Genomic DNA, 57,671 nt, shown 5'->3' with positions numbered 1-57,671 from the left:
CGCCGATCGAAGCAAAAACTCCTGAAATAACGTAGGCCCAGATTTTGTATGCCTTGACAGGCGCGCCGGCGAGCTCGGCCGCCCGTTCGTTGCTGCCGACCGCATACATCATGCGGCCGAAACGGGTATATTCGAGAAAGAACCAGATCAGCGCTGCAAGCACGAGCAGGACCACCACCGAAACCGGGATGAGGTTCGGGATGAAGAAATCGAAGCGGTGGCGGCCAAGTGCCAGGAAGGCGGCGCTGAATGTGCCGTTGGCGACCGAGCCGTCGGGCATCGTCATGCCGGTGGCGATCGAGCGGCCCTCGGTCGGAATGCGCTGCAGGCCGACGAGCAGGAACATCATGCCAAGCGTCGCCAAAAGATCCGGCACGCGCATATAGACGATCAGCCAGCCATTGATGAGGCCGACGATGACGCCGATCGCGAGACAGGCGATGACCGCCACGACGGCGTTCTGCTCCAGCACCACCATGACATAGGCTGCCGCCATCATGGCGCTGGTGGCGACCGAGCCGATCGACAGATCGAAGCCGCCGACGACCAGCGTGGCAGTGACACCAAGCGCCAGCACGCCGGTGATGGCAACCGACTGGAAGATGAAGACGGCACTTTGCGGCGAGACAAAGCCATCGGCGGCGATGGCGAAATAGGCAATCAACCCGAACAGCAAAACGATGAAGCCATAGCGGATGGCATGGTCGCGCGCGGCTGCCACCTCAATCCAACCCGAACTCATACCCTCTCCATTCCAATTCTCACCATCCGGCCCTTTTCAGGCCGCGCTGTGCAACGGCCCGCCCGCCACTTCGGCCAGCAGGCGATCAAGGTCGATGTCGGCGTTGCGATGTTCGCCAACGATTGTCTGCTCCGACATCACCAGGATGCGATCGGCGGTCTCCAGCGCCTCGTCGAGTTCAGTGACGAACAGCAGCGTCGCACGGCCGTTCGCGCTCGCCCGCAGCTTGGCCGCGATATCGCGCCTGGCCGAAATGTCTACGCCCTGAAAAGGCTCGTCCAGAATGAACAGTTTTGCGGCCTGCGAAATCCAGCGGGCAACCATCACCTTCTGCTGATTGCCGCCGGAAAGGGCCGACATTTCGTCCTTCTCCGAGCGGCAGACGATGCCCAGCTCCTGGATTTGCTGGCGGGCGGTGGCGCGCTCGATGCGGCGCTTGAGAACGCCGAGGCGCGACATCCGCTTGTGAAACGGCAGGCTGATGTTTTCCTGGATGTTGAAATCGCCGACGATCCCGCTCGTCGCGCGGTCCTTGGCGACGAGAAACACGCCGGCGGCGATCGCTTCGCCCGTCGATCCCGGCGCATAGAATTTGCCGTTCAGCATCATCGTGCCGGAGAGCGGCTTGCGCACGCCAAACAGCGTCTCGGCGAGCGCGGTCTTGCCGACGCCGACAAGGCCGGTGATGGCGACGACCTCGCCATCACCGAGCGTCAGCGAGATCGGCCTGGAACCTTCTGCAATCCGCAACCCGTCGATTGTCAGGACAGGCTTGGCCGAATTCCTGGCGACGATCCGGTCGAGGTGGATCTTGCGGCCGAGCATGGCGTTGACCGCGCCTTCATAAACGAGCGGCTTGCGGTCGAAAACACCTGAGACGACACCGTCGCGCATTGAGACGATACGATCGGCAAGCCGCCTGATGTCGGACATGCGGTGCGAGATGTAGAGGATCGCGACACCGTGCTCGCGAAGCCGGTCGAGCAGCGCGAAAAGCCGGTCGGCCTCGGCGCTGGACAGAGAGGAGGTCGGCTCGTCGAGGATCAGCACTTTCGGCTGATGCGCCATGGCGCGGGCAATCGCCACCATCTGTCGGTCAGCCAGGGAGAGATCGCTGATCCTGGCTTTCAAGTCGATCGTCAGTCCCATGCGGTCGGCGACCGCCTTTGCTTCGCGGCGCACCCGGCCCGGATTGAACAGTGTTGGCGCGCCACTGCCACTCAGTCTGTCCAGCGTCAAATTGGTGGCGACGTCGAGATCTGCGACGACACCGTCATTGATGTTTTGATGAACGGTGACGACGCCGGCGCGGATCGCCTCGGCCGGGGTTTTCGGCGCGAACTCATGACCGGCGAGGCTCATCATGCCGCCGCCGCGCTGGTAGACGCCGCTGACGATCTTGACGAGGGTGGATTTGCCAGCGCCGTTAGCGCCCATCAGCACGGCCACTTCGCCGGCATGCAATTCGAGCGAGACGCCGCCAAGCACCTCGATATGGCCGAAGGATTTCCTCAGGCCGTCCACGCGGAACACGGCATCATTGCCCATTCGTTCCTCCCTGGCCATGACGCTATGGGCTATATCGGCAATTGTCAACACGATTGACAATTGCCAGAGAGCTTCCTAGCTTGGACCAACCGCCATGGCTTCACTATGATGGGAGCACCTAAGCGGGAGGGTGAGGATGACTGGGAAATCGCCGTTCGAAGCACTGTCGGTCGAGACCTTGGCAGCACGCCTCGGCGCCAATGAGGCCCTGTGTTCGCATATCGGCAAGGACACGGCCCGCTGGAAGGTCCGCGAGGTCGGCGACGGCAATCTGAACCTGGTCTTCATCGTCGAGGGCGCCACGGGTGCTGCCGTCGTCAAGCAGGCCCTGCCCTATGTCCGCCTGGTCGGCGACAGCTGGCCGCTGCCATTGAAGCGCTCCTTCTTCGAATATCACGCGCTGACGCGGCAAGAGGCGAGAGCGCCCGGTTCGGTGCCTGCCATCTATTACTTCGACGAGGGCCAGGCGCTGATCATCATGGAATATCTGTCGCCGCACATCATCCTGCGGCGTGCGCTGATCGAAGGCCGGCAACTGCCTGGTATCGCAAAAGACATCGGCCTGTTCATGGCCCGCACCCTGTTTCGGGGCTCCGACCTCAGCATGGCAACCAAGGATCGCAAGGCCGACCTGGCGCTGTTCGCCGACAATGTCGAGCTCTGCGACATCACCGAGAACCTGGTTTTCTCCGATCCGTATTTCGATGCCAAGTTGAATCGGCATACGAGCCCACAACTCGACCGCATCGTCGCCGAGTTGCGCGCCGACCGCGATCTCAAGGTCGAGGCGCAGCGGCTGAAGCATATCTTCGCGGCCAATGCGGAGACACTGCTGCACGGCGACCTGCATTCCGGCTCGATCATGGTCACTGACACCGAAACGCGAATGATCGATCCCGAATTCGCCTTCTACGGGCCGATCGCTTTCGACGTCGGCATGCTGCTTGCCAATTTCTGGATGGCGTTCTTCTCGCAGCGCGGCCATGAGCAGAGCGGAAAGCGCGATGCCATGCGCGCCTATCTGCTCGACGTGACGGTCGAGACATGGTCGGTGTTCCGCACCGAGTTCTCGCATCTGTGGCGAACCGAGCGCACCGGCATGCTCTACCAGAAGAGCCTGTTCGAGGATCAGGGCGACAGGCTCGGCGCCGAACAGGCGCTCGACCACATGCTGCAACAGGTCTGGACCGACATGCTGGGCTTTGCCGGCGTCGAGGTGCACCGGCGCATTCTGGGCCTGGCGCACAATGCGGACTTCGAGACCATTGCCGACGCCGATCTTCGCGCCACATGTGAGGCAAAGGCGCTGAAATTCGGCCGTCACATCGCCGTCAACCGGCGCCAGATTCACAGCATCGACGAGGTCAACACGTTGGCCACGCTGATCGAACAGGAGAACAGGATTTGAACGTCGGCGAGCGCCATTATCGCACCATCTGGCTGAGCGACGACGGACGTTCGGTGGAGATCATCGACCAGCGCTGGCTGCCGCATGATTTCCGCGTGGAAAAAGTCGGCACCGTTGCCGGCATCGCAACGGCGATCCGCGACATGTGGGTGCGCGGCGCGCCGCTGATCGGCGTCACCGCAGCCTATGGCGTCGCCATGCAAATGGCCGACGACCCTTCCGATGCAGCACTCGACGGCGTCTGGGAGGTTTTGCACGAAACCCGACCGACCGCGATCAATCTGCGCTGGGCGCTCGACGAGATGCGAGGTTTCCTACGACCTCTGCCAGCCGAACAACGCGCCCAGGCCGCTTATCGGCGCGCCGGCGAAGTCGCCGACGAGGATGTCGGCCTCAACCGCGCTATCGGCGCCAACGGACTTGAAATCATCAAGGAAATCGCGGCGCGCAAGCAGCAGGGCGAACCGGTCAACATCTTGACCCATTGCAATGCCGGCTGGCTGGCCACCGTCGACTACGGCACCGCCACTGCGCCGATCTATCTGGCAACGGAAGCGGGCATTCCCGTTCACGTCTATGTCGACGAAACGCGCCCGCGCAACCAGGGCGCCCAGCTGACCGCGTGGGAAATGGCCGGGCACGGCGTGCCGCACACACTGATCGTCGACAATGCCGGCGGCCATCTGATGCAGCGCGGCCAGATCGACATGGTCATCGTCGGCACCGATCGCACCACCGCCGACGGCGATGTCTGCAACAAGATCGGCACCTATTTGAAAGCGCTGGCCGCGGCCGACAACGGCGTACCGTTCTATGTCGCGCTGCCCTCGCCGACCATCGACTGGACGGTGGGCGACGGGCTGGCCGAAATCCCGATCGAACAGCGCTCCAGCGACGAGGTCTCGCTGGTCTGGGGCAAGACCGCGAGCGGCGAGATTGCGCAGGTCCGCATCTCGCCGGAGACGACGCCCGCGGCGAACCCGGCCTTCGACGTGACGCCGGCGCGGCTGGTCACCGGTCTGATCACCGAACGCGGTGTCGCCAACGCCTCGCGCGAAGGCTTGAAGGCGATGTTTCCCGGACGCGGTTAGTTGGTTGCGCGGAGTACGCGCGTTCGGCACGGTCGTAGTTCAGAAATCGCGGCTCTGTGCGATCTCCAGCGAGCTTACGAAATGCAGTGAGCGCTGCAGGGCGCTGCGAATGGTGGCGATATCGACAGGAGTATTTCGCCGCTGGGGATCATGGCGCTGTGGGCGCTCCAGTCGCAACGGCAGTTCGATGCTGACCGGCAGCGTCGCGGGAAGGATTGCCCAGTACGGTCCATAGCCAACCGAGCCGTCACCGACGGCACAGAATGCCCACCCGGCCCCGGTGCTGACCACATCCTTCAGATGAGCATGACCGACCGTGTCGATGGCGGCCGCGATATCTTGCGCCGGCTGCACTGTCTCGCCGCTATAGGTGAAGACGTTTCCGGCGTCGTGGTTCAGGCGTACGTGCCGTGATCCGATTTCGCGGATGAAGCTTGCCCCAAGTCGGGCGCTGCCGAGCAAGTCACCATGGCCATGTCCGGGGTTTTCTAGCGCCAGAACGATGCCGGTCTGTTCCAGTCTCGGCAGGACGGCATCGATCGTTCTGCGGATGATCGCCCGGCTCGTGATCGGGCCGGCATTGGTGATCAGGAAGGATGCACCAAGACCGGCGGCGAAGGCGACGCGTCGAACCAACGCATCCACCGCATCGGGCGCCGAAAGGTCGAGATGGGCCGACACGGCATTGATACCAAGCCCGGCATTCTCTGCTGTCTGGCGCAGCTTCAACGCCTTAGTGCCGGTAAACATGCCTTCATCGAAATCGACATAACCGCGAATGAAGGCCGGTTCGACATGATGGGCGCCGGCCGCCGCTATTTCCGCGATGGCCAACTCCATGGAATAACCGTCGAAGAGTGCGGTCGAAACCGATATGATGCGCGACGTCGAAGGCAGCGCTCAGGCCCCCTTGCCGTAGACGATCAGCTCGGACGCTTCCTTCACCTTGGCCGGTGACAGCGCCTCGCGCCAGTCGTCGCGGACCACGACGCCCTTGGCGAACCGCATCAGGCGCAGTGCAGCATCGGACGGTACTTTCGGCGAGAAGCCGAACCACATGGCGATCTCGACGTTCAGATGGCCAATCAGAAAATCAAGAGCAGCCTGCCTCGGAATGCCGTATTTGCGCTCGCATTCCGAGACAGCCTCGACCATGGTGTCGACGAATGGCATGGCAACCATTTCCGACAGACCGGGCTCGAGGATCGCCAACTGTTCGACGGTCAAGCGGTGGCTTTCGATGATCGGCGACCACATCGCCTTGCACACTTCTTCACCAAGCGCGTAGTGCTCTTCCGGGCCTTGCATCAGGGCGCAGACGATCGATTGCCTGGCGATGCCGCCATGATAGTCGCGGCGAGCCGCCCACTCCGTCTCGTCGTTGAACAAGGGCGGATGACAGGGATGGCCGACAAAATAGGTCAGATCCGGCCGATCCTTCGGCAGGTCGCCGGCGTATGGTGCCGCGGCATCGAGAATGAGAAGCATGGTGCCTTTCGCCAGCATCGGCGAAATCTGCCGCGCCACCTGGCCAATGATATTGTCCGGCAGAGCCATCACCACGACCTTGGCGCCGGGGATGCCCTCTTCCATGGCGACAGCCTGGATGTTGGCCTCCGCCAACCGCATGCGGCCCGCATCGCCAACCTCTACGGCGCGGACGTCGTAGCCCGCTTCGATCAGCTTGCGTGTCACGCGAAAGCCCATCTTCCCGCCCGCTCCCAGCAACGCCACCGATATTGTCATTTCTTTCTCTCCCATTTGTCTTGATGTGCGCCGACGGCGCAGATTCAACCGAACGCCTCAAGCGCTGCTTCAAGCTCTGGATGTGTGGCGGCATAATCATGCGCAGGAATGCCTGCCGCCGCAGCGTCAAAAGCATCGTGGAGGCTTTGGACACCCGCGACCGGTCCACCTGGATGCGCCATGATGCCGCCGCCGCAGCAATAGATGAAATCGTTCGAGCCAAGCCTCCTGTAGGTCTCTGCCGCTTGCACCGCCGTCTGTCCGGACGAGAACACCGGCATCGCTATATCGGGGCGGTCCGCCCGCTCGAACATCGGGGTCAGGCAGGCATGGGCCGAGGCCATCACCGACTCGTCCTGCTCGCAGAATTTGTTGGACAGCCCATTGACATGCATGTGGTCGATGCCGGCCAGCCGCCAGAACTTCTGATAGGCGAGATAGGTCATGCCCACGTCGGGGGAACGGCTAAAGAGGCCCCAGCCGGCACGATGACCGTGCAGCGAAACAGCGGAATGACGGCGCACCTCGATGACGCCCGACAGGCCGACGGAATTCAGGACAAGCATGGCGCAGGTCCCGCCACGACGCTCGATCAGATCCAGCTGACGACGCATGGCATCGAAATCTCCGGAAATATTGGCCGCATACATAACCTTGCGGCCCGTTCTGTCGGCGTGCCTGTCTATCACCGCCATGACCGCTTCAAACCGGCGCTCGAACGGCGAATGCGGTGGATCGCCCATCAGCTCGTCGTCCTTGATAAAATCGAGGCCCGCTGCAATCAGCGTGTCGGCAAGGGCCGCCGTCGCCTCCGGCGAGAGGCCAATACTCGGCTTGACGATCGTGCCGATCAGCGGACGCCGTTCGATACCTGTCAGGCGACGTGTTCCCGCGACAGCGAAAGCCGGTCCTGGACAGGCATCGGCAAAGACATCGGGAAAAGCGACGTCCAGCAGCCTCATGGCCGAAAAATGGTGCAGTTCGAACAGGTTGCCGAGAACCGTCGACCATACCGAAGCAAGAACGGTGCCTGTATTTTCAATGTTCCAGGAAAGCCCGACCTTTGCCCGGCGAAGCTTGGCGTCACTGAGCGTTTTCGGCGAACGCGAAAACGGCAATGCCTCGGTTTCGACCTCTGCTATATCCTCGATGAATTCGACGCGTGCTCCAAACCTCTGCAAGAGCTCCGGCGTCTCTCCGGGAACGGCCCGGAACGTTCCGCTTGATTGTTCGCCCGCCATCGCAGCGGCAGCCACTTCCAGTGGGTAGCGAGTTTCGATCAGATAAGCGGCAGAGATTCGACCCGTCAATGCACGCGTCCCGGCTGGAATGACACTCATGGCGACGAGCGTTAGCACCAAAAAGATATTATGTCATCATATGACTTTTGCAGGCAAGAAATTCCGCCAATCGGAATATTCAGCCGGCCCCGCCGCCGGCCAGTTTCGAATAGAGTTCATTGGCGCGACCAATATGCTCGGCCATGGCGGCGCTCGCGCCGTCGGCATCGCCGCTGGCGATCGCTTTGTAGATCCGTTCGTGCTCCTCGACCGTCAGACGCTCGGCACCTTTGACCGCCACAAGGTCCCGCTTGAATCGAGACAACCACTCGAGCATCCCCTTTGCCACCGCCGCTATCATCGAATTGCCGCTCATTTCGGCGATGACTTCATGGAATTGCATGTCGGCAGCAACAAACCGCGCCTGGTCGCCCTTTGCGTCCTGCAAATGACGCAAGGTCTCAGCAAGACGCTCCAAATTCTTGGCTGTGGCGCGCCGCGTGGCTATCCGGACAAGGCCGGTTTCCAGTAAGAGCCTGACTTCCTTGAGTTCTTCAAGGCCACGAGAGTTGGTCGCAAGCATCATCACCATTGCCGCGGAGACCTGATCGACGATCACCTCGGGCGTCGGGTTGATCACGCGGGCACGTTCTCCGTGGGAAATCTTGATAAGCCCCATCTGCTGCAGCGACAGCATTGCTTCCCGGATCGATGGCCGCCCCACGCCGATTATCGTCATCAGCTCTTTTTCCGAAGGCAATTGAGAACCAGGCGGAAACTCGGACGTCGAGATTGCCGCCATCAGCCGGTCAAGCACCTCCACATACAACTTCTTCTTCTGGACCGGCTCCATCTGCCCCTCCATTCCGTGATCATTCTTCCCGGCATATCGATCCGAATCGCATCGACAAACAAGGCTTCTTTCGCCGATTGACATTACATATATGATGACCTAACGTCCAGCCACGGGTCGGTGTCGATATATCGCCAGTCCGAGCGGCAACACGGTTGCCGAAAATGAGCCGAGTTTCTTGGGAGGAGAACTTCATGGCGCTGACAAGACGTGAATTCACCGTGGCGACGCTCGCCAGCCTTGCCGCCACCAGTGGCATGACGCTTGCCGTGCGCGCCGAAGGGACAAAAACGATCGCTGTCCTTTTCGACGGGCTCTATTCGGAGTTCTGGGTCGCAGGCATCCAGATCATTCGCGACGACCTAAAGAAACGCGGCTTCGAAATCATGGAAGCCATATCGGACAAGGACGATAACAAGCAGTTTGAACAGGTCCGCGCCGCGATCGCCCGCAAGGTCGACGGCATCATCATCGTTCAGACCGATTCAAACGCCGTCATTCCGGCGATCAAGGCCGCGAACGCGGCCAAGATCCCGATGGTGCATTTCAATCGACCGCCGGCGCCGTCAGACGCATTTTCGGTCGCCATCCAGGCGGACAATCAGAAGATCGCCCGCGATGCGGTCCTATATGCCTGTGACGTCGCCAAGAAATCCGGCCAGAAGCACAAGGCGGCCATCCTGATTGGCGACCTCGGAGATCCGAACGCCATTCAACGCCGCGACGGATTCGAAGAAGCTGTCGCGCAATTTCCCGATGTCATCGAGGTTGTCGCCAAGATCCCGACTGACTGGAATGCCGATACCGCTTTTGCCGGCTTGACCAACGCACTCCAGGCCAATCCCGACATCTCTTTCCTGTTCACGTCTTCGGACTTCCTGATCCCGCAGATCCAGCAAGCGCTGAAGTCGGCCGACAAGTGGCACAAGATAGGGGAAGAAGGGCACGTGATCTTTGCCGGCTTCGACGGGTTCCCGAGTGCCTATGGCCTCATGAAGGACGGCTACATGGAATCCTGCGGCGTGCAGAACCTGTTCCTGGAAACCGAACTTGCCATTCAGGCAATCCTTGATCTTCAGGCCGACAAGACGGTCGAAAAATTGCTGATCGACCCGGGTTTTGCAATCACCCAGGCCAATATAGCCGAGAAGCAGGGCGAGATGTGGGGCTACATCCTGTGGAAGGAGAAGAACCCCGGCTGAGCCGAAACGGCATTTCTCCCGGCAACGGACCCGTGACGGGTTCCACGGGTCCGCTCCGGAATATCCGTATCGCATCATGCACTTATGGGAGTTGAGATGGCTGCCCTACCGCCAGCGGAGACGCTGTTTCCGGCGCATAAACAAGCCCGCGCGCTGAGGTTGGGAAAGCTTCTGCTTTCGGAGTACTTCGTTCTGGTGCTCTGCGTCGTTTATGTCGCGGCCATCTATCCTTTCGTGCCCGAAATTCTGTCATGGGAAGTGGCCTCGAATATTCTCGGCGACATGATGCCTTTGCTGGTTGTCGCTATCGGTCAGACTTTCGTGCTGATCGTCGCCGGTATCGATCTTTCCGTAACGGCGATTGTGTCGTTGGCAGCCGTCGTCGGCGCATCGATCATGACGGGGACGGGCGGTTATCTGGCCGGGTCGGTGTTCGCCGTTCCCGGTGCGATCGTGGCCATGCTATTCGTCGGCTTTGCGATCGGCGCCGTCAACGGCTTGTCCGTGGTGAAACTCAACATGCCGTCTTTCATCGTGACACTCGCCACGCGCATGTTGGTTGCCGGGCTGGCGATCTGGTACGTCACCTTCCGTTCGACGTCGTCCTCCATCGCCAACCTGCCGGACAGTTTTGCAGCCTTCGCCACGGGCGACCTGGCGGGTGTTCCCTATACGGTAATTCTCACGGCTGTCATCGCCGTTATTGGCCATATGCTGCTGTCGCGGACGCAATTCGGACGCTGGGCCTACGCGGTCGGCGCCAACGCAAGCGCGGCCCGGGTTTCAGGTATTCCCGTCAGCCGCACGATCATGATCACCTTCATCATCAGCGGCACATGCGCATCGGTAGCCGCCATGATGTACACCTCGCGTATGCAGACGGGCTCGCCCATCGCAGGCGAAAAAATCCTGCTGGATGTGATCGGTGCTGTCGTCATCGGCGGAACAAGCCTGTTCGGCGGGAAGGGCAAGATCGTCTGGACGGTATTCGGCGTGCTCTTTCTGCTGCTGATCGACACCTCGATGAAGCTGCTCGGATCATCCTTGTTTGCGATCTACATCATCAAGGGCGGCGTCATCCTGCTGGCGGCGATGGTCGATACGCTGCGCCACCGGCTGCTGACAGGACGTTGAGGACGATATCGTGGCACCTCTTCTGGAAGTCGAAGGCCTCAGCAAGTCGTTCTTTGGAGTCACGGTCCTCAATGGCGTCGGGTTCGCCGTCGACCGGGGCGCGGCGCTGGGGCTGGTCGGTGAAAACGGCTCCGGCAAGTCCACAAGCATGAATATTCTCGGCGGCGTGTATCAGGCCGATTCCGGCACGATGCGGCTTGAAGGCCTATCGTACCAACCGGCAAATCCAAAAGCGGCCACGGCGGCTGGCATCGCCTTCATCCATCAGGAGCTGAACCTCTTTCCCAACCTGACGATCGAGGAGAATCTCTTCATCGATGCCTTCCCACGTCGCGCCGGCCTGCCACTGATCGATCGATCGCGGATCCGCCGCAGTACGGCTGAATTGCTGCTGCAGGTCGACCTTGATCATAGCCCCTCGACGCCGGTCTCGAAGCTGAGCCAAGGCGAACGGCAACTGGTTGAGATCGCCAAGGCCTTGTCACGCAACGCAAAGCTGATCATCTTCGATGAGCCCACGACATCGCTGACCCGACCGGAGGTCGAGCGACTGTTCGCCATTATCGGCAGACTGAAGAACCGTGGCATCGGCGTCATCTATATCAGTCATGCTCTTGAGGACGTGATGTCCGTCTGCGAGAGCATAATCGTGCTCCGGGACGGTCGCGTGGCGGGCGGCGGCGCGCGCCCGACGCTGGAGATGCAACAGATCATCTCGATGATGGTCGGCCGCTCGATCGACGCGATCTACCCGGAACGCAAGGTCAGGCCGGCGGCAGAAACGGTTCTGTCGGTTCGCGGTCTCAGCCAGCCCGGCGTTTGTGAGGCCATCTCCTTCGACATTCATGCCGGCGAGATCGTCGGCCTGGCAGGTCTGATGGGGTCTGGCCGCTCAGAGCTGGCGCGTATGCTCTTCGGACTCGATCGCTTTTCAAGCGGGACCATTCATCTCGACGGCCAGGAGCTTCACGATCCCTCGCCCGCCAAGGCGATGACGGCGGGAATGGCATTCCTGACGGAAGATCGGCGTGGCGAAGGGCTGATAATGGATTTCAGCATTGCCGAAAACATCGTGCTTGCATCGCTTGATAGTGTTTCCGGCATGCTTGGCCTGCTCTCCGGCAGCCGGATCTCGGCAGCCGCAAGCGAGATGGGCACGGCCATGCATCTGTCCACCACCCGCGTCGACGATACGCTCGTCAAGCATCTGTCGGGCGGCAATCAGCAGAAGGTGGTGATCGGCAAATGGCTGCGACGCAAGCCGCGCCTGTTTGTCCTGGATGAGCCCACGCGCGGCATCGACGTCGGAGCGAAGCAGGAGGTCTACCGGATCATCAACCGGTTGGTGGAAGATGGCAGCGCCGTCTTGCTGATCTCGTCCGAGATCGAGGAACTGCTCGGCCTTTCCGATCGCATCCTGACGATCTCGCGCGGCGAACTCACAGGCTCGTTCGAACGGCAGAATTTCGATCGTGAGGCGATTATGACGGCAGCGACCGGACTTGCTGGAAAGATACTTGCCGGAAAGATACTTGCCGCAAAGATCGGGGCCGTCCAATGAAACCCGGCAACCGAGCCATCCTGCTTATCCTGCAGAATGCCCCTTATGTCCTTTTCATCATTCTCCTGGTCGTCTTCGGACTGATGTCCGATCGCTTCCTGGCCGTCGCGAACTTCCGAAACATCATCATCCAGGCGGCGCCCATCGCCATCCTCGCCATCGGCATGACGTTCGTTCTTCTCACCGGACAGATCGACCTGTCCGTCGGCGCCAGCATGTACCTGACCGCAAGTCTTCTCGCTCTTTATGGCGGCGACATTGCCTGGCCGCAGGGCCTACTCGCCGTCATCGTGGTGGCGGGTCTGCTCGGCGCCGTCAACGGAGCCATCATCACATGGCTCGGAGTTGCGTCCTTTATCGTCACTCTGGCCACACTATTCATTCTGCGGGGCATCGCCATGTGGCTGTCCAATACGCGCACGCTGATGTTTTCCGATCAGATCACCGATCTCAACCGCGCATCCCTGTTCGGCATCCCCTCGGCGATCATTGCATTCGTTGCCGTCTTTGCCGTCGCCTGGGTGGTGCTGCACCAGACATCTTTCGGCCGTCAGGTCTATGCGGTCGGCGGCGATCCGGAAGCGGCTCGCAAGGCTGGTCTGGCGGTACGCCGCATCGTCTTCCTCTGCTTCGTCATCTCCGGTGTTTGCGCCGGCATTGGCGGCTTTGTATCGATCACGCAAATCGGCGCGGTCGGCCCTAAATATGGCGATCAGATCGAGTTTTCGGCGATTGCCGCGGCGGTGCTCGGCGGCGTCTCGCTATTTGGCGGACGCGGCAGCGTACTCGGGACCGTGTTCGGCGCCATTCTCATCAAGACGGTCCAGAACGGGCTGAACATCATCAATGCAGATCCATACATCTACCCGCTGGTCACGGCCGCGATCATCTTCGTCGCCGTTGCCATCGACGGAGTGAGAACACGCATCATCGACCGGCTGGAACGGCGAACGATCCGCCCGATCGGTCAAGGCTAATGCCGCGCTCTCAACAATCATCGAAGGACGTTCCGGGCCGGCTTGCCTATTTGGTATGCTGGTATAACATGTACCTGATATAGCGTCTTCCGGAGGGTGCGCTATAGTGGAATGGCAGGCAAGCCGACCATGTTGGCCGGTCTTTTTTGGGAGGAAATACCATGAAGTTTTCAATTATAGCGGCGCTTGCCAGCGCCGCACTGGCGAGTGTTTCCGTGCTGCCGGCAATGGCGTCGCCCGACGCGCCGGTCATCGCGCTCGCCAATGCCTATTACGGCAACACCTGGCGGCACCAGATGGTGGAGGCGTTCGAAGCCTCGGCCAAGGAAGCGAAGGCCGCCGGGCAGATCGCCGATTACATCATCATGAATGGCGACGGCTCGGTGGCGCAGCAAAACAGCCAGATCGCCGAACTGATCCTCAAGAAGGTCGATGTGATCGCTGTCGACGCGGCTTCGGAAACTGCGGTCAACGGCGTGATCCAGAAGGCCTGCGCTGCCGGCATCATCGTCATTTCCTTCGATTCGGTGGCGTCGGCGCCCTGCAATTACCAGCTCAATTTCGACTTCAAGGGCTACAAGGCAGCCCAGGCCGAGGCCGTCATCAAGATGCTCGGCGGCAAGGGCAGCATCCTGCAGGTGCGCGGCGTCAAAGGCTCGGCGCCGGACAACGACATGTACAATGCGCAGCAGGCGGTGCTTGCCAAATACCCAGACATCAAGGTGCTGGCGACCGTCTATGGCCAGGCGACCGCCTCGGTCGCGCAGGCGGCCATCGCCAATGTCCTGCCCAGCCTGCCGCATGTCGACGCCGTGCTTGCCCAGGGCGGCAGCGACGATGTAGGCATCGCGCAGGCCTTCGTCCAGTATGGCGGCGAGTATGAGGGCAAGATGCCGATCATCGAGGGCGGCGGCGGCACCGACTTCGTCAAATGGTGGGCCGAAGAAAACGCCAAGAATGGCTACAAGACCATCTCGATGAACACCACGCCGGGCATCGGCGGCGCGGCGTTCTGGCTCGGCCTGTCGCTTCTGAAGGGGGCCGAAGCACCCAAGCTGATGATCATGCCGGTGGCAACCGTCGACGACGGCAACCTCAAGGACTACGCGAAGCTGCCGGGCGGCCAGATCATCAGCCCCAGCTATTCGCTCGACTGGGTCAAGGAAAATCTCCTGACCAAGTAACCCAGCCTTAAAGCGCGTCGCGTTTGAACGGATAAAGGCGACGCGCTTTAAGTTCTTGTTTTTATGCATGTCGCGCAAAACCGCTGCGCACTTTTGCGCGACATGCCTTACTCCTCGTTTGATCGGGCGCGTCTTCGATGGACCGCGCCCGATCCCGACTCTAAAAGAACGGAGACGAGAATGTCCCACCTTGCCGTTGCCGACCAGGCAGGCGCAGCGTTGGCGGCGCCTGCTCCCGCCCGGCACAGCGTCGTCTCGCTTACCCAGATAAGCAAGAGTTTCGGGCCAACGCTGGCGAATGCCGGGATCGATCTTTCCGTCCATGCCGGGGATGTGATTGGGCTCGTCGGCGGCAACGGCGCGGGAAAATCCACGTTGATGCGCATCCTGTGCGGCACGATGTGGCCGACGCTCGGCTCGATTTCGTTTGCCGACGAAGTGGTGAACTTCAGCGACTACGACACAGCCGAGGCACAAAAGCGCGGCATCCGCATGGTGCACCAGGAACTGTCGCTGTGCGGCAATCTCTCCGTCGCCGAGAATTTCTTTCTGGAGACGCCCGAGGACGCGGCGAGCCGGCCTGGCTGGAGAACGCTCTATAAGACCCGGGCCCGTTCGGCGCTCGACGCTGTCTTCCCCGGAAACGGCATCGATGTCGACGCCGAGGTCGGCCACCTCTCCATCGCCGAACGGCAAATGGTGGAGATTGCGCGCGCCACGGCAACGCCCGGCGTCAAGCTCATCGTGCTCGACGAGCCGACGTCGTCCCTCGACCTTGATCGTTCGAAACAGCTCAGGGCTTTCGTCCGCGAGCGGGCGAAATCGGGCCTCGCCTTCATTTTCATCAGCCACAAGCTCCAGGAAATCATCGACATCGCCACGCAAATCGTGGTGCTGCGCAACGGACGCACCGCATGGCACGGCCATGTCGCGGACGCGTCGATCGGCAAGCTGGTGCAACTCATGGGCGGCGACGCCAATCCGATCCATCAACACGCCGCCACCGCCGCCTCCACGGCAGACGTGCTGGTGCGGCTTTCCGGTTCTCTGACGGCCGATCTCGGTCGCGATCTCGACATCGTCCGCGGCGAGATCATCGGCCTGGCCGGCCTCGAGGGCAGCGGCCAGAAGGACCTGCTGCACGCGATCTTCAAGCCCGATCGCAAACAGGGTGCGGTCACAAGACATGCTGAAGCCGGTTTCATAGCAGGAGACCGCCAGAAGGAAGGCGTGTTTCCCCTGTGGAGCGTACTATCGAACATCAGCATCGGCAGCCTTGCCCGCCGCCCGGCACTGGGTCTCGTTTCCGACCGCGTCAACCGGGATGCGGCCGCAGATGCCGCCGGCCGGCTGCGGCTCGACGACAAGCGCTTCGGATCAGATATCACCGACCTGAGCGGCGGCAACCAGCAAAAGGCACTGGTCGCCCGAGCGCTGGTCGCCGACACGCCGATCATCCTTCTCGACGACCCGACGCGTGGCGTCGACATCGCCACCAAGCAGGATTTCTACCGGCTCTGCAACGAGATCGCGCGCGGCGGACGGGCGCTGGTCTGGCATACCACCGAGGATGCCGAACTGCTTGCCTGCGATCGCGTATTGGTCTTCGCCGGCGGACGGATTGTCAGGGAACTGGCCGGCGATGCGATCACGGAATCGGCAATCGTCGGGGCATCCTTCGCCCAGCCCACCGACAAGCTTGCCGGTGATCGAGACGGGAGCGGAATTGCGGCGAGGCTTGCCCGTCGCCTGGTGAATGCGGCGCCGTTCGTCGGCCTTGCCGTCGTTCTGGCCGTCATGATCTGGGCCAACCCGGCGGTGGCCTCGATCTTTGGGCTTGACCTGCTCCTGCTTCCGGCGCTGTCGCTGGTGCTGGTGACGGCTGCGCAGATGTTCATCGTCGGCGGCAGCGAGATCGACCTCGGCGTCGGCGCGTTCGCCGGTCTCGTCAGCGTGCTCGGCGCCACGCTGCTTTATGACCAGCCATGGCTTGGCGCCATAACGCTGGTGGCAGCCGTGGCGGCTTACGCGGGGCTGGGCGGCTTGATCCAGGCGCGAAAGATCCCGGCGATCGTCGTCACGCTTGGTGCTTCGTTCATCTGGATAGGCCTGGGCTATTCGCTGCAGCCGACGCCCGGCGGTACCAGTCCGGAATGGCTGTCGGCGCTGGTCAACTGGTCGGTCGGCTTCGTGCCAACCTCCATCATCATGATCGGCATCGTCGCGGTGATCGTCTTGGTGATCGACCGGTTGCCGCTCGGGGTGGTGCTGCGCGGCTTCGGCAACAATCCGGCCGCGATGATCCGCTCCGGATGGTCGCCGACGCGCTATGCGCTGGTGCGCTACCTCGTGGCGGGGCTGTTTGCCGCTGCCGCCGGCCTGTCGCTGACGGCGATCAACACGGCGAGCGACATCAATTCCGGCAATTCGTTCACGCTGCTCAGTGTCGCTGCCGTCGTCATGGGCGGCTGCGCCTTGCTGGGCGGGATTATTTCGCCGGTGGGCGCCGTCGTCGGCGCCGTCACCTTGTCGCTGATCGGAGCGCTGCTCGGCATGCTGAACGTCAGCAGCGATTTCAACGCCGCGACGCAAGGGCTGATCCTCATCGCGCTGCTGACACTCCGCAGCCTGACCGCAGACCGCAGGAGCGAACAGTGAACGCGCTGATCGCCTTCAGCATCTGGGCTCAGCGGAACCGCTGGGTCTGGTCGGCGATCGGCGTGCTGGTCCTGTGGCTGGTGCTTGCCGTCGTCACCAACCGCTTCAGCCTGTCCAGCCTGTCGGGCATCATGCTTTCGGCGTCGTTCCTGACCGTCGTCGGCATCGGCCAGATGTTCGTCGTGACCACAGGGCGCGGCAATATCGATCTCTCGGTCGCCTCGGTGATAACGCTCAGCGCCTTCGTCGCGCTGCTCACCATCAAGGGGCAGGACGCCAACCTCGCCATCGGCGTCCTTGCCGCAATCCTGCTCGGCCTCGCCGTCGGCGCCCTCAATGCGCTGCTCGTCGTCAAGCTCGGCATACCGGCAATCATCGCGACGCTGGCGACCGGCTATGTGCTGGCGACCGCGACGCTGCTGTCGAACCGGGCGATATCGGGCTTCGCCGTCAGCCCGGCACTCAAATATCTGGCGACAGGCCGCATTTCCGGCGTGCCGATCATGGCCATCATCGCAATCCTGGGCGTAGCGATAGCGTCCTTCGTGCTGCGCTACACCGTGTTCGGACATTTGCTGTCGGCGGTCGGCCAGAACCGCACCGCGGCGCGGCTGGCTGCTATCAGGAACGGTCCGATAATTGCGTCGGCATTCATCATCTCGTCGGTGCTGGCGGCGCTTAACGGCCTGCTGCTCGGCGCCTATATCGGCGGCGCCTTCCTCGAGATGGGTCAGCCCTATCTGCTGCAGTCGATCGCCGCGGTGGTGCTGGGCGGAACCCTCATCTTCGGCGGTTCGGCGACCGCGGTCGGCACCCTGTTTGCCAGCATTCTTCTCGTCCTGATCGTCACGACCATGCAGATCGTCGGCCTGCCTCCCGGCGCCCAGGACATCGTCCAGGGCATCGTCGTCATCTTCGTCCTCGCTCTTGCCGGCAGACAGGCGATGGCACGGCGAACGTCTGTCGACCCAGCGAGCGATGACGACGGCCCCGCGGCGCCGGCGAAGGGTGGGCCGTCGTAAATAGCCCGCTTCCATCCTATTCGGATTGCAAAGCCGTGGTGGTGTGATTATACCAGTTAACAAGATGACGATCGGCAGGGCCATCGTTCGAGATCAGGAGTACGCTAGATGACAACGATTGCGCTGTTCGGTGCCGGCGGCAAAATGGGGTACCGCCTGTCGACCAATTTTCGCGGCTCTCCCTATACGATACGCCATGTCGAGGTTAGCGACGCCGGCCGCGAGCGGCTGAAGACGGGGCTGGGCATCGACGCGGTCAGCGCCGATGAAGCCCTTGATAGCGCCGAAGTGGTTATCCTGGCGGTTCCCGACACCCATATCGGCAAGGTCGCGGCCAGCATCGAGAGCAAGCTTGCTTCGGGCACGATGGTCGTCGTGCTCGACGCCGCAGCACCTTTCGCCGGCCACTTGCCGAAGCGGCCGGACCTGACCTATTTCGTCACCCATCCCTGCCATCCGCCGATTTTCAACGACGAGACCGACATGGCGGCCAAGAAGGACTATTTCGGCGGCGTCAAGGCCAAGCAGCACATGGTCAGCGCGCTGATGCAGGGGCCGGAGGAAGATTTCGGCAAGGGCGAAGCGATCGCCAAGATCATCTGGGCTCCTGTCATGCGCTCGCATCGCGTCACGGTCGACCAGATGGCGCTGCTCGAGCCGGGTCTTTCGGAGACCGTCTGCGCCTCGCTGCTCGTCGTCATGAAGGAAGCCGTCGACGAGGTCGTCGCGCGCGGCGTCGAACAGCAGGCCGCGCTCGACTTTCTGCTTGGCCACATGAACGTGCTCGGCGCCGTCATCTTCGGCGAGACCACGGGTGTGTTCTCCGACGCCTGCAACAAGGCCATCGAGTTCGGCAAGCCGGTCTTGATGCGCGACGACTGGAAGCGGGTGTTCGAGCCGGAAGAGATTGCAGCGAGTATCCAGCGCATCACCTGAGATGACCTTTTCCTTCTCCCCTTGTGGGCCGTCATTGCCAAGCTAGAACACCCCTCATCCGACCGAGCTTCGCTCAGCCACCTTCTCCCACAGGGGAAAAGGAAAGTCGCGGGCGCGCCGACACAGGTCACCTGAATTAGTGATTGACTCATTATACCAGTTGGCTTAGCTGTATGGTGGCTCGGACCATCAGGCTTCGAAGCAAATTCGGGCCTGGGGTGGAGGATGACTGGGGAGCGACGTTCCGTTGAGATGAACCGGCAAACGGCTTTGAACCCAGTCTATCCGCGCCCGCGCCATCTAAATGAATTGCATGCAGACAGCAGCCTTGGGTTGATCAAGGCATAGTTTTTCAAACGGGAGGAATTCATGAAACTCACTCGCAGAATGACGCTTGCGGCTTTTGCCGGCATGCTGGCGCTTGGCACCGCTGCACCCGCTTATGCGGCGGATCTCATTGCCATCATCACACCCTCGCACGACAATCCGTTCTTCAAGGCCGAAGCCGTCGGCGCGGAAGCCAAGGCCAAGGAACTCGGCTATGAAGCGCTGGTGCTCGTCCATGACGACGACGCCAACAAGCAGTCCGAGCTGATCGACACGGCAATCGGCCGCGGCGCCAAGGCGATCATCCTCGACAATGCCGGCGCAGACGCCACCGTCGCCGCCGTGCAGAAGGCCAAGGACGCCGGCGTTCCGTCTTTCCTGATCGATCGCGAGATCAACGCCACCGGCGTCGCCGTCGCGCAGATCGTCTCCAATAACTACCAGGGCGCCCAGCTCGGCGCGCAGGAGTTCGTCAAGCTGATGGGCGAGAAGGGCAATTTCGTCGAGCTGGTCGGCAAGGAATCCGATACCAATGCCGGCATCCGCTCCAAGGGCTATCACGACGTCATCGACGACTATCCGGACCTGAAGATGGTGGCGCAGCAGTCGGCCAACTGGAGCCAGACCGAGGCCTATTCCAAGATGGAATCGATCCTCCAGGCCAATCCTGATATCAAGGGCGTGATCTCCGGCAACGACACGATGGCGATGGGCGCCTATGCAGCGCTCGCTGCCGCCGGACGCAAGGATGTCATCGTCGTCGGCTTCGATGGGTCGAACGACGTGCGCGACTCGATCGCCTCAGGCGGCATCAAGGCCACCGTTCTGCAGCCGGCCTATGCGCAGGCGCAGATGGCAGTCGAGCAGGCCAATGACTTCATCAAGAACAAGAAGTCTCCGGCCGAGGAAAAGCAGCTGATGGACTGCGTCCTGATCAATGGCGACAATGCCGCCAAGCTGGAAACCTTCGCGCTGACCAACTGAGCCGGCGTGACATCAATCGCAAGGGACGAGCTGCCGGCTCGTCCCTTGCTTCCATTTTCCTGGGTGCCCTGACCGCCATGCCGAACAAGCCGACATGTTGAACAAGCAGATTTGGCCGACCCTCGCCGCGCCGATCCTTGCCGCGATACTCGGCATCAGCCTGACCGCCTGCAAGATCCTGCCGACACCGTCCGGGGAAAACGGTGGCGATGCCCCTGCCTTCAATGCGGACAAGATGGTCGGGGATATCTGGGCTGCCAAGGTGGTGCCCTATATCAGGCAGAAGGCCGGGCCATTTCCCGAGGTTCACGCCCTGGCAAAAGCCGATCCAGCGGCTGCCGGCGCCAAATATGGCAATCCGAAGAAGCAGGCGAATTCGCCATGGACCTTCGCGGTTCGCCTCGAAGGCAAGATTGTTGCGGCGAATACACAGTCACGCGCGGCAACCATGGATGTCGATGCCGACGCCGACGGCAAGGCGGATGCGCGGGTGCAGATCGGACCCGCGGTGCGTGGCACCGCGCTGCGCGACAGCCTCGACTTCATCCAGTTCAACGATTTCACCAACCAGATCGACTTCGCCCAGTTCGGCAAGGCGTTCAACATCCATGCCGACAAGACAGTTCTTTCCAAGCTGCCGCGCGAAGCGCTGGAGGGCCGGAGCGTCAGGGTTGTCGGCGCCTATGTCATGGGCAGCGGCCAGGACCTGCCGCTGGTGACGCCGGCGGAGGCAGAGATCGGGCCGAAGCTATGAATACCGATCACGATGTCATCCTGAAGCTGGAAGACGTCTCGAAGGTCTATTCGGGGACCGTCGCGGTCAAGCGCGCGAATTTCGAGGTGCGCAAGGGCGCGGTCAACGTGCTGGTCGGCGAGAACGGCGCCGGCAAATCGACGCTGATGAAGATCATCGCCGGCGTCGAACAGCCGACGCTCGGCCGCATTCTCCTGGAGGGTGAGGAGGTTTCCTTCTCGTCATCCGGCGACGCAGTGAACCGCGGCATCGGCATGGTGTTTCAGGAGCTGAACCTGTTCGGCAACCTGACGGTCGCCGAAAACATTTTCGCCACCCGCGAGATCACCAACCGGTTCCGCAAGATCGACAGCGGAGAACAGGAGCGCCGCGCGGCCGAATTTCTCGAGCGCTTGGAAGCCGGCATCCGGCCGGACATGCTGGTCGAGGATCTGCGCATCGGCCAGCAGCAGCTGGTCGAGATCGCCAAGGCGGTTTCGCTCGATGCGCGCATCCTGATCATGGACGAACCGACCTCGGCGCTAAGTGCGGCGGAAGTCGAGATCCTGTTCAAGGTGATTGCCGACCTCAAGGCGCGCGGCGTGGCGATCGTCTACATCTCGCACCGGCTCGAGGAGCTGATCCGCATCGGCGACTACATCACCGTGCTGCGAGATGGGCGGATAACCGGCCAGGAGAAGATGAAAAACGTCGACACGCAATGGATCGTGCGGCAGATGATCGGCTCGGACGCCAAGGACTTCGCCAAGGCCGACGGCCATGTTCCGGGCGAAGAGATATTCCGCGCCGAGGATATCTGCCTGCCGCGCGTGACCGGCGGGCTTGCGGTCGATCACGTCTCGCTGTCGCTGCGTGCCGGCGAGATCCTTGGCATCTATGGCCTGATGGGCGCCGGACGCAGCGAGCTGTTCGACTGCATCATGGGACGCCACGGCCATGCGACCGGAGCGATCTTTATCGCCGGCAAGAAAGTGAAAGAGCGCGACACGACGCGACGCATCCGGCGCGGTTTGGCGCTGATCCCCGAGGACCGCCAGCGCGAAGGGCTGGTGTCGATCCTCTCCGTCGCCAGCAACCTGACGCTGGCCAGCCTGTCGCGGTTTGTGCGCCTGTTCCATATCAGCGGCGCCAAGGAAAACCAGGCGGTGACGCAGATGGTGCGGGAGCTGGCGATCAAGGTCGCCGACCCAGCACAGGAGGTCTCGTCGCTGTCGGGCGGCAACCAGCAGAAGGTGGTCATCGGCAAGGCGCTGCTCACCGGGCCCAAGGTGCTGCTGATGGACGAACCCAGCCGCGGCATCGATGTCGGCGCCAAGGCCGATGTCTTCCGCACCATGCGCAAACTGTCCCGCGACGGACTGGGCATACTTTTCGCCACCTCCGATCTCGACGAGGTGATGGCACTGTCGGACCGGATCGCGGTGATGAGCAATGGAAAACTGACCGGCATGTTCGATCGCGCCGAGGCGACGGAGGCGGCACTCGTCGCCGCATCGGCGCTTGGCCACGGACCGGTCCCGCACACGGAGAGCCCCGCCCATGACTGACATCCCCGCCAAGGCTTCCGTTGCCTCCGCCTCGAACGGCTCCGTCCTGCTGACGCTGATGAAGGCGAGGACGTTCATTGCGCTGATCGCCGTCCTGATCTTCTTCTCGATCGCGGCACCCAATTTCCTGTCGGCGGCCAACCTGATCCTGATGTCGAAGCACGTGGCGCTGAACGCGTTCCTGGCCATGGGCATGACCTTCGTCATCATCACCGGAGGCATCGACCTGTCGGTCGGCTCGATCGTCGGCCTGTGCGGCATGGTGGCCGGCTATCTCGTGCTCAACGGCATCGACCTGCAGGTCGGCTACACGCTCTATTTCAACGTCTTCGAGATCGCCCTGATCACGCTGGCGGTCGGCATATTGATCGGCGCCGTCAACGGATTGCTGATCACCAGGCTGAATGTCGCGCCGTTCATCGCCACGCTCGGCGTGCTCTATGTCGCGCGCGGCCTTGCGCTGCTGTCGTCCGATGGCCGCACTTTCCCGAACCTCGTCGGCAAGCCCGATCTGGGCACGACGGGGTTCGGTTTCCTCGGCGCCGGCCGGCTGCTCGGCCTGCCGGTCTCGATATGGATTCTTGTCGTCGTAGCACTTGGGGCCGCCTATCTCGCCAAATACACCCCGCTCGGCCGCCACATCTTCGCCGTCGGCGGCAACGAGCGGGCGGCGCGGATTTCGGGCGTCCGCGTCAACATGGTGAAGATGTTCGTCTACATGTTCTCCGGTCTCTGTGCGGCGATCGTCGGCCTGATCATCTCGTCCGAATTGATGGCCTCGCATCCGGCGACCGGCGAAAGCTTCGAGCTGAACGCCATCGCCGCGGCAGTGCTCGGCGGCACCTCGATGTCGGGTGGCCGCGGCACGATCGGCGGCACCATCGTCGGCGCCTTCGTCATCGGCATTCTCTCCGACGGGCTGGTGATGATGGGCGTAAGCTCCTTCTGGCAAATGGTGATCAAGGGCCTCGTCATTATCGTCGCCGTCGTTGTCGACCAGGCGCAGCGCCGGCTGCAACAACGCGTTACACTGATGCAGATGGCAAAGGCGGGCTGAGCATGGCGGAGCTGCGTGGAGCGCTGATCGGCTGCGGCTTCTTTGCCGTCAACCAGATGCACGCCTGGCGCGACATCGAAAGTGCCTCGATCGTCGCCATTTGCGACCGCGACCCGGAACGGCTCGAGGTGGTCGGCGAACAGTTCGGCATTGCGCGGCGCTACACCGACGCGGCGGAAATGTTCGCGGGCGAGACGCTCGACTTCGTCGACATCGCCACCACCGCGCCGAGCCACCGTCCGCTTGTCGAGATGGCGGCGCGGCACCGCGTTCCGGCTATCTGTCAAAAGCCGTTCGCACCGTCGCTTGCCGACGCAAAGGCCATGGTGAAGGCCTGCACTGACGCAGGCGTGCCGCTGATGGTGCACGAGAACTTTCGCTGGCAGTCACCGATCCAGGCGGTGCGTGCGGTGCTCGACAGCGGCGACATCGGCACGCCCTTCTTTGGACGGATCTCGTTCCGCTCGGCCTATGACGTGTTTTCCGGCCAGCCCTATCTGGCGACGGGAAAGCGCTTCATCATCGAGGATCTCGGTATCCACATCCTCGACATCGCCCGCTTTCTGCTGGGCGACGTGTCGACGATCACGACACGAACCGCTCGCATCAATCCTGAGATTGCCGGCGAGGACGTCGCAACTATGCTGATGGACCACCAGGGCGGCGCAACGTCTGTGGTCGATTGCAGCTATGCGACGAAACTCGCGACAGAACCTTTTCCGCAGACGCTGGTCGAGATCGACGGCAGCGATGGCACGATCCGGCTTGAGCAGAATTACCGGCTCACTGTCACCGGCAAGAGCGGAACGACGGTTCGCGACGTCTCGCCACCGCTGCTGCCTTGGGCATCGCGACCGTGGCACAACATCCAGGAAAGCGTTGTCGCCATTCAAAAGCACTGGGTCGACTGCCTGGCGAACGGGACCGAGCCGGCAACTTCGGGTGCGGACAATCTTAGGACATTGGCGCTGGTCGAGGCCGCCTATGCGGGGGCTGCGAGCCGTGAACCGGTACAGCTCGACGCTCTGCTCAGATGACCGCCGACGCCTTCCTCCTTTATGGCACGCCCGCGGTCGAGGCCGAGCCCGTCAGGTTGCGCGCCGGCGCGCTCACCGCGGAGTTCGTCAATGGCAATCTGCGCACCATCCGCTATGGCGGCGTCGAAGTGCTGCGTGCCATCGCCTATATCGTCAGGGATCGCGACTGGGGCACCTACGAGCCGGCGCTCACGGACCTGACTGTAGACCAGGGTGCCGATAATTTCTCCGTCAGCTATTCGGCAAGTTGCGTCGGACCAGAGGGAAGCCGGCTCGGCTTTCGCGCCACGATCGAGGCTTCCGCCGACGGCCAGTTGGTTTTCGACGTCAGCGCCCTGCCCGAAAGCGATTTCGAGACAAACCGCTGCGGCTTCTGCATCCTGCATCCGATCGCCGGCCTGGCCGGCAACCCAGTCACGGTGGAGCACACTGACGGCAGCGTGGTGGAAACAAAGCTTCCGTTTTTGATCGACCCTTGGCAGCCCTTCAAGGATTTGCGGGCGATCACCCATGAAGTCCGGCCCGGCGTCACCGCCGAATGCCGGATGGAAGGCGACGCGTTTGAGATGGAGGACCAGAGGAACTGGTCGGATGCCTCCTACAAGACCTATGTCCGTCCGCTCGCGCTGCCATGGCCCTATGTGCTGCCTGCCGGCGAGACTGTGCGCCAGAAGATCAGCTTGCGGATGACCGGCGGCGACAAGGTGCCGGCTGTCGCAACAGCCGCCGAACCTGTCCGCGTCGAGCTCGGCGAGGCCGGATCGCTGCTGCCGGATATCGGCGTGATCATCTACCCGGACGAGGTCGATGCTACGCTGGCAAACCTTTCGACAATGTCCGCGCTTGGCCCACAACAGCTGATGTTCCACTATGACCCGACGCGCGGCCACGGACTCGACGCCTTGCAGTCCTACGCCCGGCTCGCCGCAGCCTATCCGGCTAAAACGACGCTTGAATGCGTCGTTTCCTGCGTTGGCGATCTCGATGCCGAGCTTTCAGGAGTCGCCGGCATGGTGCGACAGGCCGGGCTGAAGCTCTCAGCCATTGCCGTTTCGCCTTCGGTCGACCGGCAGTCGACGCCGCCGGGCAGCGCATGGCCTGAATGTCCGCCGCTCGAAGACGTCTATTCTGCCGCCCGCCGCGCCTTTCCCGATCTCCGCCTCGGCGGTGGCATGTTCAGCTATTTCACCGAACTCAACCGCAAGCGCGTTCCCGCCGACTTGCTCGATTTCGTCACCCATTGCACCTGCCCGATCGTGCACGCCGCCGACGATCTCAGCGTCATGCAATCGTTGGAGGCACTGCCTTTCATCACCGCCTCGACGCGGGCGATCTTCGGGCCAAAACCCTACCGGATCGGCCCGTCGACCATCGCCATGCGGCAGAACCCCTATGGCGGCGCGACCAAGGCCAACCCGCACAATCAGCGCATCGCTATGGCCGATCGGGATCCCCGCCATGCCGGCCTGTTCGCGGCAGCATGGACGATCGGCTATGCCGCACGCGTCGCGCCGGCCGGACTGGAGATGCTCACGCTTTCCAGCTTCAGCGGACCGTTCGGTGTGCTGGCGGCATCCGGGGAACCCGTCGGCGAAGGTGATGTCAGGCCGATCTTCCAAGCTGTACAGGGGCTTTGTGAGCTGGCCGGCCTTGCGCATGTTGCGACAAGCACGAGCGACGAGACCAAGGTGCTCGCGCTGGCTGGCCGTTCTGCCTCGGGCGAGACCGTCATGTGGCTGGCGAACCTGACGGCGAACGATTTGACGGTTGATGTTTCCGTGCTTGGCCAAGGCCAGCTTGTGATGGCGCCCTACGCGATCACCCGGATCGGGTGAACTCAGTTGCCGGAATTCATCACATAGAGCGCGCGTGAGCGCTCGAGGTGCTTGATCATCGCCTTCTCGGCGCCGTCGGCGTCCTTCTGCTCGATACGCCCAATGATCTCTTCGTGCTCGGTCAACGTGAAATTTTCCTTGCCGGTCCAGATCAGCATTTCGGTGTGATATTCCTTCAGCCAGCCAAGCATGGCTTCGCTGACCGCGACGTAAATCGGGTTTCGAGATATCGCCGCGATCTGAGTATGAAATTTCATGTCGGCCGATATGAAGGCTTCGGAATCGCCGCGAAAGCTGCGCTGTTCGGCAATCGTCGCCCTGAGCTGCTGCACATCCTCGGCTGTGGCTTTTTCGGCGGCTTCCCTGACCATGCCGCGCTCGAAGAAGATGCGGGCATTCTTGAGGTGCTCGAGCGTGTCCTTCGACGACGACAGGATGATCTTGGCCGCGCCATCGACCTGTTTGATGATCGACTTGGCGGTCAGCTGAAGCACTTTCGCCCGCTCGCCATGCGAGATCGCGACGAGACCCATATTGCTCAACGCCTGCATCGCCTCGCGGATCGCCGGCCTGCCGACCTCGAAGCGCTCCATCAGCTCGCGCTCCGACGGCATGTCGTCACCCGGCTGCAATTCGCCGCTGGTGATCAAGCGCTTCAGTCTCAAAAATACTTCGTCGGAAAGCTTGCGCCGGACGATCGGCTCCGAACGGTTCATCGCCGCGAATCACTCCTTTGACCGGTGTCTATTTAGCATTGCCGCCACGATTCCCGGAATGCCTGCCCAAGCAGGATATCGCTTGCAATACTTATGTACTCATTATACCAGATTTGGAAGATCAGGGAACTTTTTTCGAGCTATGATCACCCTCACCTATCGCATCGAGACCTCGGCTAGCATCGAGGCGCTGGCGGCCAAAATCGCCAGCGATCAGTCGACCGGAACCTTTGTCGCGCTGGCCGGCGAGACCGAAGAGCTCAAGGCGCGGGTAGCGGCGCGCGTCCTGGCGATACGGCATCTGCCGGACGGCGATCGTCCGTCGCTTCCCGAAGCTGGCGACGGACCCTTCAAGCGCGCGGATGTCGACATTGCGTTTCCACTGGATGCCATCGGCACCGACCTTTCGGCGCTTATGACCATCGCCATTGGCGGCGCCTATTCGATCAAGGGCCTGTCGGGCATTCGCATCGTCGACATGAAGCTGCCGGATGAGTATCGCGGCACCCATCCTGGTCCGCAATTCGGCGTCACAGGCAGCCGCCGGCTGACCGGTGTCACGGATCGTCCGATCATCGGGACGATCGTCAAGCCGGCGCTGGGGCTCCGGCCGCACGAGACGGCGGAGATGGTCGGCGAGCTGATCGCCGCCGGCGTCGATTTCATCAAGGACGACGAGAAGCTGATGAGCCCGGCCTATTCGCCTCTATCGGAACGGGTGAAGGCGGTCATGCCGCTCGTCCTCGACCATGAGCAGAAGACCGGCAAGAAGGTGATGTATGCTTTTGGCATCTCGCATGCCGACCCTGACGAGATGATGCGAAACCACGATCTGGTGACGAAGGCCGGCGGCAATTGCGCGGTGGTCAACATCAATTCCGTCGGCTTCGGCGGCATGGCCTTCCTCAGAAAGCGCTCCAGCCTGGTGATCCATGCCCACCGCAACGGCTGGGACATCCTCACCCGTCACCCCGGCCTCGGCATGGACTTCAAGGTCTGGCAGCAGTTCTGGCGGCTGCTCGGCGTCGATCAATTCCAGATCAACGGCATCGCCTCGAAATACTGGGAGCCGGACGATTCTTTCATCGAATCCTTCAAGGCGGTGACCACGCCGATCTTTTCGCCTGATGATTGCTCATTGCCGGTCGCCGGCTCCGGCCAGTGGGGTGGACAGGCCCCCGAAACCTTTGAACGAGCCGGCCGAACGGTCGATCTCCTCTATCTCTGCGGCGGCGGCATCGTCAGCCATCCGGACGGGCCGGGCGCCGGCGTCCGCGCCGTGCAGCAAGCCTGGCAGGCGGCGGTGGAGGGCATTCCGCTGGCGGAGTTCGCGCTGACCCATCCCGAACTGGCGCGGTCGATCGAGAAATTCGGCGACGGCAAAGCGGCCTGACGCCATGCAAAACCTGCTTCTCAGTTATTATGGCGACGACCTCACCGGCTCGACCGACGTCATGGAGGCGCTCGAGCTCGGCGGTGTGCCGACCGTGCTGTTCATGCGTCAGCCGGACCAAGCGCAGCTTGCGCAGTTCAGGCATTGCCGTGCAATCGGCCTGGCCGGCACCAGCCGCAGCGAGACGCCGCAGTGGATGGATACGCATCTGCGGGACGCCTTCGCCTGGCTGAAGACCCTGAACGCCGATATCTGCCACTACAAGATCTGCTCGACTTTCGATTCCAGCCCGACGATCGGCAGCATCGGTCGGGCCGTCGAGATCGGCCGCTCGGTGTTCAGCCAAGACAGCGTGCCGCTGGTGGTCGGCGCGCCGCAACTCAAGCGCTACACCGCCTTCGGCCATCTGTTCGCGGCCTACCGCGAAAAATATTTCCGTATCGATCGCCATCCCGTGATGAGCCGCCACCCGACCACACCGATGGACGAATCCGACCTGCTGATCCATCTGTCGCGCCAGACTGATCTCTCCTCGGGGCTGGTCGATCTGGCGACGCTGCAGTCCGCGGTCCGCTCCGAAGCGTTCGATCGCTTGCTCGCCGACGGCATCAACATCGTGCTCTTCGATGTGGACAGCCGCGAAATCCAAGCGCTTGCCGGCAAGGAGATATGGCGCGTTCGCAGGCCTGGCGGCACTTTCGTCGTCGGCTCTTCGGGCATCGAATACGCGCTGCTGGCCGAATGGGCGTCGAACCATACCGTCCGTGCCGAGCCCAGCTTTTCGCCGCCGGGCGCGGCCGACCGGATCGCAGTGGTCTCGGGCAGTTGCTCGCCGACAACGGAACGACAGATACGGCATGCTTTGACGGACGGTTTCGACGGGATCGAGGTGGACCCTGTCGAACTGGTTTCCGAGGCCTCCGGTGAAGCGATCGCACGTGCGGCAGCAAGCGGTCGTGCCAGTCTGGAAGCCGGGCGCAGCGTCGTCCTCTACACGGCGCTTGGACCAGCAGCCGACCGGGGCGCCGAAATCGACCGGCAGGAAGGCGCCCGCCACAAGCTTGGCCGTGGCCTCGGCGAACTTCTTCGCGAGCTGACGGTCGAGCAGAAATTGCAGCGCGTGGTCATCGCCGGCGGCGACACCTCGAGCCACGCACTCGGCCAGATGGGCGTCGATGCGCTGACGGTGCGGATGCCGCTGCCCGCCTCGCCAGGTTCGCCGCTCTGCGTTGCCCACTCGCGCGTCAAGGCAATCGATGGACTGGAGGTCGCGCTGAAGGGCGGGCAGGTCGGAACCGATCGCTATTTCTCCGTCATCCGCGACGGTCTCGGCAGTTGACAGCATCCCCCTGCCCTTCCATACAAACACCGTCAATGTTCTCAGGGCGGGGTGAAAGTCCCCACCGGCGGTAAGGACTCCTAGTTGCGCATGATTCCTTTCCGAAAACCGTTCCGGTTTTCGGGGTCATGCGCGGGGACCCAAGCCCGCGAGCGCTTCTCTGATAGGGGAAGGTCAGCAGATCCGGTGTGATTCCGGAGCCGACGGTCACAGTCCGGATGGAAGAGAACGAACGGCGACGGTCCGCTTTCGCGGCTCGGATTCCGTATCGTGCGTCCTGATTCTGGTTCGAAAAACGGAAGGATGGACCCATGAATCAGCATTCCCCAAAAGACTACGAAACTGTCCGCGTTGCTGTCATTCGCGCGCGCTGGCACGCCGACATCGTCGACCAGTGCGTCGAGGCGTTCCAGGCCGAACTTGCGGTCCTTGGAGAGAAACGCTTTGCCGTAGATGTCTTCGATGTGCCGGGCGCCTATGAGATTCCCCTGCATGCAAAGACCTTGGCCCAGACCGGTCGCTATGCCGCAATCCTCGGCGCCGCATTTGTCGTCAATGGCGGCATCTACCGGCATGAATTCGTGGCAAGCGCGGTCATCGACGGAATGATGAATGTGCAATTGTCCACCGGCGTGCCGGTGCTTTCGGCGGTGCTCACCCCGCACAACTACCATGACAGCGCGGAGCATCACCGCTTCTTCTTCGAGCACTTCCAGGTCAAGGGCAAAGAGGCAGCCAATGCCTGCGTGCAGATCCTGGCCGCGCGCGAACGCATCGCGGCGTGAAATATCCGTCCCCGGGTGGAAATCCCGGTAACACGCTGTACTATCTGCGAAAATACCGAAATCGGGAGGATGCAGGTGCAGACCAAGAAGATCATCAATGACGGCAACCGCACCGTCGACGAGATGCTGGAAGGCATCCTGGCCGCGCATCCCCGCCATCTCAAAAGCGCTGAGGGAAGTCCGCGCTCCATCATCGCCCGCGATGGACCTCGCCAAGGCAAGATTGGCCTCGTCATCGGCGGTGGCTCGGGCCACGAGCCGACCTTCCTCGGTTTCGTCGGCAAGGGGCTGGCCGACGCGGCGGCGATCGGCAATGTCTTTGCGTCGCCGCCGCCGGACCCGATCCTCGAATGCGCCAAGGCGGTCAGCGGCGGCGCCGGCGTGCTGTTCATGTACGGCAACTATGCCGGCGACGTAATGAATTTCGACATGGCCGCCGAGATGGCGGCGATGGATGACATCGAGGTGCGCACCGTGCTGACTACCGACGACGTGGCATCGGCGCCGCGTGACCAGCGGCAGAAGCGGCGCGGTGTTGCCGGCAACTTCTTCATCTTCAAGGCTGCCGGTGCTGCCTGCGACCGGATGCTCTCATTCGATGAATGCGAGCGCATCGCCCGGAAAGCCAACGACCACACTTTCACCATGGGGGTGGCGCTGTCGCCCTGTTCGCTGCCGCAGACCCGCCGGCCGAATTTCGAGATCGGGCCGGACGAGATGGAGATCGGCATGGGTATTCATGGCGAGCCGGGCATTGCGCGCGGAAAACTGAAAACAGCCGACGAGATCACCGATGAGATGCTGGACAAGATCTTCGACGAGATGGCGCCGGCGCGTGGCGACAAGGTTGCCGTGCTCGTCAACTCGCTCGGCTCGACGCCGCTGATGGAGCTTTACATCATGAACCGGCGCGTTAAGCGTCGGCTGGATGACATCGGCGTGTCAGTTCACGCGACCTGGGTCGGCAATTATTGCACCTCGCTCGAAATGGCCGGCGCCTCGGTGACGCTGATGCATCTCGACGGCGAATTGCAGACGATGCTCGACCATCCTTGCGACTGCGCCATGTTTCGCGCCGACTGAAAGCAGCATCCATGACATCTATCGACGCAGCCGATCTGAAAAAAATGTTCGATGCGATCGCGGTGGCGATCGAAGCCGACAAGGACAGGCTCTGCCAACTCGACGGCGTCATCGGCGACGCCGATCATGGCATCGCCATGGCACTCGGCTTTGGCGCGGTGCGCGATGCGCTGGCGCCGCTCGATCTCGCGGCGACCGAGCCGACAGCTCTCCTCAACACCGCGGCGAAATCGTTCCTCAACGCCGTCGGCGCTTCGTCAGGCCCGCTCTATGCAACCGCCTTCATGCGTGGTGCTGCTGCCGTCAAGGGCAAGGCGACGCTGGCGAGCGCCGATATCATCGCCCTGTTCCAGGCGATGGCGCAGGGCATCCAGGATCGCGGCAAGGCCGAGATCGGCGAGAAGACGATGGTCGATGCCTGGCTGCCGGCGGCGCAAGCAGCGGCGGCGGCCCATGCCGCAGGCAAGACCGTGTCCGAAAGCCTTGCGGCGGCGCTTCAAGCGGCCGAACGGGGCGCCGAGGCGACCAAGGACATGATCGCCGCAAAGGGCCGCTCGTCGCGGCTCGGCGAACGATCGCTCGGGCACATGGACCCCGGCGCCGCATCGGCAGTCACCGTCATCGGTGCGATGCGGAAAAGCCTGGGTTAGCCCAGTTTCGCCGCGTCCAGCCTGTCGATCGCCTGGACATTGCCGGCCGACGGTCCCTTTTCGTCGAACTCCGATGCGAGCCAGGCGTCGACGATCGACTTGGCCAGTTCCGGGCCGATGACGCGAGCGCCCATGGTGATGATCTGGGCGTTGTTGGATTTCGCCGCGCGTTCGGCGGAGTAAGTGTCGTGGGTAAGTGCTGCGCGAATGCCGGGCACCTTGTTGGCCGAGATCGAAACGCCGATGCCGGTGCCGCAAAACAGGATGCCGCGATCGTTCTCGCCGTCGAGGATGGTCTGGGCGAGCTTCTGCGACAGGTCGGCATAGTAGCCGGCCTGGCTGAGGTCGCTGACGGCGAGGCCGGGTTTGGTGGCAAGATGCGCGGCGATGACGTCGAGCAGCGGCTTGCCGGCGCTGTCGGCTCCAATGGCTATTTTCATGGTCGTGTCCTTTCTTTGTTCGATTGATTTCAGATCGCCGCCGAGGCGCGTTGGAGGATGTCGATATAGCCTTCCGCCTGCCAGGCCGAGCGGCCGATGAACAAACCGTCGACATGCGGCTGGCCGATCAGTTCGGCGGTATTTTGCGGATTGACGCTGCCGCCATAAAGCACCGGCGGCACGGCCGGCAGAAGATCGCCGGCGATCGTCTTGATCAGGGCCTGCTGCCTGTCGGCATAGTCGGCACTTGCCGGAATGCCCTTGTCGCCGATCGCCCAGACCGGCTCATAGGCAAACAGGATTTTTTCTCCCCTTGCCTCGCCTTCGAGGAATTGCAACGCGCCTTGCACCTGGGCGGTCAGCACGGCATTGGCCCGCCCGTCTTCGCGCTCGGCAAGCGTCTCGCCGACGCAGATCAGCGGTATCAAACCGTGCTTTACCGCCGCCGCGGTCTTGAGGCCGACCGCCTTGTCGGTCTCGCCGAAATGCTCGCGCCGTTCGCTATGGCCAAGCTCGACCAAGTCGAGCCTGCAATCCGTCAGCATCACGGGCGAAATCTCGCCGGTCCAGGCGCCGGCGTCGGCCCAGTGCATGTTCTGGGCACCGACCTTGACCCGCGTCGTCGCCAACGCCTTCTTGACCTCGCGAACCGCCGTGAAGGGTGGGATGACGAAGGGCTGGATGCGGTCGTCGAAACCGGGGACGAATCTTGCCAACGCATCGGCGAAATCGATCGCCTCGGCGAGCCCCTTGTTCATTTTCCAGCTTGTGCCGACCCAGTAAACCATGCGTCCTCCTCAATCCTTCTCGACTATTCTTAGCGAAACACCGGCGCCGTCCAATGCCTCTCGCGTCTGGGCTTCCAATTCGCGACCGGTGAAGACGGCGTCGAACGCCTTGAGATCGGTCAGGAAATGCAGCGCCGTGCGGCCGAACTTGCCGTGATCGACCAGCAGATATTTACGCGCGGCGGCGGCCATCATCAGCCGCTTGGTGTGGACCACTTCCTGGTCCTGGTGGAAGGCGGAAGCGCCGTGAATGGCCGACGACGACAGGAAGGCCACATCGGCGCGCAACGATCTCAGCGTGTCCTCGGCAAGCAGACCGAAGAAACCGTGGAATTTCTTGCTGTACTGGCCACCGAGAGCGATCAGGGTGATCCCTCCAACGCCTGCCAGATCCTGTATGACGGCCAGATTGTTGGAGATCACGGTCAGCGGGCGGAGATCCGCAAGGTGGCGCGCAATGCCGCCGGCCGTCGAGCCGTCGTCGATGATCACCGTCTGGCCCGGTTCGATCATCGCCACGGCGGCAGCCGCCAGGCGCTGCTTTTCCTCGCCGGCCTGCTTCTGACGGTAGCGGAAATCGCTCTCGAACAGGCCGCTGGGCTGGATCGAGGCGCCGCCGCGCACCTTGCGCAGGAAACCGCTTTCCTCAAGCTCGTCAAGGTCGCGATGAACGGTCATCTTCGATACGCCGAAGCGCGAGGCAAGGTCATCGACACTGGCCGTGCCGGTGTCCATCAGAAAATCCATAATGCCTTGGCGCCGGCCGTCGCTCTTCATTGTCCAGCCTGTTTCCTGAATCCGGCTCGTTGCGAATCCACAGTGGGCAAACGGCGAGCCAAGGCTATTATAACAGAGGAAATCGCATAGGCGCCAATTTTTTTGTGATGATGTTACATTTCTTTGGGATATTATTCGCTTCTGATTGCTGTCCTGTAACAAGAATTGCTCCTCGGCGGCATGGCCAAAGGTTGCGGTTCACTGGAAATCCGGCCAGAAGCATCAGTGGGCTGAACGACGATTGGAAGGCCCGTAACCATAGGCTTGAAACCAAATACGGGAGACTATTGGGTGGCTCGCATCACATTGAGACAATTGCTCGACCATGCCGCCGAACACGGCTATGGCGTGCCCGCGTTCAACATGAACAATATGGAACAGGGCCTCGCCATCATGGAGGCCGCCGAGGAGACCAAATCGCCTGTTATCCTCCAGGCGAGCCGCGGGGCGCGGGCCTACGCCAACGACGTCGTGCTGGCCAAGCTGATCGACGCGCTGGTCGAGATCCATCCCGATATTCCGGTCTGCATGCATCTCGACCACGGCAACAACGAAGCCACCTGCGTGACTGCGATCCAGTACGGCTTCACCTCGGTGATGATGGACGGATCGCTGAAGGAGGACGGCAAGACGCCGGCCGATTACGATTATAATTCGGGTATCACGCGCCGCGTCGTCGACATGGCTCACTGGGGCGGCGTGTCGGTGGAAGGCGAGATCGGCGTTCTCGGGTCGCTGGAGATGGGCGGCGGCGAACAGGAAGATGGCCATGGCGTTGAAGGCGCCGTCAGCCACGACCAGCTGCTGACCGATCCGGAGCAGGCGGTGCAGTTCGTCAAGGACACGCATGTCGATGCGCTGGCCGTCGCCATGGGCACCAGCCACGGCGCCTACAAGTTCTCGCGCAAGCCGGACGGCGCGGTGCTCGCGATGAACGTGATCGAGGAGATCCACCGCCGCCTGCCGAACATGCACCTCGTCATGCACGGCTCGTCCTCGGTGCCGGAAGAGCTGCAGGAGATCATCAACAAATATGGCGGCCAGATGAAGCCAACATGGGGCGTGCCGGTCGAGGAGATCCAGCGCGGCATCAAGCACGGCGTGCGCAAGATCAACATCGACACCGACAACCGCATGGCGCTGACCGGCGCGATCCGCAAAGTGCTGACCGAGAACCCGAGCGAATTCGACCCGCGCAAGTATCTGACGCCGGCAATGGCCGCCATGAGGAAGCTGTGCAAGGAGCGCTTCGAGCAGTTCGGCACCGCCGGCAACGCGCCCAAGATCAAGCCGCTGCCGGTCTCGGAAATGGCCAAGCGCTACAAGTCGGGCAGTCTCGATCCGAAATTCGGCTGACGTATTCTGGTTCTGAACAGGAGCCGCATAGGCTCCTGTTCATCTATCCGGCTTTCGGCAAGAGTGCCGCTCTGCCGGTCTCGATGAACGGCGCCCAGTAGTCGACCGATTCGCGTATCATGGCGACGACCTGATGATCGACCGGCTCGCGTTCGCGAAACGACAGTTCGAGGCAGATCTCGTTGTCGACGCCGCCGCCACGGCGAACCGTCTCCAGAAATTTTTCCGGCGTGATGCGGCCGTCCTTGTTGTAGGCGGCAATGAATGGCCAATGGCCGCCCTTGTTCATCGACGACTGCTTGATGTGGATGATCGGCGATACCTTGGGAAACGCTTCGGCCCAGGCATAGGGATCGATGTCGTCCGGATTGCTCGAGGTGACGTCGCCATGGTCGATATCGACCATCATCTTCAGCGGGATAGCCATGCCGGCGGCCTCGATGTCCCGATGCAACGCCCAGCAGCTCTCGATCGTATGGCCGAACTCGCGGCCGACCGACATCGGCTCCCAGAACAGATAGGTCAGCCCGGCCGCCTTCGCATGTTCGGCGACCTCGCGCCAGCATTCCATAGCGATGTCGAGAAGCCGCGCACGGCGCTCGGCATCGTCATAATCCTTGTGGGTAAAGATCGCGAACTGGGTGCCCATGCCGCTGGCGCCGAGCTCGGCCGAAATGTCGGCAAAGGTCTTGAACCAATCGACATAGTAGCGGCGCACGTCGGCGTCGGGATGACCGAAATGGTTGAGCCGTCCGTAGGGGCCGGTCATCCCTGACGTTACGCGCACGCCGGTGCGGTCGAGTGCGGCGCTGAACAGGCGGATGAATTTCGAGATCGTCGCTGACGGCCAGCCGGGATTGACGAATTCATGCGTGAGCTGCACATCCCGGATGCCGATATCGTAGGCGATCGCGTCGATAAGATCGTCCGGTTCGGCGAAACGGTTGACCAGCGGATTGGTGTTGAGGGAAAGCGTAAAGGTCATCAGCTTGCTTTCACCAGCCGGCTCGCGCACCAGTCCTCGAAAGTGGCTCTTTCTGCGGCGGACAGATGCAGCCCATGCTTGGTGCGCCGTTCGAGAATATCGGCTGATGTCAGCGCCCATTCGTGCTCGAACAAATAATTGGCTTCCCGTTCGAAGAAATCCTTGCCGAAGCACCGCCCCAGATCGGCAAGCGCCCTGGCCGCACCGATTAGAACACGCGTCCTGGTGCCGTAGAGCCGGCCATAGTGCTTGACCAGCGATGCCGGCATCCAGGGATATTCGCGGCCGAGATCGCCGAGAAACTGCTCAAAATCGGCGTTGGCGATATCGCCGCCCGGCAGATGCCCTTTCGACGTCCATGGCTTGCCCATTTTCGGAAAGAACGGGGCGATCTTGTCGAGCGCGTGCTCGGCCAGTTTGCGGAAGGTGGTGATCTTGCCGCCGAAGACGGAGAGCAGCGGTGCCTGCTCAGCCGATGCGTCGAGTTCGAAAATATAGTCGCGCGTCACCGCGCTCGGATTGTCGGCGTTGTCGTCATAGAGCGGCCTGACGCCCGAGAACGAATAGATGACATCGCTGCGGGCAAGCTCGCGTTTGAAATAGCGGTTAACCACCCTGATCAGGTAGTCGATCTCGCTGGTGTCCGCCGTCACATCTTCAGGCCGCCCATCATAGGGAATGTCGGTGGTGCCGATCAGCGCCAGATCGTTCTGGTAAGGATTGATGAAGATCACGCGCTTGTCGCTGTTCTGGATGAGGTAGGCCTGACGCCCTTCCCAGAATTTCGGCACGACGATGTGGCTGCCCTTGACCAGGCGCACATTTCGTTTGGAGTTCTGGCCGGCCACGCGGTTGATGATGTCGTTGACCCAGGGACCGGCCGCGTTGATCAGTGCCCGCGCCCGAACCGTCGTCCTGACGCCGGTTCGACCGTCGCGCATCTCCACCGACCACAGGCCGTTTTCACGGCGGGCGGCGGTGCAGGCGGTCCGGGTAAAGACCTTGGCTCCCCGTTCGGCAGCGTCGAGCGCATTGATGACGACGAGACGGGCGTCGTCGACCCAGCAATCGGAATATTCGAAACCGCGCTTGAACGCGTCCTTGATCGGTGCGCCTTCGGGCGCGGTGCGCAGGTTCAGCGTTCGGGTGCCTGGCAGCCGCTTGCGGCCGCCGAGATGATCGTAGAGGAACAGGCCGAGCCGGACCAGCCATGCCGGCCGGTCGTCGGGGCTGTGCGGCAGCACGAAGCGCATCGGCCAGATGATATGCGGAGCCGATTCAAGCAGCACTTCGCGCTCGATCAACGCCTCCCGCACCAGCCGGAACTCGTAATATTCGAGATAGCGCAGGCCGCCATGGACAAGCTTTCCCGATCGCGAACTGGTGCCTTCGGCCAGATCGTCCTTCTCGCATAGAACGACAGACAAGCCGCGGCCGGCCGCGTCGCGCGCGATGCCGGCGCCGTTGACGCCACCGCCGATGACGAAGAGGTCGACGATTTCGCTATCGCCGTTCATCTCGCTGGGCCTTCGATGCGTAGCAAGTCCTTCATGGCTCCTGCGGCTTTCAGCACGGATTGACCGGCGGCAGACCGGCGATGTAGCGGCGCACTTCCTCGGCTGCCTGTTCGGCGGCATAGGTGACGGTGCGCACCGAGGCGCCGGCGATGTGCGGCGTCAAGGTCACGTTTGGCAATTGCAGCAGCGGCCAGTCGGCGGGCACCGGCTCGACCGCGAAGGTTTCCAGCATGGCGCTGGCGATCTGGCCGGACACCAAGGCCTCGTAGAGTGCGTCATAGTCGACCAGCGGTCCGCGCGCGGTGTTGATGAAGACCACGCCCGGCTTCATTCGCGCGATGGTTTCCCTGTCGATCATGCCGCGGGTTTCCTCGGTCACCCGGGGATGAAGCGTGATCACGTCGGAGCGGGACAGAAGCTCGTCCAGCGCGACCAGTTCGACACCACCATTGCGATCGTCGGCGCTCAGTTGCACGTAGGGATCGGTGACCAGGATGCGGCACCCGAAGGCGCGCAACAAGCGGACAACCTTGGTGCCGATGTTGCCATAGCCGATGACGCCGACGGTCATTTCATTGAGCTCGCGGCCGGTGCGGTCGGCGCGGTAGAGATCGCCGCGCCATTCCCCCTTGCGAAGGGCCTCGTGCCCCACCCGGATCAGCCTGGTTTCGGCAAGGATGGCGCCGATGGCGAACTCGGCCACGGCGCTCGCATTGCGCCCGGGAACGTTGACCACCATGATGCCGTGCGCTTTGGCGGCGGCCATGTCGATGTTGATCGGGCCGCCGCGCGACACCGCAACCAGCTTAAGCGCCGGCAGGCGCCGCATCATGGCCTCGGAGAGTGGCGAGAGCTGAGTGACGAGGATTTCGCCATCGCCGATGAAATCCACCACCTCGTCCGGATCGCCAAAATACTCCTTGACCTTGTCGAGGCCGAGCGCCGCATTGCCGAACTGCATCGGCTCGTCGGGCCAGGCGGTCTCAAGCGTGCGGATGTCGAGATTGTCGCCGCAGGCCTTCTCGATTTTCTCGCGAAACACTTCGGGAAGCATGAAGCGGTCGCCAATGATTGCAATCTTCTTTCGCATGCTCGACTTCTCAATTTGCCTTGGATGCGGCCATCGAACGCCAGACCGGCCGCAGCGCTTCATGCGCCAATGTGTAGGACGGAACCGCCCGCTCATAGATCGAGGCAAGTTCCCGGTCGCTCGGTTCCGCCGCACCCAGCAGCGGCGTGACCCATTCGCCGACGCATTCGTCCATCGACTTGTATTGGCCGACGCAGACCGCAGCGATCATCGCCGCACCCGCCGCACCGGCTTCCTCGCGTTGGCTGGTGCGAATGTCGGCGCCGACGACGGCACCCAGGATCCTGCGCAAAGCCGGGCTTCTGGCTGCACCGCCGGTCAGCCGGATTTCGCTCGGCAGCGGCCCCATGGCGGCATAGCAATCGCGCGATGCGAATGCCAGTCCCTCGAAAACGGCACGGACCATGTCGGCATAGCCGTGCCGCGACGAAATGCCGACGAAACCGGCCCTGGCGTTGGCATCGACGAATGGCCCCCGCTCGCCGGCTTCCGACACATAGGGCTGATAGAGCAGCGAGGCCGGCTCGGATGACGATATCCATTCATCGACCAGCGCGATCATCTCGCCATTGGTGCGCGTGATGCCTTGCGAAGCGAGGATGCCGGAGGCGAGACTGAGGACCCAATCGATGTTGAGCGTCGCCGCCATGTTCGACTGCATTTGCGCAAAGACCCCAGGCGCCGGCATCGTCATGGTGTAGCCGGTCGCGGCCTCATTGAGCAGCACTTCGTCCGGCGTCTGCGCAAGCCGCATATGCATGCCGGTGGAACCAATGATGGAGCAGCCGGGCTTGCGCTCGCGATCGAGCAGGCCGGCGCCGAGCGCGGTGCAGACCACGTCGACATAGGCGAGCACGACCGGCGTACCGGCAAGCAGCCCGGTCGCCTCGGCAGCCGCCGTCGACAGGCCGGCGCTATGTCTGGTACCGTCGACGATCGGCGGCAGCAGATGCCTGAGATCGGCGACGCCGAGCACCTCAAGCACATCGTCGCTGTAACCGCGCGTGCGGAAGTCACCGAAGGTGAAGGTCCCTTCCGACGGGTCGGTGGCGCGTTCGCCGGTCAGCTTGAAATAGAGCCAATCCTTGCAGTGAAACGCCGTCGCCGCCTTGCCAAGCATTTCGGGCATGTTGCGCTTCATGAAGGCAAACTGCGATCCCTGCTGGCAGGCGGCCAGACCGCTTCCGGTCTTTTCGAAGCGCAGCCGATCATCGGGTCGCGCGCGGATCTCCTCGACGATCCCTGCAGCGCGCGCGTCGAGCCACAGCCAGCCCTTCGCGACCGGCTCACCGTCCTTGTCGATCAGCCAGGTGCCGTCGCCCTGACCGGTCACGGCGATGGCAATGGTGCGGCTGGCGAGGTCCGGCACCTTGTCGGCAAGTTGGCGCAAGGTGGTCGCGGTGTCAGCCCAGGTGCGCGCCAGATCCTGCTCGGCGCCGCCACCCGGCAACGTCTCGTACCGGTTCGGCACCGCCGTGGCCGCGAGCTGCCGGCCCGCCGTGTCGAAGGCGACGGACTTGATGACAGACGTGCCGGCGTCGATGCCGATCAGCACATCCCGCATCAGGCAAGCTCCATGCCGTGCGAAATGGCCATGCCGCTGGCCTGGTCGAAGACGTGCAGGTTCTTCGGATCGATGCTGACCTTGATCGGCGCGCCAAGCTCCAGCCGGGTCCGGTCATGTTCGACCAGGACCAGCGAGCCGCCAGCGAAATCCGCCGCGATATGCGTCTGGTCGCCGAGCCACTGGTTGGCCGAAACCGTGGCCGGCACGCCGTCCTTCGAGCGGCGAACCGCATAGGGCCTGATGCCGATCACGACCCGCTCCCGTTTGAGCAATTCGTCGCGAACCGAGCCGCTGAACGCGTCCTTGTCATAGTCGAGCGAAAGCCCGTCGGGCAGTCGCAGATTGATCTTGTCGGCAGCCGTGCCGACATAGGCCTCGAAGACATTCATCGGCGGCTCGCCGACGAAGGTGCCGGTGAACAGGTTGGCCGGCCGTTGCTTGATCATGTCTGGCGTGTCGAACTGCTGCAGCACGCCGCCCTCCATCACCGCGATCCGGTCGGCCAAAGCGTTGGCCTCGGTCTGGTCATGGGTGACCAGGATCGCGGTCAAGCCACGCTCCTTGATGAAGTGCTTGATGCGGCCGCGCAGCACGGCGCGAAGCTGCGGTTCGAGCTGGCCCATCGGCTCGTCCAGCAGATGCAGGTTCGCCTCGCGGATCAGCGCCCGGCCGAGGCTGGCGCGCTGCTGCTGACCGCCGGAGATGGAGCTCGGATAGCGCTCGAGAATGTCCTCGATCTCGAGCAGCTTGGCGATGCTGGCAACCTTCGCGTCAACCTCGCTTCTCGGCAGCTTGGCCGCCTTGAGCGCAAACGCCATGTTCTCGCGCACCGTCAGCGGCGGATAGAGCGAATAGCCCTCGAACGCCATCGCTACATTGCGCTTGACCGGCGGCAGCGTGTGCACCTTGCGGCCGGCAACCGAGATGGTGCCGCGCGAGACCTCTTCGAAGCCGGCGATCATGCGCAATGTCGAGGTCTTGCCGCAACCGGACGAGCCGAGCAGTGCGACGATCTCGCCCTTGTCGATTTCGATCGTCAGATTCTGGACGGCATGCACGCCCCTATCGATCGGACCGTAGAACTTGTCGACACCTGAAATGGCGAGTGCGCTCTGGCTCATGCCGCTTCTCCGCTGCGCAAATTGACGACGTTCTTCGAGCCGATACGGTCACCGCTCGCACGATCGAACAAAAGGGCGCTCTTGCCGTCGACGGCGATATGGGCCCTGCCCTCGCTTTGACCCGGTGTCCCGGCCGGACGGGAGACCAGGATTTCGCGGCCGCGCACGGTGCGCACCAGCGTGACGATCTTTTCGTTGAGCGGCGTCTCCGCCTCGACGGTCACCGGAATGGCGCCCGGCGTGCCTTCGTCGACGAAGGTCAGCGCTTCCGGCCGCAAGCCGATCACACAGTCGCGGCCGACCGCCGTCTCGTAAGCTCCCGCCAGATGGACCTGAACGTTCGACAGGCCGACATAGATGCCCTTGGGGTCGCGCGACGGCTTGACGTCGAGCAGGTTGATGGTCGGATCACCGAACAGCCGTGCGATCTCGATGTTCGCCGGCTCACGATAGATCTGCTCAGGCGTGCCGAGCTGCTTGATGACACCTTGCGACATCACCGCGATGCGATCGCCAAGCGCCATGGCCTCCTTATAGTCCTGAGTGACGTAGACGACGGTCGCGCCACGGTCGGCCAGCAGCCTCGGCAGTTCGAGCCGCATCTCGAAGCGCAGTTTGGCATCGACGTTGCGCAGGGGATCGTCGAGCAGGAGCACCGGCGGCGAGCCGACCAGAGCGCGGGCGAGCGCGGTGCGCTGCTTCTGGCCGTTGGACAGCGCCCGTGGCTTATGGCTGAGCACATGGCCGATCTTGAGGAGGTTGGCGACGCTTTGGACGCCGGCCTTGATCGCACTTTGCGACGAGCGGCTGGCTTCCAGCGGTGTCGCAATATTGTCGAAGGCGGTCATATGCGGAAACAGCGCGAAATTCTGGAACGCCATGCCGACGCCGCGGAACTCGGCATCGAGGTCGGTCATATCCTCGCCGCCGATGAAGATCTTTCCTTCATCGGGGTCGATGACGCCGGCGACGAGCCGCAGCAGCACTGTCTTGCCGGCGCCGGACGGTCCGAACAGGACCAGGGTTTCGCCGTCGGCGACGGTCAGCGACAGATTGTCGAGAACAGTCTGGCTCTTGTAGCGCTTGACGACATTTCTCAGTTCGAGGCTGGCCATGAGAACTATCCCTTTACCGCGCCGAGCGACAGGCCTTCGACGAGATAGCGCTGCGCATAGAGGGCAAGTGCCAGCGTCGGCGTGATCGAGAGCACGATCGCCGCCGAGATCTGGCCATACTGGATGCCGGAGGAAGTGATGAAAGCCAGCGCGCCGACCGTCACCGGCTGCTTGTCGGCCGAGGCGAGCACCAGCGCGAAGACGAAATTGTTCCAGGCGAAGATGAAGGCGAGCAGGCCGGCGGCCGCAATGCCGGGGCCGGCGAGCGGCAGCGCGATCTTGCGGAAGGTGGCGAACCAGGAATGACCGGCGATGCGGTAGGCGTATTCGATATCGGCCGGGATGTCCTCGAAATAGCCACGCACGATCCACAGGATCAGCGGCAGGCAGATCAGCTGATAGACCCAGATCAGCCCGATATAGGTGTTGGCCAATCCAAGCTTCTGGAAATAGAGGGTCAGCGGCAGGAGCACCAGCAGTGCCGGGGCAAACCGGAACGACAGCAGCGTGAAAGCGATGTCTTCCGAACCGCGGAACTTGTGCCGCGCAAAGGCGTACGCAGCCGGGACGCCGAGCAGCAGCGCGACTGCGACCGAGGTGACTGACAGGAACACCGAATTCCAGAGGTTGCGCATGAAGGCGATGTCGAGCGTGCCGGCTGCCGTCGTCAGCTTTCCGGTGATGAGCGCGGTGTAGTTGGCCAGCGTCGGCTTGAAGACAAGCTGCGGCGGAATCCGCAGGATCGTCTCGTTGGTCTGGAACGACATCATGAAAATCCAGACGATCGGGAACATGAAGAAGATCACGACCAGTGTGAGTGCCGCGCCGCGCAGGATGCGTTCGAGAAGCGAGGTGTGTTCCATCTCGGCCTCCTATGCCTGGCCGCGGGCGCGTTCGCGCAGCCGCAGCCAATTCTTGATGAAGATATTCGACAGGAAATAAGTGATCGCCCACAGGATGATCATCAGCGCCGCCGAACGGCCGACATTGGTCGACTGGAAGAAGTTGAGGTAGGCCTCGACCTGGAAAACGGTCAGCGTATCGCCCGGACCGCCTTGGGTCATGGCATAGATGATGTCGAACTGCTGGATTGAATCAAGCAGCCGGAACAGCGTCGCTGTCAGGATGTAGGGCGTCAGCATCGGCAAGGTGATGCGGAAGAAGACGAAACTCCTCGGCACGCCGTCGAGTGCTGCCGCCTCGAACGGCTGCGTCGGCAGGCTGCGCAGGCCGGCAAGCAGCAGGATCATGATGAAGGGCGTGTAGACCCAGATGTCGACGAGGACCACCGTGAAAAGCGCGGTCGACGGAGAGGAGGCCCAGCGGAAATCCTGCAGCCCGATCAGGCTGGCGAGATAGCTCAGCACGCCGAAGCCGGGATTGGTCATCAGCTTCCACATCAGCGCGGCCAGCGCGGGCGCCGTCATCAGCGGCATCAACAGCATGATTGAGATGAAGTTGTTCAGCGTCGAGCGCTTCTGCAGCAGCATGGCTATGCCGAGGCCGAGAAGCAGTTCGAGCAGGACGGTAATGCCCGCATAGAGCAGCGATATCTCCAGCGTATTCCAGAACCTCGGGTCAGTGAAAAAGGAGATGTAATTGTCGCCCCAGTTGAACTGCCGCGCCCAAGGCTGGCTTAGCCGATAACGCTGGAGAGAATAGACCACCGATGTGAAGAACGGGATCAGGATACCGATGCAGACGAGCAAGGCCGGCAGGCTAAGCACATAGGGCAGCACCCTCTTGCTGATCCTGAAGCCGGAAGGCCTGTTTCTTTGCATTGTCGCCGCAGTCATCGTGGTGTTTCCGTCATCTCTGTTGCTTCGCCCTGCCGGCCGCCCAGGGAGCTAGGCGGCCGGTTGGGCGAGTGGCGGCACCGCCAGTAGTCGAGCATCGGATTTTCCCAAAACCGTTTCCACCTTGGGTCCGATGCTGCAGGCGCCGCTTCGCTGTGGAATGCTGGCTGACCCGCAAAAGCGGGCCAGCCGTTCGCTTGGACTTAGCCGAGCCCGGCTTCCTTGAGCTGGCCGTCGACGCTGGTGGCCAGCATGTCGAGGCCTTCGTCGACCGGCACTTCCTTGGCCACCATCTTCTGCAGCGTCGCCGCCCATTCGGTGGTCAGATCGAAGAACAGCGGCTGCGGGGTGAACTTGATGCTGGCGCCCGGCGCCGAGACGTCGAACATCTCGACATAGCCCGGATAGCTCTTGTTCAGCTTCTCGCGGAACATCTCGTCCTTCCAGACCGACTGACGGACCGGATTGACGAAATCCATCTTGGTCGCGCCGAACAGCGCATGCTCGGGCCCTGATGCCCATTGCATGAAGTACCAGGTGGCGTCCTTGTCCTTCGAGAAATTGGACATCGACAGCGACCAGATCCAGATGTTGGGCGTCGGCGCCTTGGCTGCGGGATTGGCCTTGAAGGCGGAAAACGCGAGTTTGCCGGCCATCTTGTTGTCGCCGCCATTCATGAAGTAGCCGAGGATGTCGGCGTCGAAGATCATCGCCGAGGCGCCCGCACCGAGATCGGTGCCGACCTGATACCAGGTGTAGGTCGACCAGTCCTTGGGGCCGCTCTCCTGGATCATCTGGACCCACTGCTTGTGGAAGGCCTTGGATTCGGCGGTGTTCATCGCGGCCGACAATTTACCGTCGGCCGAGACGTTCAGGTCCTTCTGGTCAAAGTTGGCGTAAGCCGACAGGAAGCCGGGATGGATCGTCGCCCAGGAGCGCGAGCCACGCACGCCGATGCCGTAGACGCCGCCACCGACATCCTTGGTGAGTTTGGCCGCTGCGGCGACCATCTCGTCCATATTGCCGGGAACGGTGACACCGGCCGTGTCGAACATCGCCTTGTTGTAGGTGATGTTGTTCTGTTCGAAACCCCATGGAATGCACCACTGCTTGGCATCGTCGGAACCGAGCACTCCACCGGGCTGGCCGTTCCAGGCGCAGGATTTCCTGACGCCGGGCAGGAAGTCGTCCCAGGCATAGTTCGGGTTGGTCTTGGCCGGATCCTTGATCCACTCGTTGAGGTCGGTGATCCAGCCGGCCGGGCCGTATGTCCAGGTCATGTAGGCGCCGGTCATGAAGGCATCGTATTCAGGCGAACTGGCCGACAGCGCAGCGGTGACCTTGTCGAAATAGACGTCTTCCGGAAACACGTCATAGACGACTTCCATGCCGGTCAACTTCTTGAAGTTTTCAAGGTTGGCGATCATCGCATCCGCATAAGGATGCTTGTTGAGCAAGAGCTTGATGGTCTTGCCCTTGTGCGCCTGCCAGTCGAAATCCGCGGCGAGCGCGCGGGTCTGCCCCAGATTGAGCAGCGTGCCGGCCGTGCCGGCGGCAAGGCCCATCGCGCCAAGGCCCTTGATCAGCCCACGACGATCGACTTGTCCGCGCAGGAACGCATCGATCAGGTCTTTTTCTTTCTCATGCATTTGTCTTCTCCTCCACAGGGTAGTTTCAATCGAATGGTTGCCGGCTACCCGACCGGCGTCTGCTCCACGAGTGATCGCGCCGTCCGCTCATCGGTGACCAAGCCTTTGAGATAGCGGCCCTCCAACACCGATTTGATGGCACGAACCTTCACCTTGCCGCCGGCAACGGCGACAATCCTGCGATTGCTGATGTCTTCGCGCGCCAGCGCCAGCGCCCGGTCGGAAAGCGTCGTCTCGACCGCTTTTCCAGCATCGTCGAAGAAATGGCCGAGCAATTCGCCGACGCCCCCCTTGCGGCGGATCTCCTCCATTTCGCCCTTCTCGATCATGCCCGTGGCGACCAGCGACGCCTCGCGCTCGGCAGTGCCGATACCGGCAATGAGCAGGTCGGCGGCCTTGCCGAGATCGAAGACCTCGCTGATGCCCTTCTGCCCGAGCAGCACGGTTCGATCCTCGACCGTGTTGGCGAACATCGGCACCGGCATCACATAGGCTTCCGCACCGGTCCGTTCGGCCAGGCGGTGAATGACATCGTGAGGATTGGCCGAGAACTTGCGCGTCAGGCCGCCAAGCAGCGAGACGAAGCGGGTCTTTTCGGCCGATATGCGCGGCAGATATTCCACGCAGGCGGCCAACGTGCGGCCGTGACCGACGCCTATCAGCGTATCCTCGCCGCGTTCGATCTCGCGCTTGAGAAACTGCGCGCCGGCGATACCGAGCGCCTTGAGCGGCAAGTCTTCGCCGTCGAAGTCGGGAACAACCTCGCAGTAATCGAGGCCGTAGCGGCTGGACAATTCGTCTTCAAGCGCGACGCATTCCGACACTTCGCCGTCGATATAGACTTTGACCAGCCCTTCCTGGTTGGCCTTGGTGATGAGGCGATGCGCCTTGAGGCTGGTCAGGCCAAGCCGCTTGGCGACCTCCGACTGGGTCAAGCCGCCAGCATAATGAAGCCAGGCGGCACGGGTCGCCATACTGGTTTCATCGTCGCGCAGGAGGCCGTTTCCAAAACCAACCATTTCCGCCCTGAGATATTTTTATCAGTTGATGCAAAATTTTTCACAAGGCGCTGCCGGAGTCAAGCGCCGCGTGATCCAAATTGCACTGAGGAGGCAAAAAACTGGCCTGCTGGAGAGGCATCATGCAGGCCGGCGCCCGTTTGAAATGCCACACCTGTCGACCTGCCGGAGCCGCGATCAGTCTGCCGCCCTGCTCGCTAATCGGCGCCCAGGGTTGGCTGCGTGGCCCAGCCGATCAAATTTGCGACATTTGCAATTGCCCGGGACCCGAATGGCGGTAGACCTCGCTTGCGGATCAGGCGGATTCGGGCACGTAGGGACAAGGGCCGAGACGTATCGATCTTCACTTCGCGGGAGCTACAATAATTCTTCACAAACGGCTATCTATGCTGGCGACAGGGCGTTTGGTTCGAGTCACGAGGGGCGCGGCTTGGAATTCGATTTGAAGACCATTGAGGCGCTTGCTCCCGATCAAGCGTCGCTGAGCGCCGCCTCCAAGCTGACCAAACGATCGAACTGGCCGCGGCTCGAGCGCAATGAGCATCAGGCGCTCATCTGGGGTGAATGCCAGGGCTCCGGCTCCAATCCTTATCGGGTGGTCGTCGACACAGGCGATCACGGCTACAAATGCACTTGCCCGTCGCGAAAATTCCCGTGCAAGCACACGCTGGCCCTGATGTGGATTGCCGCCACCGCGCCAGCCAGTTTTGCCGCGGCCGAATCCACGCCGGAATGGGTGAATGACTGGCTTGGCCGGCGCAGAAAGACGACGCCAGCGCCAGCGCAGTCGACACAAGGCGCGGCAGCCAAGAGCATCGATGAAGCCGCACGGATGGACGAGAGCGTCGCCGTCGAAGACATTGCGGCTGTGGAGCGTCGCGAGGCAGCGCAGCGCAAGCGGGCGGAGGACACACGACAAGCGGTATCGGCGGCGCTCGATGAGCTCGATCAATGGATCGCCGATCAGTTGCGGCTTGGCCTTTCGAGCTTTATCGACGCGAGCAGCGACCGTTGCCGCCGGATTGCCGCGCGGCTGGTCGACATGAAGACGACCGCGCTTGCCGGTCGCGTCGACGAGATCCCATCGCGGCTGATGGCGCTGCGCAGCGAGGAAAGACCGGATGCGGCAATCCGCGAGCTCGGCAAGCTCGTGCTGCTGGCCAAGGCGTGGCGGTCGTCGCCCGACGATCCCGAGTTGAAGCGCCTCGTATCGACGTCCGAAACCCGCGAACAGGTTCTGGCCAATCCGGATGCAAGACAGGTCGAAAGCTTCTGGGAAGTTCTGGGCGAGAAGATCGAGAGCCGCCGCGACGGTCTCGTCAGTCATTCGACCTGGCTGCTCGATCTTAAGAGCACCATCCCGCAATTTGCCGTGCTGCTCGACTATTTTCCGGCTTCTGCCGGGCGCCGGTCCAACGCTTTTGCTCCGGGTGATCGTTTCGATGCACGGCTGGTCTTCTATCCATCACGCAAGCCGCTCCGCGCATTGGTGGCGGAACGCAGGGGTGAAGTGATGTCCGGCGCGTGGCCTGATTTCACCTTTGGCGCTGCAAAGGACCCACTTGCCACGCATGCTTCCCATCAGGAGGCTGCGCCTTGGACTACCGATTGTCCTCTCATGCTGCCGGCTGGTGCGATCCTGGTCGACGACCGGGGCACAGGCTGGTGGCAGGCCGCGGACGATGCGCAAGGGATAGCCTTGCCGATCGCCGGCGCTGTCAATCAGACATTGCTCGGCCTCGACCTTGCGGCCACGGCAGCGCTCTGGGATGGCGCCCGGCTTGATCTTCTGGCGGCGCAAAGCGGGTTCGGGAGGCTTGACCTGTCGTGAATGAGGGCGAGCAAGCAGGCCTGGCGACAATGCGCGATTGCTGGATCACCGGCGGAGCCACTTTCGATCTGGCTCCGACCGCCTGGAAGGCAATCGCCGGCGGCGCAAATGCCGACGAGCAGGAGCGCCGGCTCCTGGCAATTGCAGCGCAAGCGCTCGACGTCGCCTTGCGGCCGGCGGCGCCGAAGACGCTCAAGCGGCGGCCGCCGCTGCCCGGGCTTGCCTTGCCAGTGCTGCCGGAGCGGTTGCGGCCGCTTTTGCGCGCCGCGCTGAAACAAGCCGCCGACGCAAGGCGCAAGACGCGCTTGGTGGCGCTTGTCGCCAGCCGTGGCTACGTGCTTCATCCGATGGACTGGATGCCGTCAGCGTCAGATCAGAACAGCCCGGACGTCTACGCCCCCTGGATCGACTGGCAAGCCAGCGTGGATGGAGAAAGACATGCCCCGCAAGAGAAACTCACGGCGGAAAACTGGGATGAGTTCTATCCCGCCGCGCGCCGCATCGCGCTGGCCGATATGCGCCGGCGCGAACCGGCCGCGGCGCGAATGCTGATCGGGGCCAAGGCCTTGGGCGAACCTGCGGAGGTCAGGCTTGCGCTCATCGAACTCATGCGCTTCGGCCTTATGCCAGAGGACGCGCCGTTCCTGAAAAGCCTTGCCACCGACCGTTCCGGCAAGGTGCAGGAACTGGCTGGCCGGTTGCTTGCAAGGTTGGGCGAGCACGGCCATTCGAGCGAAGGCGGGGCGGAGGATCCCGCAGTCGAACTCGCCGCCTTCATCGGCGAAGGCAAATCCGGCTTCATCCGCCGCCGGACCACCTACACGCCGGCGAAACTCAAATCCCCGGCGCAGGAAAAGCGCCGCGCCGAATTGTTCGAGACCTGCAATCTCGTCGACCTTGCCGCACGGTTCGGCACTACGGAACCCGAATTCATAGGGGCCTGGCAATTCGGCGCCGACACCAATGCCGACATCCTGATCGCACGAATGGTCGCCGCTTCCGGGAGCGACGCGGCGGTGACGCATATGGCGGACATGCTTGTCGCCGATGGCGGCAAACCGGCGCTGTTCGTGTTGCACCTCATGCCGCGTCTGGACAGCCGCAGAAAGCGTCTCCTCATCAGGTTGATCCTGAAAGACTCGAAATATCTTGGTGCTCTCAATCTTGCCGAAGGCATGGAAGCAAGTTGGCTGGAATGGGGCGACCTGACGAATAGCCAGACCCTGCTGGCGTTGCGTTCCGCCGTTGCGGGAAACGACGATGCCGTGCGGCGGGGCGCCGACGAAATGGTGGAAACGATGGGCTTTCTTGCCACTGCGACCACAGCAGCCAAATTGATCGACGAGGTGGTCGCAGCCGGCATGCCGCCCGCGGCCCCATCACTCAGTGTCCTGCGTCTCAATGCGGCGCTGGCCGAATATCAGTCTAGAACCGACACATGATCAATCCGGAGAATTCATATGAACGCTGCCATCCGTCTCCCGGTCGAGCAGGCCTATGCCTCTGAATTGCAGGCGCTGGCGCGTGGTGACGACAGGCAAAAGCCTGCCGGCTGGAGCCTCTCGCCGCAGGCTGTGCTGACCTATCTTCTGGGCGGGAAGGCCGGTGACGGCACGCCGGTGACGCCAAAATATGTCGGTCGTCGCCGACTGATGGAGACCGCGGTGGCAACGCTCGCCACCGACCGCGCGCTGTTGCTGCTCGGCGTGCCCGGAACGGCCAAGTCCTGGGTGTCTGAACATCTCGCCGCCGCCATCATGGGTGACTCGACGCTGATCGTGCAGTGCACGGCCGGCACCGACGAGAACCAGATCCGCTATGGCTGGAATTATGCGCAACTTCTGGCAAAGGGCCCAAGCCAGGAAGCGCTGGTGCCGACGCCGCTGTACCGCGCCATGCAGACCGGCAAGCTCTGCCGCCTCGAGGAACTGACCCGCATGGGCTCGGACGTGCAGGACACGCTGATCACCGTACTTTCCGAAAAGATGATGCCGATCCCGGAATTGAACACATCGATCTATGCCCAGCGCGGCTTCAACATCATCGCCACGGCAAACAACCGCGACAAGGGCGTGAATGAACTCTCCTCGGCGCTCAAGCGTCGCTTCAATGTCGTCGTGCTGCCATTGCCGGAAGACATGGCGGAAGAGGTGGCGATCGTCTCCAAACGGGTCGATGAGATGGCCGGCGGGCTCGACCTGCCGGTGCCGAAGAATGTCGGCGAGGAGATAGCCCGCGTGCTGACCATCTTCCGCGAATTGCGGTCCGGCGCGACCGCGGACGGCAAGGTGACGCTGAAGACGCCCTCGGGCTCGCTATCGACGGCAGAGGCGATCGCGACAATGGTTGGCGGGCTCAGCCAGGCGGCGTGGTTCGACAGCGGCAAGCTCGGCCCCGAAGGTCTAGCCGCCAGCCTTGTCGGCGCGATCGTGAAAGATCCGGTGCAGGATAAGGTTGTGCTGGAGGAATACCTGGAAACAGTGCTGAAGAAGCGGCCGGACTATGCCGGCTACTACGCGGCTTTGAACGCAGCGATCTGACGCCGTGGGACACGGCGACATCGCCTATTTCGGCATACGCCATCACGGGCCTGGTTCCGCCGACAGCCTGGTGCAGGCGCTACGGGATTTGAAGCCGGTCGTCGTGCTGATAGAGGGGCCGATCGACGCCTCCCCGCTGCTACCCTTGCTGGCGCGCCCGGAAATGCAGCCGCCGGTGGCGCTGCTTTGCTATCCCGAGGACGATCCGGCTTCGACAAGCTTCTGGCCTTTCGCTGAGTTCTCGCCCGAATACCAGGCGGTGCTGTGGGCCGTTGGCCACAAGGCGGCGTTGCGGTTCATCGACCTGCCGTCATCGGCGCGGTTTACGGCGGCGGTAACGGATGGCGCGAACAAGACCGACGATCCCGACAGAGCCGAGCCCACGGACGAAGCCGGCGGCGAGGACGGCGAAGCGGCCCCGCATCGGCGTGACCCGATAGGTACACTCGCAAGGGCTGCCGGCTATGAGGACGGAGAAAGCTGGTGGTCCGACATCATTGAACAGAACCCGGAACCCGGCCCTATATTCGCGGCCATCGCCGATGCGATGACGACACTGCGGGACGGCGAGGGTCCGATCGCTGAGTTCGAGGCCCAGCGCGAAGCGCACATGCGGCTCGAAATCGCCGCTGCGCGAAAGGAATTCGACGGACCTGTCGCTGTCGTCTGCGGGGCATGGCATGTGCCGGCACTGCAGGCCACACACTCGCAGAAAAACGATCAAGCCCTGCTCAAGGGGATCGCGCGGCGCAAGAGCACGATGACATGGGCGCCGTGGACGGGACCGCGTCTGGCGCTGGGCTACGGCTATGGCGCGGGCGTCGTCGCACCCGGCTGGTGCAAACATCTTTGGCGCACGCGCGGCCGTCACGATGCGGCAACCCTATGGCTTGCAACGATCACGGCGGTGTTGCGGGCGAAAGGTCACCTGATCTCGACCGCTTCGTTGATCGAAGCGGAGCGGCTCGCCCGGACGCTCGCCGCAATTCGAGAGCGGCCGAAACCCGGGTTTGAGGAATTGCGCGACGCTGCGATTGCGGCTCTGTTCAATGGCGAAGCGTTGCTGTGGGCTCTGGTCGAGGCTGAGTTGCTTCTAGGTGCGGACGTTGGGGAAATTCCACCCGACACGCCGTTGGCGCCATTGATCGAAGATCTGCAGCGCAACCAGAAGGCAGCGCGGCTGAAGCCCGAGGCGCTTGAGCGGGAATTATCCGTAGACCTGCGAAGTGATAGCGGGCTGTTTCGCTCGACACTGCTGCATCGGCTGAACGTGCTTGGTGTGCATTGGGGCAGATTGACGGACAGCGGCCGCAGTCGTGGCACCTTTCGCGAGCGGTGGACGCTGGCATGGGATCCGGAATATTCCGTCCGTCTGGTCGAGCACCTGATTTACGGGCCGACCATCGAAAAGGCTGCCAACGGCCGCCTGATCCAGATGATCGAAACGGCCGCGACCCTCGACACGCTTGCGGCACTGGTCCAGAGCGCCATCACCGCAGGCTTGTCGGAAGCATCGACTGCCAGCCTCGCGGCGTTGGAGGCACGAGCGGCGCACAGCAGCGAATGCCTGGAGATCCTGGCGTCGGTGCCGCCGCTCGCCGACATCATCCGTTACGGCGAGGCTCGCAAGACGGAGACGAACCGGCTGTCCGGCCTCATGGAGCGGCTGATCGTCGAAAGTGCGATCGCGCTTCCCTATGCTGCGCGCGATCTGGATGAGCAAGCCGCCGCGACACTGGTTGGTGCGATGCGCAAGGCCGATGAGGCGATCAGACTGGTCGAGCCCGGGCAAGACGTGCTGGACGGATGGTGCAACGGGCTGGCTGCCGTGCTGGAGGGGTCACGGTCGACGGCGCTGCTGGCAGGATGTGCCGCGCACCTTCTCTACGAGGCCGGTCGCCTATCCGCCGAAGCCGCTGCCGGGCTGCTCGGGCGACGCCTGTCGCCAGGCACGCCGGTGGCCGAGGCGGCCGGGTTCTTCGAAGGGTTCTTCAGCACAGCCGGTCAACGGCTGATTTATGACGAGGGTCTGCGCGGTGCGGTCGATGGGTGGCTCAAATCCCTGGACGAAGATGCTTTCATCGCGCACCTGCCATTGCTGCGTCGTGTCTTTTCCAATCTGGACAGCATGGAACGCCGCCGGCTGATCGAAGCGGTCCTCGGCCGCGCTGCGCGCCTGCCGGCTGGCCTGACGCCGTCGCCGGATGGGGGCGAGGCATGGCGCCGGCACCTGGAGCTGCTTGGACCGTTGCTCATGGGACAAAACGGCAAATGGATGACGAGAGCGAAATGAATGAGCCCGGCCCACTCACTGCCGATGGCGGAAGGGAGCGCCGCTGGCGACTGGCGATCGGCGCCGATGACGAGGCGTCGGCAGCACTTTCCAGCGACGACAAACGACTTTCGGCGGCGCTCGACGCACTTTACGGCGACGGCGCCAACGCGGCGGCCAGCGACCCCCGCAAGCGGCGCGGTGGGCTCGGCCGGTCGGCGCCGCGCGTTGCGCAATGGATGGGCGACATTCGCTCCTTCTTTCCCGCGCAGGTCGTTCAGATCGTCCAGAAAGATGCTTTCGAACGGCTCGACTTGAAGCAGATGCTGATGGAGCCGGAATTCCTCAAGGCGATCGAGGCGGACGTCAACCTGGTCGCCGACCTGGTTTCGCTGCGCTCGGTCATGCCGGCCAAGACCAAGGACATCGCCCGCACGATCATCGCCGATATCGTCGCCAAGCTGATGCAAAAGCTGGAGCAGAAGACCGCCGAAGCGATACGCGGCGCGCTCGACCGGTCGAGGCGCACCAACCGCCCGCGTTCGCGCGATATCGACTGGCAGCGTACCATCTCGGCTAACCTTCGCCACTACCAACCCGAGCACAAGACCATCGTTCCGGAGAAGCTGGTTGGTTTCATGCGCAAGCAGCGCCGGCTGGTCGATCTCGACGAAGTCGTTCTCTGTGTCGACCAGTCCGGCTCGATGGCGAGCTCAGTGATCTACGCCTCGGTCTTCGCAGCCGTCATGGCCTCACTGCCGGTTGTTCGCACCAAGCTCGTTTGCTTCGACACGACCATCGTCGACCTTACCGAGGAACTCAGCGACCCCGTCGAAGTGCTGTTCGGCGTGCAGCTTGGCGGCGGTACCGATATCAATCAGGCCGTCGCATACTGCGCCGACCGTATCGAGCGGCCAGCCAAGTCGCATCTGGTGCTGATCACCGATCTCTATGAAGGCGGCAACGGCCAGGAACTACTGCGGCGACTGGCCGCGCTGGTTCGATCCAGCGTCAATGTCGTCGTGCTTCTGGCGCTGACCGATCAGGGCCGGCCCGGCTACGATCCCACGATGGCAGGTTCGGTCGCGGCACTTGGTATTCCTGTCTTCGCCTGCACACCGGATCTGTTTCCGGATATGATGGCGGCGGCACTGCGCCGGGAAGATATCGGCGCCTGGGCGGCGGGGGCGGATATCAAGCTCATTCGCGCCGACGCCGAGGCGCCTAGGGCAGACGAGTGAGCGCCATGTCCCAGAGGGTTGTCGAGCTCCTGTCGCGGCTGGAAAAGCGGCTGGACAGGTCAGCGATTGTTTTAGCCGACGAGGCAGGACCACGTTACAGGGAAGATCCCGACGGCAAAGCCGGCTCACCGCCGGAGTTCGTGCTGCGTCCGCGTACTGCCGGCGAGGTGTCGGACATTCTGCGCTTCTGCAACGAGGCGGGGCAGAGGCTTGTTGTCCAGGGTGGCCGGACCGGGCTTGCGGGTGCTGCGCGCATCCAGCCCGGCGAGGCGGTGCTGTCGCTGGAGCGCATGACTGCGATAGAGGCTGTCGACCGCGAGGCCGCGACGATCGTCGCCGAGGCCGGCGCGCCGCTGCAAATGGTGCAGGACGCGGCCGATGCGGCTGGCTTGCTGTTCGGCGTCGATATCGGCGCGCGCGGCACGGCTACGGTCGGCGGCAATGTTGCCACCAATGCCGGGGGCATCCGCGTGCTGCGCTACGGCATGTATCGGGCGCAGGTGCTCGGCCTGGAAGCGGTGCTTGCCGACGGCAGCATCCTGACCTCGCTCAAGGGCTTGCCCAAGAACAATTCCGGTTACGACCTCAACCAGCTCTTCGTCGGCAGCGAAGGCACGCTCGGCGTCGTCACGCGCGCTTGCCTGCGGCTGCACCCGAAGCCGGCCACCGAGGTCAACGCCTTCTGCGCGCTTGCGTCGCTCGATGCGGCAATCGCGCTGCTTGCGCTGCTCAGGCAGAAGCTCGGGCCGTTGCTGTCGGCCTATGAGGTGAATTTCGCGCCGCTCTACGGTGCCATGGTCGCCGGGATGGATGCACCGGCGCCGCTGCCCGTGGGGTCACCCGTCTATGTGCTGGCCGAGATCCAGGGCAACGAGCCCGAGCGCGACGGCGACCGATTTGCTGCTGTTCTGATGCAGGCGGTCGAGGACGGCATGGTCGACGACGTGGTCGTCTCGCAGTCGCCGCGCGAGTTCCGTGCGCTGTGGGCGGTGCGCGAGGATGCCAACCGCTTCCTGTTTTCAATGAAAGGCCTGATCGGCGTCGACATCAGCATCCCGCTGGCAAGGATGGGGGCTTTCCTGCAAGAAGCAGAAGCCGCGATCAGGACTGTCGACCCCAGCGCCGACATCTACGTCTTCGGCCATCTTGGCGATGGCAATCTGCACTATCAGGTGCGCACCGTGGATCCGGCGGCGGCGTACGACATCGTCTATCGTGGCGTCGCCGCGGCCGGCGGCGGCGTCTCGGCCGAGCATGGCATCGGCCTCGACAAGAAGGAATGGTTGCACCTAGTGCGCAGCGATACCGAGATCGCGGCCATGCGGCGCTTGAAAGCGGTGTTTGACCCGAACAATATCCTCAATGCCGGGCGGGTCTTCGATCTCTCACCGGCTGAAATCGAAGGCCGATAGCGCCTCTATTTCATGCCCTTTAACCGCGCATGCGCTACTGCGACGCGAGCGGCGAGCGCGGCGTTGTTGCGGACCAGCGCGATATTGGCCTTCAGGCTGCGGCCTTGCGAAAGCTCATTGATGCGGGCGAGCAGGAACGGCGTCAGCTCCTTGCGGCCGATGCCGCGTGTCCCGGCTTCGGCCACGGCCGCGGCGATCGTGCCGTCGGTGAAGGCCGGATCGAGCGCATCCACTTCCGGAATCGGGTTGGCGACGAGGATGCCGGTGCCCGAGCCGATCTGCTCGTGCAGCAGCATGGCCCCCGCA

General features: G+C 62.7%; 49 protein-coding genes and 1 riboswitch (2 of these 50 running past the window's edge). Of the genes, 28 read left to right on the top strand and 21 right to left on the bottom strand.

All coding sequences use genetic code 11. From position 1 onward, the window contains the following. Window positions 1–742, bottom strand: partial view of an ABC transporter permease gene (locus NKH73_RS21815; protein ID WP_352936109.1) — the 5' portion only. Its footprint begins 278 nt before the window's first position; 742 of the gene's 1,020 nt are visible here — the first part of the coding sequence; its start codon is at window positions 740–742; its stop codon lies beyond the left edge, outside the window. Between the two features lie 36 nt (window positions 743–778). Continuing rightward, a complete protein-coding gene (locus tag NKH73_RS21810) occupies window positions 779–2,290 on the bottom strand; it encodes a sugar ABC transporter ATP-binding protein (protein ID WP_352936107.1) in 1,512 nt (503 codons plus the stop codon). A gap of 136 nt (window positions 2,291–2,426) precedes the next feature. Between NKH73_RS21810 and mtnK the strand changes: the two genes are divergently transcribed. After that, window positions 2,427–3,698: an S-methyl-5-thioribose kinase gene (gene mtnK, locus NKH73_RS21805; RefSeq protein ID WP_352936106.1), complete on the top strand. Its 1,272-nt coding sequence runs from the start codon at window positions 2,427–2,429 to the stop codon at window positions 3,696–3,698. Further along, entirely contained in the window at window positions 3,695–4,789 is a 1,095-nt protein-coding gene (mtnA, locus tag NKH73_RS21800) for an S-methyl-5-thioribose-1-phosphate isomerase (RefSeq protein WP_352936104.1), read from the top strand. The genes mtnK and mtnA overlap by 4 nt, the downstream gene beginning before the upstream one ends. A 39-nt stretch (window positions 4,790–4,828) precedes the next feature. Here the strand turns inward: mtnA and NKH73_RS21795 are convergent, their stop codons facing one another. The 4 genes from NKH73_RS21795 to nanR all read right to left on the bottom strand — a co-directional run bounded on the left by NKH73_RS21795 (window position 4,829) and on the right by nanR (window position 8,668). Then, complete coding sequence (locus tag NKH73_RS21795; RefSeq protein WP_352936102.1) at window positions 4,829–5,629, bottom strand: sugar phosphate isomerase/epimerase family protein; 801 nt, start codon at window positions 5,627–5,629, stop codon at window positions 4,829–4,831. 60 nt (window positions 5,630–5,689) lie between these two features. After that, entirely contained in the window at window positions 5,690–6,535 is an 846-nt protein-coding gene (locus NKH73_RS21790) for a phosphogluconate dehydrogenase C-terminal domain-containing protein (protein ID WP_352936101.1), read from the bottom strand. A 44-nt stretch (window positions 6,536–6,579) separates the two neighbouring features. Continuing rightward, entirely contained in the window at window positions 6,580–7,845 is a 1,266-nt protein-coding gene (locus NKH73_RS21785) for a ribulose-bisphosphate carboxylase large subunit family protein (RefSeq protein WP_352936099.1), read from the bottom strand. Between the two features lie 109 nt (window positions 7,846–7,954). After that, window positions 7,955–8,668, bottom strand: coding sequence for a transcriptional regulator NanR (gene nanR, locus NKH73_RS21780; RefSeq protein ID WP_352936097.1), 714 nt, complete (start codon window positions 8,666–8,668; stop codon window positions 7,955–7,957). Between the two features lie 194 nt (window positions 8,669–8,862). Between nanR and NKH73_RS21775 the strand changes: the two genes are divergently transcribed. The 14 genes from NKH73_RS21775 (at window position 8,863) to apnL (ending at window position 26,883) form a co-directional block, all read left to right on the top strand. Beyond that, window positions 8,863–9,870: a sugar ABC transporter substrate-binding protein gene (locus NKH73_RS21775; protein WP_352936095.1), complete on the top strand. Its 1,008-nt coding sequence runs from the start codon at window positions 8,863–8,865 to the stop codon at window positions 9,868–9,870. A gap of 96 nt (window positions 9,871–9,966) precedes the next feature. Next, window positions 9,967–11,004 (top strand): ABC transporter permease, encoded by a 1,038-nt coding sequence (locus NKH73_RS21770; RefSeq protein ID WP_352936093.1) that lies wholly within the window; start codon window positions 9,967–9,969, stop codon window positions 11,002–11,004. A gap of 10 nt (window positions 11,005–11,014) precedes the next feature. Then, complete coding sequence (locus NKH73_RS21765) at window positions 11,015–12,565, top strand: sugar ABC transporter ATP-binding protein (protein WP_352936091.1); 1,551 nt, start codon at window positions 11,015–11,017, stop codon at window positions 12,563–12,565. After that, window positions 12,562–13,542, top strand: a complete 981-nt coding sequence (locus NKH73_RS21760; RefSeq protein WP_352936089.1) for an ABC transporter permease — start codon at window positions 12,562–12,564, stop codon at window positions 13,540–13,542. Before NKH73_RS21765 ends, NKH73_RS21760 begins: the two co-directional genes overlap by 4 nt. Before the next feature lie 161 nt (window positions 13,543–13,703). Then, window positions 13,704–14,726 carry an ABC transporter substrate-binding protein gene (locus tag NKH73_RS21755; protein WP_352936087.1) on the top strand — a complete coding sequence of 341 codons (1,023 nt, stop codon included), beginning with the start codon at window positions 13,704–13,706 and terminating at the stop codon, window positions 14,724–14,726. Between the two features lie 180 nt (window positions 14,727–14,906). Continuing rightward, entirely contained in the window at window positions 14,907–17,384 is a 2,478-nt protein-coding gene (locus NKH73_RS21750; RefSeq protein WP_352936086.1) for an ATP-binding cassette domain-containing protein, read from the top strand. Then, window positions 17,381–18,406 (top strand): ABC transporter permease, encoded by a 1,026-nt coding sequence (locus NKH73_RS21745; RefSeq protein ID WP_352936085.1) that lies wholly within the window; start codon window positions 17,381–17,383, stop codon window positions 18,404–18,406. The genes NKH73_RS21750 and NKH73_RS21745 overlap by 4 nt, the downstream gene beginning before the upstream one ends. Window positions 18,407–18,514: 108 nt before the next feature. Further along, a complete protein-coding gene (locus tag NKH73_RS21740) occupies window positions 18,515–19,342 on the top strand; it encodes a phosphogluconate dehydrogenase C-terminal domain-containing protein (protein WP_352936083.1) in 828 nt (275 codons plus the stop codon). A gap of 369 nt (window positions 19,343–19,711) precedes the next feature. Further along, window positions 19,712–20,653 (top strand): D-ribose ABC transporter substrate-binding protein, encoded by a 942-nt coding sequence (locus NKH73_RS21735; protein ID WP_095483864.1) that lies wholly within the window; start codon window positions 19,712–19,714, stop codon window positions 20,651–20,653. Window positions 20,654–20,747: 94 nt separating this feature from the next. Beyond that, window positions 20,748–21,407 (top strand): DUF2291 family protein, encoded by a 660-nt coding sequence (locus NKH73_RS21730; RefSeq protein WP_352936080.1) that lies wholly within the window; start codon window positions 20,748–20,750, stop codon window positions 21,405–21,407. Further along, entirely contained in the window at window positions 21,404–22,954 is a 1,551-nt protein-coding gene (locus NKH73_RS21725; protein ID WP_352936079.1) for a sugar ABC transporter ATP-binding protein, read from the top strand. The genes NKH73_RS21730 and NKH73_RS21725 overlap by 4 nt, the downstream gene beginning before the upstream one ends. Then, the gene (locus NKH73_RS21720) at window positions 22,947–24,011 is read left to right on the top strand and encodes an ABC transporter permease (protein WP_352936077.1); all 1,065 of its coding nucleotides are present in this window, start codon (window positions 22,947–22,949) and stop codon (window positions 24,009–24,011) included. The genes NKH73_RS21725 and NKH73_RS21720 overlap by 8 nt, the downstream gene beginning before the upstream one ends. Before the next feature lie 2 nt (window positions 24,012–24,013). Further along, entirely contained in the window at window positions 24,014–25,048 is a 1,035-nt protein-coding gene (locus NKH73_RS21715; protein WP_352936075.1) for a Gfo/Idh/MocA family protein, read from the top strand. After that, on the top strand, window positions 25,045–26,883 hold the full coding sequence (apnL, locus tag NKH73_RS21710) for a D-apionate lactonase (RefSeq protein ID WP_352936073.1): 1,839 nt from the start codon (window positions 25,045–25,047) through the stop codon (window positions 26,881–26,883). Before NKH73_RS21715 ends, apnL begins: the two co-directional genes overlap by 4 nt. Before the next feature lie 2 nt (window positions 26,884–26,885). On the opposite strand, the gene NKH73_RS21705 is transcribed toward apnL, so the two are convergent. Further along, a complete protein-coding gene (locus tag NKH73_RS21705; protein WP_352936071.1) occupies window positions 26,886–27,599 on the bottom strand; it encodes a transcriptional regulator NanR in 714 nt (237 codons plus the stop codon). 142 nt (window positions 27,600–27,741) lie between these two features. Here NKH73_RS21705 and oiaX point away from each other — a divergent pair, with 142 nt between their 5' ends. The 5 genes from oiaX to dhaL all read left to right on the top strand — a co-directional run bounded on the left by oiaX (window position 27,742) and on the right by dhaL (window position 32,849). Next, window positions 27,742–28,992 carry a 3-oxo-isoapionate-4-phosphate decarboxylase OiaX gene (gene oiaX, locus NKH73_RS21700; RefSeq protein WP_352936069.1) on the top strand — a complete coding sequence of 417 codons (1,251 nt, stop codon included), beginning with the start codon at window positions 27,742–27,744 and terminating at the stop codon, window positions 28,990–28,992. A gap of 4 nt (window positions 28,993–28,996) precedes the next feature. Further along, entirely contained in the window at window positions 28,997–30,331 is a 1,335-nt protein-coding gene (locus tag NKH73_RS21695) for a four-carbon acid sugar kinase family protein (protein ID WP_352936067.1), read from the top strand. Window positions 30,332–30,364: 33 nt separating this feature from the next. After that, window positions 30,365–30,565: riboswitch (FMN riboswitch) on the top strand. Between the two features lie 77 nt (window positions 30,566–30,642). Further along, complete coding sequence (locus NKH73_RS21690; RefSeq protein ID WP_352936065.1) at window positions 30,643–31,116, top strand: 6,7-dimethyl-8-ribityllumazine synthase; 474 nt, start codon at window positions 30,643–30,645, stop codon at window positions 31,114–31,116. A 69-nt stretch (window positions 31,117–31,185) separates the two neighbouring features. Continuing rightward, window positions 31,186–32,199 carry a dihydroxyacetone kinase subunit DhaK gene (locus tag NKH73_RS21685; protein WP_352936063.1) on the top strand — a complete coding sequence of 338 codons (1,014 nt, stop codon included), beginning with the start codon at window positions 31,186–31,188 and terminating at the stop codon, window positions 32,197–32,199. Between the two features lie 11 nt (window positions 32,200–32,210). Further along, window positions 32,211–32,849: a dihydroxyacetone kinase subunit DhaL gene (dhaL, locus tag NKH73_RS21680; RefSeq protein WP_352936061.1), complete on the top strand. Its 639-nt coding sequence runs from the start codon at window positions 32,211–32,213 to the stop codon at window positions 32,847–32,849. Here the strand turns inward: dhaL and derI are convergent. The 3 genes from derI to NKH73_RS21665 are packed head-to-tail and all read right to left on the bottom strand — an operon-like array spanning window position 32,846 to window position 34,854. Beyond that, window positions 32,846–33,289, bottom strand: coding sequence for a D-erythrulose-4-phosphate isomerase (derI, locus tag NKH73_RS21675; protein ID WP_095483850.1), 444 nt, complete (start codon window positions 33,287–33,289; stop codon window positions 32,846–32,848). The two genes, dhaL and derI, sit on opposite strands and share 4 nt — an antisense overlap. 29 nt (window positions 33,290–33,318) lie before the next feature. Further along, complete coding sequence (locus NKH73_RS21670; RefSeq protein WP_352936059.1) at window positions 33,319–34,077, bottom strand: triose-phosphate isomerase; 759 nt, start codon at window positions 34,075–34,077, stop codon at window positions 33,319–33,321. Between the two features lie 9 nt (window positions 34,078–34,086). Beyond that, the gene (locus NKH73_RS21665; protein ID WP_352936057.1) at window positions 34,087–34,854 is read right to left on the bottom strand and encodes a DeoR/GlpR family DNA-binding transcription regulator; all 768 of its coding nucleotides are present in this window, start codon (window positions 34,852–34,854) and stop codon (window positions 34,087–34,089) included. Between the two features lie 291 nt (window positions 34,855–35,145). Here NKH73_RS21665 and fba point away from each other — a divergent pair, with 291 nt between their 5' ends. Next, a complete protein-coding gene (gene fba / locus NKH73_RS21660) occupies window positions 35,146–36,210 on the top strand; it encodes a class II fructose-bisphosphate aldolase (protein WP_095483847.1) in 1,065 nt (354 codons plus the stop codon). Between the two features lie 43 nt (window positions 36,211–36,253). Here the strand turns inward: fba and NKH73_RS21655 are convergent, their stop codons facing one another. The 10 genes from NKH73_RS21655 to NKH73_RS21610 all read right to left on the bottom strand — a co-directional run bounded on the left by NKH73_RS21655 (window position 36,254) and on the right by NKH73_RS21610 (window position 48,069). Continuing rightward, the gene (locus tag NKH73_RS21655; RefSeq protein ID WP_352936054.1) at window positions 36,254–37,195 is read right to left on the bottom strand and encodes a sugar phosphate isomerase/epimerase family protein; all 942 of its coding nucleotides are present in this window, start codon (window positions 37,193–37,195) and stop codon (window positions 36,254–36,256) included. Beyond that, window positions 37,195–38,712, bottom strand: a complete 1,518-nt coding sequence (locus NKH73_RS21650) for a glycerol-3-phosphate dehydrogenase (protein WP_352936052.1) — start codon at window positions 38,710–38,712, stop codon at window positions 37,195–37,197. The genes NKH73_RS21655 and NKH73_RS21650 overlap by 1 nt, the downstream gene beginning before the upstream one ends. A gap of 49 nt (window positions 38,713–38,761) precedes the next feature. Then, window positions 38,762–39,802 carry a 2-hydroxyacid dehydrogenase gene (locus NKH73_RS21645; RefSeq protein ID WP_352936050.1) on the bottom strand — a complete coding sequence of 347 codons (1,041 nt, stop codon included), beginning with the start codon at window positions 39,800–39,802 and terminating at the stop codon, window positions 38,762–38,764. A gap of 10 nt (window positions 39,803–39,812) precedes the next feature. Beyond that, window positions 39,813–41,366, bottom strand: coding sequence for an FGGY-family carbohydrate kinase (locus NKH73_RS21640; RefSeq protein ID WP_352936048.1), 1,554 nt, complete (start codon window positions 41,364–41,366; stop codon window positions 39,813–39,815). Further along, a complete protein-coding gene (locus NKH73_RS21635; RefSeq protein WP_352936046.1) occupies window positions 41,366–42,490 on the bottom strand; it encodes an ABC transporter ATP-binding protein in 1,125 nt (374 codons plus the stop codon). Before NKH73_RS21635 ends, NKH73_RS21640 begins: the two co-directional genes overlap by 1 nt. After that, window positions 42,487–43,605: an ABC transporter ATP-binding protein gene (locus tag NKH73_RS21630; RefSeq protein WP_352936044.1), complete on the bottom strand. Its 1,119-nt coding sequence runs from the start codon at window positions 43,603–43,605 to the stop codon at window positions 42,487–42,489. Before NKH73_RS21630 ends, NKH73_RS21635 begins: the two co-directional genes overlap by 4 nt. A gap of 5 nt (window positions 43,606–43,610) precedes the next feature. Then, window positions 43,611–44,468 (bottom strand): carbohydrate ABC transporter permease, encoded by an 858-nt coding sequence (locus tag NKH73_RS21625; protein WP_123146898.1) that lies wholly within the window; start codon window positions 44,466–44,468, stop codon window positions 43,611–43,613. Window positions 44,469–44,477: 9 nt separating this feature from the next. Next, on the bottom strand, window positions 44,478–45,401 hold the full coding sequence (locus tag NKH73_RS21620) for a carbohydrate ABC transporter permease (RefSeq protein ID WP_352936043.1): 924 nt from the start codon (window positions 45,399–45,401) through the stop codon (window positions 44,478–44,480). A 203-nt stretch (window positions 45,402–45,604) separates the two neighbouring features. Next, window positions 45,605–47,050, bottom strand: a complete 1,446-nt coding sequence (locus NKH73_RS21615) for an ABC transporter substrate-binding protein (RefSeq protein ID WP_352936042.1) — start codon at window positions 47,048–47,050, stop codon at window positions 45,605–45,607. Window positions 47,051–47,094: 44 nt separating this feature from the next. Continuing rightward, window positions 47,095–48,069 (bottom strand): sugar-binding transcriptional regulator, encoded by a 975-nt coding sequence (locus NKH73_RS21610; protein ID WP_127289599.1) that lies wholly within the window; start codon window positions 48,067–48,069, stop codon window positions 47,095–47,097. A gap of 430 nt (window positions 48,070–48,499) precedes the next feature. On the opposite strand from NKH73_RS21610, the gene NKH73_RS21605 reads away from it, so the two are divergent. The 6 genes from NKH73_RS21605 to NKH73_RS21580 are packed head-to-tail and all read left to right on the top strand — an operon-like array spanning window position 48,500 to window position 57,365. Beyond that, on the top strand, window positions 48,500–49,900 hold the full coding sequence (locus NKH73_RS21605; protein ID WP_352936040.1) for an SWIM zinc finger family protein: 1,401 nt from the start codon (window positions 48,500–48,502) through the stop codon (window positions 49,898–49,900). Beyond that, window positions 49,897–51,342 carry a DUF5691 domain-containing protein gene (locus NKH73_RS21600; RefSeq protein ID WP_352936038.1) on the top strand — a complete coding sequence of 482 codons (1,446 nt, stop codon included), beginning with the start codon at window positions 49,897–49,899 and terminating at the stop codon, window positions 51,340–51,342. Before NKH73_RS21605 ends, NKH73_RS21600 begins: the two co-directional genes overlap by 4 nt. A gap of 18 nt (window positions 51,343–51,360) precedes the next feature. Then, complete coding sequence (locus NKH73_RS21595; RefSeq protein WP_352936036.1) at window positions 51,361–52,440, top strand: ATP-binding protein; 1,080 nt, start codon at window positions 51,361–51,363, stop codon at window positions 52,438–52,440. Window positions 52,441–52,444: 4 nt separating this feature from the next. Beyond that, the gene (locus NKH73_RS21590; RefSeq protein ID WP_352936034.1) at window positions 52,445–54,733 is read left to right on the top strand and encodes a DUF5682 family protein; all 2,289 of its coding nucleotides are present in this window, start codon (window positions 52,445–52,447) and stop codon (window positions 54,731–54,733) included. Continuing rightward, complete coding sequence (locus tag NKH73_RS21585; protein WP_352936032.1) at window positions 54,712–55,953, top strand: VWA domain-containing protein; 1,242 nt, start codon at window positions 54,712–54,714, stop codon at window positions 55,951–55,953. The genes NKH73_RS21590 and NKH73_RS21585 overlap by 22 nt, the downstream gene beginning before the upstream one ends. Window positions 55,954–55,958: 5 nt before the next feature. After that, window positions 55,959–57,365, top strand: coding sequence for an FAD-binding oxidoreductase (locus tag NKH73_RS21580; RefSeq protein WP_352936030.1), 1,407 nt, complete (start codon window positions 55,959–55,961; stop codon window positions 57,363–57,365). Between the two features lie 5 nt (window positions 57,366–57,370). Here NKH73_RS21580 and NKH73_RS21575 read toward each other — a convergent pair whose 3' ends face one another. Continuing rightward, window positions 57,371–57,671, bottom strand: the final stretch of a protein-coding gene (locus tag NKH73_RS21575; RefSeq protein WP_352936162.1) for a pseudouridine-5'-phosphate glycosidase. 626 nt of this gene lie beyond the right edge of the window; 301 of the gene's 927 nt are visible here — the last part of the coding sequence; its start codon lies off the right edge, out of view — the gene reads right to left on this strand; its stop codon occupies window positions 57,371–57,373.

The organism is Mesorhizobium sp. M0938 (assembly GCF_040319125.1).
Classification (GTDB): Bacteria; Pseudomonadota; Alphaproteobacteria; order Rhizobiales; family Rhizobiaceae; genus Mesorhizobium; species Mesorhizobium robiniae.
Note: the sequence above shows the minus strand (reverse complement) of the source record. Positions and strands in the feature narration are given on the sequence as shown.

Bases quoted from the DNA above. Each gene is read 5' to 3' on its own strand.
- NKH73_RS21810 (WP_352936107.1), bottom strand. From the start codon at position 2,290: ATGGGCAATGATGCCGTGTTCCGCGTGGACGGCCTGAGGAAATCCTTC.
- mtnK (WP_352936106.1), top strand. From the start codon at position 2,427: ATGACTGGGAAATCGCCGTTCGAAGCACTGTCGGTCGAGACCTTGGCA.
- NKH73_RS21795 (WP_352936102.1), bottom strand. From the start codon at position 5,629: ATGGAGTTGGCCATCGCGGAAATAGCGGCGGCCGGCGCCCATCATGTC.
- NKH73_RS21790 (WP_352936101.1), bottom strand. From the start codon at position 6,535: ATGACAATATCGGTGGCGTTGCTGGGAGCGGGCGGGAAGATGGGCTTT.
- nanR (WP_352936097.1), bottom strand. From the start codon at position 8,668: ATGGAGCCGGTCCAGAAGAAGAAGTTGTATGTGGAGGTGCTTGACCGG.
- NKH73_RS21775 (WP_352936095.1), top strand. From the start codon at position 8,863: ATGGCGCTGACAAGACGTGAATTCACCGTGGCGACGCTCGCCAGCCTT.
- NKH73_RS21770 (WP_352936093.1), top strand. From the start codon at position 9,967: ATGGCTGCCCTACCGCCAGCGGAGACGCTGTTTCCGGCGCATAAACAA.
- NKH73_RS21760 (WP_352936089.1), top strand. From the start codon at position 12,562: ATGAAACCCGGCAACCGAGCCATCCTGCTTATCCTGCAGAATGCCCCT.
- NKH73_RS21755 (WP_352936087.1), top strand. From the start codon at position 13,704: ATGAAGTTTTCAATTATAGCGGCGCTTGCCAGCGCCGCACTGGCGAGT.
- NKH73_RS21750 (WP_352936086.1), top strand. From the start codon at position 14,907: ATGTCCCACCTTGCCGTTGCCGACCAGGCAGGCGCAGCGTTGGCGGCG.
- NKH73_RS21740 (WP_352936083.1), top strand. From the start codon at position 18,515: ATGACAACGATTGCGCTGTTCGGTGCCGGCGGCAAAATGGGGTACCGC.
- NKH73_RS21735 (WP_095483864.1), top strand. From the start codon at position 19,712: ATGAAACTCACTCGCAGAATGACGCTTGCGGCTTTTGCCGGCATGCTG.
- NKH73_RS21730 (WP_352936080.1), top strand. From the start codon at position 20,748: ATGTTGAACAAGCAGATTTGGCCGACCCTCGCCGCGCCGATCCTTGCC.
- NKH73_RS21725 (WP_352936079.1), top strand. From the start codon at position 21,404: ATGAATACCGATCACGATGTCATCCTGAAGCTGGAAGACGTCTCGAAG.
- NKH73_RS21720 (WP_352936077.1), top strand. From the start codon at position 22,947: ATGACTGACATCCCCGCCAAGGCTTCCGTTGCCTCCGCCTCGAACGGC.
- NKH73_RS21715 (WP_352936075.1), top strand. From the start codon at position 24,014: ATGGCGGAGCTGCGTGGAGCGCTGATCGGCTGCGGCTTCTTTGCCGTC.
- apnL (WP_352936073.1), top strand. From the start codon at position 25,045: ATGACCGCCGACGCCTTCCTCCTTTATGGCACGCCCGCGGTCGAGGCC.
- NKH73_RS21705 (WP_352936071.1), bottom strand. From the start codon at position 27,599: ATGAACCGTTCGGAGCCGATCGTCCGGCGCAAGCTTTCCGACGAAGTA.
- oiaX (WP_352936069.1), top strand. From the start codon at position 27,742: ATGATCACCCTCACCTATCGCATCGAGACCTCGGCTAGCATCGAGGCG.
- NKH73_RS21695 (WP_352936067.1), top strand. From the start codon at position 28,997: ATGCAAAACCTGCTTCTCAGTTATTATGGCGACGACCTCACCGGCTCG.
- NKH73_RS21690 (WP_352936065.1), top strand. From the start codon at position 30,643: ATGAATCAGCATTCCCCAAAAGACTACGAAACTGTCCGCGTTGCTGTC.
- NKH73_RS21685 (WP_352936063.1), top strand. From the start codon at position 31,186: ATGCAGGTGCAGACCAAGAAGATCATCAATGACGGCAACCGCACCGTC.
- dhaL (WP_352936061.1), top strand. From the start codon at position 32,211: ATGACATCTATCGACGCAGCCGATCTGAAAAAAATGTTCGATGCGATC.
- derI (WP_095483850.1), bottom strand. From the start codon at position 33,289: ATGAAAATAGCCATTGGAGCCGACAGCGCCGGCAAGCCGCTGCTCGAC.
- NKH73_RS21670 (WP_352936059.1), bottom strand. From the start codon at position 34,077: ATGGTTTACTGGGTCGGCACAAGCTGGAAAATGAACAAGGGGCTCGCC.
- NKH73_RS21665 (WP_352936057.1), bottom strand. From the start codon at position 34,854: ATGAAGAGCGACGGCCGGCGCCAAGGCATTATGGATTTTCTGATGGAC.
- NKH73_RS21655 (WP_352936054.1), bottom strand. From the start codon at position 37,195: ATGACCTTTACGCTTTCCCTCAACACCAATCCGCTGGTCAACCGTTTC.
- NKH73_RS21650 (WP_352936052.1), bottom strand. From the start codon at position 38,712: ATGAACGGCGATAGCGAAATCGTCGACCTCTTCGTCATCGGCGGTGGC.
- NKH73_RS21645 (WP_352936050.1), bottom strand. From the start codon at position 39,802: ATGCGAAAGAAGATTGCAATCATTGGCGACCGCTTCATGCTTCCCGAA.
- NKH73_RS21640 (WP_352936048.1), bottom strand. From the start codon at position 41,366: ATGCGGGATGTGCTGATCGGCATCGACGCCGGCACGTCTGTCATCAAG.
- NKH73_RS21635 (WP_352936046.1), bottom strand. From the start codon at position 42,490: ATGAGCCAGAGCGCACTCGCCATTTCAGGTGTCGACAAGTTCTACGGT.
- NKH73_RS21630 (WP_352936044.1), bottom strand. From the start codon at position 43,605: ATGGCCAGCCTCGAACTGAGAAATGTCGTCAAGCGCTACAAGAGCCAG.
- NKH73_RS21625 (WP_123146898.1), bottom strand. From the start codon at position 44,468: ATGGAACACACCTCGCTTCTCGAACGCATCCTGCGCGGCGCGGCACTC.
- NKH73_RS21620 (WP_352936043.1), bottom strand. From the start codon at position 45,401: ATGACTGCGGCGACAATGCAAAGAAACAGGCCTTCCGGCTTCAGGATC.
- NKH73_RS21615 (WP_352936042.1), bottom strand. From the start codon at position 47,050: ATGCATGAGAAAGAAAAAGACCTGATCGATGCGTTCCTGCGCGGACAA.
- NKH73_RS21610 (WP_127289599.1), bottom strand. From the start codon at position 48,069: ATGGTTGGTTTTGGAAACGGCCTCCTGCGCGACGATGAAACCAGTATG.
- NKH73_RS21595 (WP_352936036.1), top strand. From the start codon at position 51,361: ATGAACGCTGCCATCCGTCTCCCGGTCGAGCAGGCCTATGCCTCTGAA.
- NKH73_RS21585 (WP_352936032.1), top strand. From the start codon at position 54,712: ATGGATGACGAGAGCGAAATGAATGAGCCCGGCCCACTCACTGCCGAT.
- NKH73_RS21580 (WP_352936030.1), top strand. From the start codon at position 55,959: ATGTCCCAGAGGGTTGTCGAGCTCCTGTCGCGGCTGGAAAAGCGGCTG.